This window comes from Paracoccus subflavus (genome assembly GCF_004310345.1).
Classification (GTDB): Bacteria; Pseudomonadota; Alphaproteobacteria; order Rhodobacterales; family Rhodobacteraceae; genus Paracoccus; species Paracoccus subflavus.
Genome location: NZ_SISK01000005.1, coordinates 113,767 through 169,634 on the forward strand (window position 1 = coordinate 113,767; position 55,868 = coordinate 169,634).

Sequence of the window (55,868 nt, forward strand, 5' to 3'; positions counted from 1 at the left end):
CCTTGGCCGCCTGGTCCGCCCGGCCCATCCAGCCCTTGATGCGGCCCGTCCCGACGGTTGCCGACATGTCGCCGGTGGCAAAGCGCAGCAGCGGGTATTCGGCGCTCAGCCGGGTCACGACGATCTCGCCCACCTCTCCGTCGGGAACGGGATCGCCCGTTCCGGGCCGGACGATTTCGACGATCACGCCGTCGTTCAGCATCATGCCCGGCCCGCCGTCCTCATAGGCAACGATTCCCAGGTCGGCGGTGCCATAGCATTGGCGCACGGCCACCCCGCGCGCGGCCAGTTCGGCGCGCAGGCTGTCGGGCAGGGCCGCGCCCGTGACCATGCCGACCTGCAGGCAGGAACGGTCCACGCCAGCCTCGTCAGCCTTGTCCAGGATGATCTTGAGGAAATCCGGCACACCCACATAGACGCGCGGGCGGTACTGGGTGATGGCAACCATCTGATCGGCGGTATTGCCCGGCCCGGCGGGGATCACCGGACAGCCCAGGGCCTCGGCTCCGGCCTCGAAGATGAAGGCGGCGGGGGTCAGGTGATAGGAGAATGTGTTCAGGATCACATCGCCCGGATGTACCCCGGCCGCGCGCAGCGCCGCCGCCGATCCCCACCAGTCGTGTCCGCGCCCTTCGGGATCGAAGATCGGGCCGGGCGAGACGAACAGGCGCCGCAACCCCGCGACCGGACCGCCGGTCAGCCCGCCAAAGGGCGCGTTCCCGGCCTGCATCTGCGTCAGGTCGGACTTGCGCAGCACCGGCAGGCGGGCCAGGTCGGCCAGGCTTTCCAGCGGCGTCGCAGGCAGGTCGGCCCACAGGGGCTGCGTCGCGCGCATCCGCGCCAGTTGCGCGTTCAGGCGGTCAAGCTGGCCCGCCGCGCGCGCGTCGCGGTCCTGGTCGGTATCAGTCATCATGGGCTTTCCTCAGGCCAGCCAGCGCTTGCGCCGGCGATAATGTTTGACGTTGCGGTAATCGGTATGTTCCGCCCCGCCCAGATAGAAATCCTGCACATCGGGATTCGATTTCAGCACCTCGGCCGCGCCGGACATGACGACCTGACCCTGTTCGATCAGATAGGCGCGGCTGACGATGTCCAGGGTGGCCGCCGCGTTCTGTTCGACCAGCAGCACCGACATGCCCTGTTCGGCGTTGATGGTGCCGATGATGCCAAAGATCTCCTGCACCAGCAGCGGCGACAGGCCCAGCGAGGGTTCGTCCAGCATGATCAGCCGGGGTTCGGTCATCAGCGCCCGGCCGATGGCCAGCATCTGCTGTTCGCCCCCCGACAGATAGCCCGCCTTGGACTTGATCCGTTCCTTCAATCGCGGGAAATAGGCATAGACCTGTTCGCGCAATTGGTTGAACCGCGCGATGCTGCGCCCGCGATAGGCGGCGACCAGGTTTTCGTCGGGCGTCAGGTGGCCGAAGATGCGCCGACCTTCCAGCACGTGTACCAGGCCCCCCGCGACCCGTTCCGGGGCGCCCAGGTTCAGGATGGACCGGTCGCCGAAACGGATCTCGCCGCGCGTGACCAGCCCGCGCTCGGGGCCCAGAAGCCCCGAGATGGATTTCAGCGTCGTGGACTTGCCCGCGCCGTTCGATCCCAGAAGCGCGACCATCTCGCCCTCGCCAACCTCCAGCGAGACGCCCTTGATGGCCAGAAAGACCTTGTCATAGATGACTTCGACGTTTTCCAGGACCAGCGCGGGCATGGCTCAGTTGCCTTCCTTGTACTTGGTGGCCGATTCCTCGATCACCCGGCGGATCAGGTCCGGATAGGCGACCGTCCAGTCGCTGACCGGCACCCACTTTTCGCCGTCCCATTCGGATACCCGGCCGGCGCCGCCGCCCTGGTGGTCCTCGGCGGTATAGGTGACGGCAGGCAGCAGGCCCTCGGCGTCATAGCCCGCGATCTTCTCGAACCCGGCCTTCAGCGTTTCGCCGGTCAGCGGCTGGCCGCCCTCCAGGCCCAGGCGCGCGGCCTCGGCGGCGATGGCCATGGTGGCGACGCCCAGGTTGTAATAGCTGTTGCCGACATTGGCCTGATCGCCCGAGCCCTTGCCCGCGTCGATCACCTGCTGCTGGATGCGCTGCAGGATCGGGTGTTCGGTGCCCGAGGCCGTGGCCTCGAACCGCTTGACCCCCTTCATCGCCGGGCCGACATTCGCGGCGTCGGTTTCGGCCAGCCAGATCACCGAATGGATCTGTTCGGGACGCACGCCGTTCTGGATGGCGGTCCTGACCGACACGGCCTGGCCACCGCCCGCGCCCCAGATCATCACGTAGTCGGGGCGATAGCGGCGCACCTCGGACCAGGCGGCGGACTGTTCGTTGCCGGGGCTGGCATAGGGAAAGGCCTGGTATTCAAATCCTTCCTCGGCGGCCAGGGCCTCGAGGATCGGCAGCGGCTCGCGGCCAAAGGGGCTGTCGATATGGACAAAGGCGATCTTCTTGCCGTCCAGCCCGTCGGTCGATTTCATGTGGTCGATTAGCGTCGCGGCCTGCGCCCAGTAGGTCGGCATCATCGGAAAGACATAGGGAAAGACCGTGCCGTCCGACGCGTCGCCCCGGCCATGGGCGGGGGTGATCAGGATGTTCTTGTCGGCCTGGATCTGGTCCAGCACGGCGGCGGAAACCGGTGTGGACAGAAAGTCGAACAGGATCGCGCCTTCTTCCTTGGCGCGGTTATAGGCTTCGATGCCGCGCTGCGGCTGGTTGCCGGTGTCGCGGACGATGGCGGTGACGGTATTGCCGTCGATGCCGCCCTCGGCGTTCAGCAGCGCCAGGTAATCCTGCTGGCCCTGATTGTACTGCCCCGTCACGAAGGTATAGACCGCCGTGAAATCCTGCAGCAGGCCGAACTTGATGTCCTCGGCCGCTACGGGGGCGGACAGCCCGGCCACCAGGGCCGTCGTCAAGGCAAGCTTGCGCATCCAGGTCATGTTTTTTCCTCCCATTCTGTGGTCCCCCTCCCAGGGGTTTCAGCTTCTGGCGTGGCGGAACGGCCAGACCAGGAAATACTTGCGGATATTGTCATAGATCTTGGCCAGGCCCAGCGGCTCCAGCAGCAGAAAGCCGATGATCATCGCACCATAGATCATCAGCGGCAGGTGCGACAAAAAGTTCTGGCTGACCGGCACCCAGCCCCCGGCTGCCAGACCCGACACGACATTGGTCAGGAAGATCGGCATCAGCAGCACGAAGCCCGCACCCAGCCACGACCCGATGACCGAGCCAAGGCCCCCCACCAGCACCATCGCAACCAACTGGATCGAGACGTTGAAGCCGAACTGTTCGGGCGTCACCGCGCGATAGAAGCAATAGGCCAGGATCGCCCCCGTCACGCCGCCCATGAAGGACGACGTGGCAAAGGCCATCAGCTTGGTGCGGAACGGATCGACCCCGATCACGGCGGCGGCGAAGTCCTTGTCGCGGATCGCCACAAGGGCGCGTCCGAACGAGGTGCGCTTGACGTTCATGAAGAACACCGTCAGCACGACCGCCCATCCCAGCGCCAGCCAGTAGCGCGCGGCAAGGCTTTCGACCGGAACGAACAGAAAGCTGACCTCGGGCGTGCGCAGGGTGGCATGTGCCCCGCCGGAAATGGCCGGCACGTTCACCACCACCCAGTCCACCAGATACTGCATGGCCAGCGTGGCCATGACCAGATACAGCCCCTTGACCCGCAGCGCGGCGCCGCCGAATACGGTGCCGATGGCCGCGGCGATCAACCCCGACAGCAGCAGCGCCAGTTCGAACGGAACGCCGAACCGGACCAGGTGGATCGAGGCATAGGCCCCGATCGCCATCACCGCGGCAAAGCCGAAATGCAACTGCCCCGCCAGGCCCATCAGCAGCGTCAGCGACAGCGCCGCCGCCGACCAGATCACCCAGGGCAGCACATAGCTGCCCAGATACAGCGGCGAGACATAGAGCGGCGCCAGCACCGCAAGGATCAGCAGAAGGATCACCATCCAGCGGTCGGCGGGGATCTTCCACAGCTTGCGGTCGGCCGCGTAGCTGGTGTGATAGGTGCCCGACAGGCGGTAGAACATCGCTCAGATCCTTTCGATGTCTTCGCGGCCGAAGATGCCAAAGGGGCGGACCATGATGGTCAGCAGGATGATCAGCGACGTCACCACGTCGCGCGTCGATCCGCCCACGAAACTGTCCAGATAGCCGGGGATGACGGTGCCCAGGACACCCACCAGGATGCCCCCCACCACCACGCCCGGGATCGAATCGACGCCGCCCAGGATCACCACCGCCACGGCGGGAAACAGCAGCATAGACAGCGTCCAGTCCACCCCCTGCGACGATCCCCACAGCGCCCCCGCCACCACCGCCGCGATGCCCGCCAGCCCCCAGGAGATCCCGATGGCGCGTTCCACGGAAATGCCCACCGCCCAGCTTGACACGTGATCGTCGGACACCGCGCGCAGCTTGGTCCCCAGCCGGGTGCGGAAGAAGAGCAGCGAGGCGCCGACCAGGGCCAGGGCCGCGATGCCCCCATACAGCGAGGTGCGGTTGATGAACACGTCGCCGATGATGATGGGGGCGAAATCGATGCCCAGGTCGATGGGCTTGGGCGTCGAGCCGAGGATGCCCGGCACCAGGCCGCGCAGCAGAATCTCCAGCCCCAGGGTCAGCATGACGACCATGATGACCGGCTGGCCCACCATCCGGCGCAACAACAGCCGTTCGACGATCAGGCCAAAGCCGAACATGATCGCGGCGGCCAGCGGGATGGCGATCCACACCGGCAGCCCCCAGGCCATCACCATCCAGACCGAATAGCCCGCGGTCATCACCAGGGCGCCCTGCGCCAGGTTCGGCACGCCCGCCGATTTGTAGATCAGCACGAAGCCCAGGGCGACCAGCGAATACATGAGGCCGGTCAGCGCCCCACTGATCAGCAGTTCCAGGAAATACGCCATCACGCGGCCCCCTTCACGTCGGACAGCCGCAATTCCCGGTCCAGCGATCCGGTCTGGCCGTTTTCATAGGTGATCTGCGCCTTGAAATCGATCTTGTCGTGGCCCGCGTTCAGCGCCTCGATGATCGGGCCATAGCGGTCGTCGATCACGTTGCGCTTGAGCTTGCGGGTCCGCGTCACTTCTCCGTCGTCGGGGTCGAATTCCTTGTGCAGGTTGACGAATCGGTCGATGGACAGGCCGTGCGGCAGATGCGTGTTCACGGCGGCAATTTCCCGGTCGATCAGGTCGTAAACGCCCGGATGCTGCGACAGCTCGGCATAGGACGTATAGGCCACGCCATGTTCCTGCGCCCATTGACCCACCGCCTGGAAGTCGATGCAGACGATTGCCACCAGCATGTCGCGGCCCTGCCCGATCACGGCGGCGTCCTTGATATAGGCGCTGAATTTCAGCCGGTTCTCGATATAGGTGGCGATGAACCGGGTGCCGTCGCGTTTCTCCACCACCTCGGACACGCGGCCCAGCACCACCAGTTGCCCGTCGGGTTCGATCTGGCCCGCGTCGCCGGTGTGCAGCCAGCCGTCCTGTAACGCCTCGGCGGTGGCCTTGGGGTTCTGGAAATAACCGTCGAAGATGTTGTCGCCGCGCAGCAGGATCTCGCCGCCCTCGTCGATCTTCATCTCGACGCCGGGGAACGGCCGGCCGACCGTGGTCAACGAGATGTCCTCGGGGTTCTGGGCCACGGCCAGGGCGCAGTTTTCCGTCTGGCCATAGAACTGGCGCAGGTTCAGGCCGATGGCGCGGAACCACAGGAACACGTCCTCGCCGATCGCCTCGCCGGCGGTATAGGCGCGACGCACGCGGCCCAGACCAAGCTGGTCGCGGATCGGTCCATAGACCAGCCATTCGCCCAGAAACCGCGACAGACCGGTGCCTGCGGACCTGCCGTCCAGCCGGGCGCGTTCCGCGGCCATGGCGCGGGGCATGAAGTAATCGTACAGCCTGCGCTTCAGCCCGGTGGTCTCGGCAATGCCAACCTGCACGCGCGTCAGCATCGCCGACCAGGCGCGGGGGGATGCGAAATACAGCGTGGGCGCCATTTCGCGCAGGTCGTGCAGGGCGGTTTCGTTGGCCTCGGGGATGTTGACGGTAAAGCGCAACTCCATCGCGGCGCCCACCGAAAAGATGAAATCGCCCACCCAGGCCATCGGCAGATAGGCCATGTGGACCTCTCCCGGTCCGAAATATCCGGCGGCGGCGGCGTTGCGGACACCCGACAGGACATGCCCGTGCTTCAGCGGAATGCCCTTGGGCGCCCCGGTGGTGCCCGACGAATGCATCAGCACCACGATGTCGTGGACGGTCGATCGTTCGATCAGCGATTTCGCAAGGCCTGGATCGGCGGCCAGGCGTGCCGCACCCTCGGCCCGGATGGCGTCAAAGCCCGCCACGCCCGAAGGTTCGCGTCCGGCCAGCCCGCGCGGGTCGTCGTAAACGATCAGATCCAGATGGGTCCAGCGGCTCTTGGCCTCCAGCATCTTGTCGACCTGTTCCTGATCCTCGGCTACGGCCACGCGGATATCCTCGCGCTCCATCTGCGCGGCCAGTTCCTCGGTGGGCGCATCGGCATAGGCGGGGGACGGGATGGCCCGCAGGCAGGCCGCGCCCAGCATGGCGAAATACAGCTTGGGGCGGTTGTCGCCGATCACCAGGACCACGTCGCCGGGCTTCACGCCGCGCGCCTCGAGGCCCGCGGCGAATTCCACCACCGCGCGCAGATAGTCGGCCCAACTGTATTCCTGCCAGATGCCGTGGTCGCGCTCGCGCATGGCGATCTGGTGGGGGGCCTCGGCGGCGTTCCGGGCCAGACGGGCAAGGATCGTGTCGTCGATCCGCCAGTTCGGGTGCAGCGCCCGAGCCTGGGCCATGTTCACGGGATCATGCTGCATTGCGGGGCTTTCCGATATAGGCCTCGACCACGCGGGGATCGGCGATGGCTTCGCGGGCCGGACCCTGGGCGATTTCCTGGCCATTGTTCAGCACCAGCACCCGGTCGCACAGCGCGGTCACGACATCCATGTGATGTTCGATGATCAGCACCGTCAGGCCCAGGGCATCCTGGGCGTCCAGGATGAAGCGGACCATGTATTCCTTTTCTTCCTGGTTCATCCCCGCCATCGGCTCGTCCAGGACCAGCAGCTTGGGTTCGGCGCACAGCGCGCGGGCCAGTTCGACCCGCTTTTGCAGGCCCAGGGGAATCACATCGACATGTTCGTCGCGGGCGGGCGCCAGTTGCAGAAGGTCGATCACCTCCTCGACATGGCGGCGATGGGCGATTTCTTCCTTTTGCGCCCACCAGGGATACAGGAACGACGCCAGCGGATTGGGCTTCATGAAGATGTGCCGGCCCATCAGGATATTGTCCAGAACGCTCATTCCATGGAACAGCGCGACGTTCTGAAAGGTGCGGGCCACGCCCATGGACGCGATGCGGAACGGCTTCAGCCCGTTGATCTTCTGCCCGTCCAGCGTGATCGTGCCGTCTTGCGGGGGATAGAACCCGGTGATGGCGTTGACCAGCGTGGTCTTGCCCGACCCGTTGGGGCCGACCAGACCGAAAATCTCGCCCTGCCTGACCGCGACCGAGACGTTTTTCAGCGCCACAACCCCGCCAAAGCGGCGCACGATATTGTCGCACACAAGAACGTTGTCGCCGGTCATGCGGGAAACCGCATGGGAACCAGAAATCCGTGCATAGCCTGTCCTCCCAAACAGTCTTGCAAGCCGGCTTTTTTCCCGGCCTTTGAAGAAAGGCTAGCACTGGATCGGTTTTTCGGTAAACCGAAAAGATTGGCAAAATCTTTTCGGGATTCCTGAAATGCACCCCAATCTTGTCGATCACCTGCGCGCCTTCTGTGCCATCGCCGATCACGGCAGCCTGACCGCGGCGGCACGAGAGTTGCGGCGGCCCATCTCCTCGGTCAGCTATTCGCTGGCCCAGCTCGAGGGGCAATGCGGCTTTGCGCTGCTGGGACGGGGGCCGAACCGGGCCGAGCTGACCGAACGGGGGCGCGTCCTTTTGGCCGAGGCGCGCAGCGTCGTCGAGGGCGCGCGCAGCTTTGTCACCCATGCCGCATCGCTGGAAAAAGGCGAGGAAACGCGCCTTCGGGTGTTGATCGACGTGCTGTTTCCCCGCGCCCACCTGAACCGGGCGCTGCGGGTCTTTGGCCGCGACCATCCCCATGCGCGGTTCCAGTTCTTCAACTCGTCGCTGGCGACGCTGTGGGACGATCTGCGCGACGGCAGTTTCGACTTTGCCCTGACGCTGGCTGCCGCGATTCCATCGGACATTTCCGCCCGGCATCTGGGCAGCGAGACGCTGGGCCCGGTCTGCGCGACCGATCACCTTTTGGCGCGGATGCCGCAGCCGCTGGCGATGCGGACCCTTGGCCAGGAACGCCAGATCTATTACGTGGGTTCGCCCCAGATCGACATGGAACGGGTGGGGCGGTTGTTTTCGGCCGATGTCTGGACGGTCAACGACGTCGAACTCATCAAGTCCATGGTGTCGGCGGGCCTTGGCTGGTGCTTTTCCGCCAGCAGCACCTTTGCCCCCGAGATCGCGCGCGGCGAGGTCGTGGCCCTGACATGCGAGGACATGCAATTCCACCCGGTCCGCACCGTGGTCGTGGCCTGGCCCGCCCATCGCCGTCCCGGTCCCCTGGGGCGGCGGATGGTGCAGACCCTGGCCGAGGAATTCGGCCAGGACGGGGCGCCGATCCTCAGGTCAGAAGCCCGGTAAAGCGCAGCATCGCCTTGAGGCTGTCGATCGGTTCGGACGGCCGGAACAGATGCGGCGACCAGCGATGCCCGTCGATCCGGGCGTTCCAGTAGGACGCCGGATCGTTGACCACCAGCCCGGTCAGGGTGTTGGCGACCAGATGGCTGCCAAGCGCACCCAAGTGATGGCCGCCCACCGCCTCGGCCTCGCGCAGGACATAGAACCACAGGGGCGTCGCCGCATCCAGACCGGCAGCGGTCAGGAAATCCCGACCCTCGGCCACCTGCGCCGGGGTCAGCACCGGGATCGGGCGATAAAGCCCGGTCGCATTGATGGCCGCGATCAGGGACTGGGCCGAGGGCATGTTCAGCCGGTATCCGCGCCGCAGGTTGCGCATCGCCAGCCGCTTCATGACCGGGGCCGGCGCAGGCTGGCCCGGCTCGGGCTCGGGGTCGCGCTGGTTGATCATGTCATCCAGCGGCGGGGCCAGATGCGTGTCGATCCTGCGCGCCGACCGCAGCGGCGTTTCGGCATGAACGAACCGTTCCCACTCGATCACCCAGTTTCCCGGCAGCGACGTCTTGGGATCGGCCGTCAGGGGCGAGGGCATTCCGCCGCTGCCGGTGAATTCGAACAACTGCGTAAAGGTCGCAAAGGGCAGAAGTTGCGCAGACCCCGCGACCGCGCGCCCGAAGAAGCGGTTGTGGTCATAGCCGCCGCGCACCATGGAATGTCCGAAGCGGAACCCCGCGACCGAGAATTCCAGCGGCATCGGCATCTTGACGGGATCGGCGGGCGGATTGGCGGCCAGGAACTCGGCATACAGGGGCGCGCCGGTGGCCAGAACCTCGTCCACCACATCGTTTGCGCAGATCGTGGGCAGAAAATCGTTCAGCACCAGCCACTGGTAATGAAAGCGCGTCAGGTCGCGGGCGCCCTGAAAGCCGTTGCCCAGATCCACGAACCGGTTGTGCAGCCGCAAAAAGGCCACATGCAGTTGCGCCACCAGCAGGTTTTCGTCATTGCGCCCGTCGCCGATGATGGCACGGGTGCGGATCGGGCCGTTCTCGTTCACGAAATTTTCGCGCAGCGCGGGGTCAAGCGCGTCCAGCTCGGCCTGCGTGATGTCGCCCCGGTCCATCAGAAATCCCAGCCGCAACAGGTCTGCCGCCGGATCGGCAGGCAGCGGCGGACGCCCGCCCCCGGAATCGGCCGTCACGCCCAGGCGCATCTTGTCGGTGAATGTCGGGTGGCGCATCAACCGGGCCAGCTTCAGGGCAAAATCCCCCTGATCGGGCGAATCGCCGTAAAGGCTGTCCAGCCCCAGCGACCCGTCGCGCAGGTTGTCCAGTTCCTGTTCCACGCGGGTCCGGTCAGCGGGTGCGATATCGCCCCTGATCTCGGACAGGCCGGACACCTCGCGATCGGTGTTGGCGGTGATGTCATGATCGATGAACTGGCCGAAATAGGTATAGATCGGCGGGATCGCGGCATCGCCATCACCCGGCGTTTCCGTCGCCATGCTTTCGGCCAACTGGTCCAGCGCGGCCAGCGTTTCGGCCGATTCGGGCAGGCCCGGCGCATCGCGGAACAGATAGCGAAAGGCACCGGCGGCGGTTTCCATCGACCGGGCATGGACCGACCGGGTCCGCGCCGCGCCGTCCATCACGGCGACAAGGGGCCTGAGGTCAAGCCGGGTCATCGTAACGGCCGGATTTTCCAGAACCGCCGTGCGGCCCCTGAGGCCTGCGCCGCGGGGGGCTGGGTCGGCCGGGTGCGGAACCGCGGCATCCTGCACGATCCGGGTTCCATGGCTAAGCGAAAACAGCATATCTTTCTCCAGAACAATCGTTATCCAGCCGGCGCATGGGACATGCGCCGGACACAGGTTCCGCGGCAGTGCTGCGGCAGGCGATCATTCGGACTTTGAAAATACTCCGAAACTCTATCGCCAGATAAACTAATATCATATCAAATATTGTTTTTCAAATATCAATTATAAAAAAACCATGCCCTATATAATATGGCATGGTTTAGATTTTGCTTTAAAGAATTCTGGCGGGCGTCATGTCTGCCGCTGGGTGCCCTCCTCACGCCGGAGCGCCGGCAGGCCCACGCCGGTTGCCTCGAACCCGCCGTCCACGGCAAGGGTCTGGCCGGAAATGAAGCTGGCCTTGTCGGAACACAGGAACACGATGGCCTCGGCGATCTCGCGCGCCTCGCCATAGCGGTTCAGCGGGATGGCGTCGTAATAGGCGGCGATGATCTCGGGGGCGTGGACGGCCATGGCCAGCTTGGTCCGGACCGGGCCGGGGGCCACGCAGTTGACGCGGATGCCCTGTTCGCCCAGCTCGGCCGCGAACTGCTTGGTCAGGTGGATGACGGCGGCCTTGGAGGTGCCATAGGCCACCCGCAGCGTCGAGGCCCGAAGCCCCGAGATCGAGGCGATATTGACGATGGCGCCCCGCGTTTTCGCCAGTTCGGGAATGGCGGCCTGCGTGCACAGGAACACCCCGTCCAGGTTGACGGCCATCACCTCGCGCCAGTCCTCGAAACTGGTTCTGTTCGCGCGCGAAAACAGCGCGACGCCCGCATTGTTGACCAGGGCATCGACGCGGCCGAATCGGGCAACCGTCTCGCGGATCATGCCGTCCACGGCCTGCGGGTTCGACACGTCGGCCTCGACCGGCAGGACATTGTCCATCGCATCGCAGACCCGGTGCAATTCGTCGGTGTCGCGATCCACGACGGCGACGCGCCAGCCTTGTTCCAGGAAAATCTCGGTCGCGGCCAGGCCGATGCCCCTGCATCCGCCCGTCACAAGGGCGACCTTTGCATCCTGCGTCATGTGTCTGTCCTTTCGATAAGCAGTTCCAGCGTCACGCCGACCGGGTTTGTCCCCCGTTCCAGCCTGCCGCGCATGATGGTGCCGGCAATGTCCACGACCTCGATCGGGATCGTGGCCCGGCCGGCCGTCAAGGTGGCGCCGTCCAGCCGCAATTCGGTGGCATGGCAGTCCATGCGGCCGCCACCCTCGAAGCGGACATGGTCGATGCTGCCCACGCCATGCAGACGGGCATCCCCGATGCCGTGGCACGCGCACAGCGTTTCGATGGCCGTCGTCACATCCTCTCCGGGCAGGACCCGGGCCAGCAGGCCCGTGACGCCGCCGCCGCCCTGCGGGGTGAACAGGGTGAAGGCCGTCTCGGGGTCCGGCAGCGCCTCGAACCAGGCATCCGGCGCGCCGATGCCGGCGACGCGGGCATCCGCCGCCAAAACGGACTCCGATGGCAGCAGGTGGCCCATCGTCCCGCCCCATGTGCCGTGGCAATGCAGAAACGGCGCGCCATTCTTCCAGCCGACCGTCGCGGTGGCGCGTCCGATGGTGACGGGACCATGGGGCGCATGGAGGTCCGAATACCAGGCCGCATGGATGCCGTCGGTCGATGGCGCGGGCAGCACGAAGCGCAGGGGATCGCAGGTCACGCCGTCCAGCCAGACCACGCCGCCCTTGCAGCCCGCGTCGGCGAACAGCCGCGCCACCGCCGCCATCACCGTCCGGCCTGCCGGCAGCACGCCCGAAACCGGCCGCAGGTCGGCCCGCACCGCCACCGCGCGATCGGCCGCGCGCGGGCCGGGATGGATCATCCGCTCCTGACTGACAGGACCGCTCATGCGATCATGCCGCGGGCTTCCAGTTCCTCGCGGATCATGTTTTTGGTGATCTTGCCATAGGCCGATTTCGGCAGGGCATCCCAGAACAGGAACCGCTTGGGCATTTTATATCGCGACAGCTTGCCGTCCAGGAAGGCGGCCAGATCCGCCTCGGCCACGGGGGCGTTCGCCACGCAGACGGCCCAGCCGATCTCGCCCCACAGGGGGTCGGGGACGCCCAGCACCGCGACCTCGCTGATGGCGGGATGGGTCAGGATCTTCTCCTCGATCTCGCGCGGATAGACGTTCGACCCGCCCGAGATGAACATGTCCGACTGCCGGCCGGTGATATAGACGAAGCCTTGATCGTCCATGTGGCCCAGATCGCCGGTGCGGAACCAGCCGTCGCGAAAGGATTTCGCGTTGGCCTCGGGGTTGTCGTAGTATCCGGCAAAGACGGCAGGGCCGATGCAGCAGATCTCTCCGGTTTCGCCCGGCGCGACCTCGGCGCCGTTGTCGTCCTGGATCTGGATCTCGATGCCCGTGCGGGCGTAACCGCAGGTGCCGATGCGGGCCATGGGTCCGTCCTCGGCCTGGTGCAGATGGGCGGGCAGGACGGTGATGTTGCCCGTCACCTCGCCCAGGCCGAAATACTGGACCAGCACCGGCCCAAGGGTCCGCAGCGCGCGTTGCTGGTCCACCCGGTACATCGGCGCCCCGGCATAGATGACATAGCGCAGCGACGAGGTGTCGGCCGCGGCGGTCGAGGGATGTTCCACCAGCAGCTTCAGGATGGTGGGCACGGTGAACATCGTGGACACGCGCCAGTCGCGCACCAGATCCCAGACCTGGGCCACGTCAAAGCGTTCGGTGGGCAGCAGGATCGTTTTCACCCCCCGCGCCACCTGGGTCAGTTGATGCACCCCGGCGCCATGCGACAGCGGCGCCACCACCAGCGAGGCATCGTCCGCCGTCAGCCCCGGCATCAGGTCGGCCAGATGATTCGTGACCACGAAGGCCATCTGGCCATGCGTCAGGACCGACGCCTTGGGCCGCCCCGTGGTCCCCGAGGTGAAGAAGAACCAGCAGGGATCGTCCCGGTCCACCGCCGCCACCTGCGGACGTTCCCCCCTGTGGTCGGCGGTGATCGCCGTCACGTCCGGCCCGAAATCGGCCTGCCCGAAGGCCAGGGTCGTCACCCCGCAGGCCGCCGCGTGGTCCGGGAAGCCTGCGTTGCAGACCATCAGCGTCGCCCTGGATGCCCGGGTCAGATAGGCCATCTCATCAGGCGTCTGGCGAAAGTTGGCGGGCACCCAGACACCCCCCGCGCGCCAGACCGCGAACATCGCCTGCATCATCTCCATGCAGTTCTGGGACTGGCACATCACCCGGTCGCCCTTTTGCAGGCCAAAGCGCATCTGCAGCGCATGGGCGAGCGCATCGGTGCGGGCGTTCCATTCGGTCCAGGTCCAGCGGGCATCGCCCATCACCAGGGCCACGCCGTCGGGATCGCGCTGCGCGGCCTGCGCCAGAAAGGTCGCAAGGTTCATCACACGGGTGGACACCGGGGCCAACCCGCCCGCCGGATCGGTCATTTCTGCCGCTCCAGGATCGAACAATAGTTCGCGACCGCCGTGCCGCCCATGTTGAAGACGCCGGCCAGCGTCGCGCCGGACACCTGCATCGCGCCCGCGTCATCCATCAGTTGCATCGCCGCCATGACGTGCTGGGACACACCGGTCGCGCCGATGGGATGGCCGCGCGACTTCAACCCGCCCGAGGGGTTCACGGGCAGCGCGCCGTCCATGCGCGTCGTGCCCTCGCGGATCACGCGCCAGCCCTGGCCGCGCGGGGCCAGACCCATCGCCTCGTATTCGATCATCTCGGCGGTGGTGAAGCAGTCATGGGTCTCGACCAGTGACAGGTCGGTGATCGCCAGCCCCGCCTGATCCAGCGCCTTGCGCCAGACGCGGTGGGCGCCCGCGAATTCGGTCGGGTCGCGGCGCGACAGGGCCAGCATGTCGCCCACTTGGGCGCGGGCGCGGAAGCGGATGGCCCGCGACAGGGTTTCGGCCACCTCGGGCGCGGCCAGCACGATCGCCGCTGCCCCGTCGGAGACCAGCGAACAGTCGGTGCGCCGCAGCGGCCCGGCGACCAGCGGGTTCTTGTCGGACGGGGTGTTGCAGAAGGCCACGTCGAACGCCTTCTGCATATGGGCATAGGGGTTGCGCGCGCCGTTCTCGTGGTTCTTGGCGGCGATCATCGCCAGTTCCTCGGACCGGTCGCCGTTCTTCTGGAAATAGCTGTCGGTGATCCGGCCAAAGACGCCCGCGAAGCCGCCGGGCGTGTCGCCTTCTTCGGCGACATAGCTGGCCGACAGCAGCACGCCGCCCACATCGGCGATGGGAATGGCGGTCATCTTTTCGGCGCCGATCACCAGCGCGACCCTGCCGCGGCCCGAGGCGATGAAATCGGCGGCGGCATAGAGCGCGGCCGATCCGGTGGCGCAGGCGTTCTCGGTGCGCATGAAGGGCACGCCCGCCAGGTCCGGGCTGCCCATGGCGACAAGCGCGCCCTGGAAATCCTGCCGCTGGAAGCCGTTGTTGTAGACGCCGGTGAAGATGCCATCGACGGCATCCGGCGCGATGCCGGCATGGTCCAGCGCGGGCAGGGCCACCTCGGCCATCAGGGCCATGGTGTCGGGCGCCTCGGACTTGCCGAACCTGGTATGCGCCCAGCCGACGATCAGGGGGTCGGTCATGCTGTTCTCCTTTGTGGGTCAGGACCGGCAAGGCGGGCGGCGGTCGCCTGCGCCTCGCGGTGCAGCGCAGCGGCCAGGTCGGCCTGCCGCGCAGGGGTCATGCGGTTTTCGATGGCGGCGATGGACAGCGCGCCCGCAGGGCGGCCGTCCGGCCAGCGGATCGCGACGCCCAGACCCCAGGATCCCGGCACCACACGACCGGGGTTCAGGGCATGGCCATGGGCGCGGGCGCGGGCCAGATCGCTGACCAGGCCCGGCATCAGATCGCCCACCAGCGGCGCCACGCGATCCAGCAGGGCCTGGGCCTCGGACGGGGGCAGGGAGGCCAGGATCGCCAGGGCGCCGGCGCCGACGCCCGCGGGCTTGCGGTCGCCCCGCATCAGGGCATGGGTGCGGACCGGGAAATCGCCCTCGATCCGTTCCAGGCACAGGGTATGGTCGTCCTGCGGCACGGTCAGCAGCACCGTGTCGCCGGTATCCTTTGCCAGGCGCACCATGGCGTCGCGGGCATGGTGCAGGATGCCGTGGCGTTCGGCGGCGAACCCCGCCAGCAGATAGGTTTCCGGACCCAGGTAATAGCGCCGGGTCATCCGGTCCTGTTCGACCATCCGCGCCGCGCCCAGCGCCAGCAGCAGCCGCCGCGCCGTGGGGCGTGCCAGGCCCGAGGCTGCCGCAAGCTGCGCCAGCCCCAAGCCCTGCGCGCCACCCCGCCCGACCAGCGACAGCAAGGACAGCGCACGCGCCACCGCCTGCGTCCCGCCGCTGTCGGAAGGGGCTGCCCCGTCACGCATCAGGCAAGCTGCCGGCCGACGGCGCTTTCCAGAATGGCCCAGGCTTCGTCGCCATAGGTGTTCTTCCATTCCCCATAAAAGCCCGCCTCGCGCAGCTTGTCCTCGAACGCCTTGGGATCGGGGTCGTTGAAGACGAAACCGTTCGTTTCCAGTTCGCTGCGAAGCGTTCCGTTCATCTGGGCGATATCGGCACGCTGCTTGACGGCGGCATCGTTGAAATTGTCGGCCACGGCCTGCTGGATGTCCTCGGGCAGGGCGCCCCAGGCGCGGCGGTTGCCCAGCAGCCAGAAGCCGTCCCACATGTGGTTGGTCATGGAACAGTATTTCTGCACCTCCCACAGCTTGGCGACCTTCAGGATCGCCAGCGGGTTTTCCTGTCCGTCCACGATGCCGGTCTGCAACGCGGTATAGACCTCGGCAAAGTTGATGGATGCGGGGGCCGAACCGAAGGCGGTGAACAGCGACGTCCACAGGGGCGACACGGGAACGCGGATCTTGAAGCCTTCCAGATCGGCGGGCGTTTCGATCGGCTTGGTGGACGAGGTGATCTGGCGGAAGCCATTGTCCCAGATTTTTTCCATCACCACCAGGCCCGCGCCCTCGATCTGGCCGCGCGCATAGGCGCCCAGTTCGCCGTCCATGGCCTTCCAGACGGTGTCATAGTCCGGAAAGGCAAAGCCCACCCCGTTGATGGATGCGTTGGGGACCAGCGTGGACAGGATCACCGGCGAAAGCTGGAAGAAATCCACCCCGCCGGACCGCAACTGGCCCAGCACGTCGGTATCCGCGCCCAACTGGTTCGACGGAAAGATCTGCAGGTCGAACCGGCCGCCCGTGGCCTCGAGGATCGCCTTCTGCGCCTCGGCCAGGCGGACGTTGCTGGGATGGTCCAGCGGCTGGTTGTTGGCCAGCTTGTAGCTGAATTCGGCGGCCATCGCGGGCCTGACCCGGATGAACGGCGTGGCCAGTGCGCCGGCAGCGGCGCCCAGCATGATGGTACGGCGGGTGATGGTCATGAAAGTCCTCCTCCCAGAGGGATCAAGCAAGGGTTACAGCAAAGCGGTGGAAAACCAGGGCACGGCGGCGATCAGCAGCAGGCCGACCATCAGCGCGGCCAGATAGGACCAGATCCGTCCCATGACCTGTTCGGCGGGCACATTGGCGATCTTGCAGGCAATGTAAAATCCGATGCCGATGGGCGGCGCCATCAGGCCGATGTTCATCGCCGTGACGATCACCATGGCATAGTGGATGTCGTGGATGCCCAGGCCGCGCGCGATGGGGAACATGATCGGCGCCAGCAGCACGATGGCGGGCAGGCCCTCCAGGATGCAGCCCAGGATCAGGAAGATCGCGATGGAGGCCAGCATGAACACGATCCAGCCGCCGGGCAGCCCGGTGACCAGCGTCATCAGGTCGCGCGCAAAGCCCGACTGGGTCAGCGCCCAGGCCATCGACGACGCGGCGCCCAGGATCAGCAGGATCGCCCCCGACATGGCGGCGGTTTCCACCAGCATCCCGCCCACGCGGCGCAGCGGAATGCCGCCATAGAGCACCGCGCCGATGATGAAGGCGTAAAGCGTGGCGATGGTGGAAACCTCGGTCGCGGTGGCCACCCCGCCGCCGACCAGGCTGCGGATCATGAAGGGCAGCACCAAGGCGGGCGCGGCGATCAGGGCGGTCCTGCCGATGACGTTCAGGGGCGCGCGGCGCACGCCCTCCATCCGTTCGCCGCGTGCCTTCCAGCGGGCCAGGATCGCCAGCACGATCAGCAGCACCATGGCGATGGCAAAGCCGCTGGTGAACAGCCCGGCGATGGACACGCCCGCGACCGATCCCAGAACGATCAGCACGATGGATGGCGGCACGGTGTCCGCCATGGCGGCCCCCGTCGCCAGCAGCGCGGTCATTTCCGGCGCGGAATGGCCCCGGCGGCGCATTTCGGGAAACAGCGCGGGGGCAACGGTCGCCATGTCCGACACCTTCGACCCCGATATCCCCGACACCAGGAACATGGACCCCAGCAGGACATAGCTCATCCCCGCCTTCACATGGCCGAACATGGAGGCAAGAAAGCCGACGATGGCGCGGCCCATGCCGGTCGCATCCAGGATACAGCCCAGCAGCACGAAAACCGGCACCGACAGCAGGATCAGCGACGACATCCCCTCGTCGATGCGCCCCATCATCACGAAGACCGGTGCGCTGGTGGCGAATGTCAGGTATCCCAGCGTCGCCAGCGCAAAGCAGAAGGCGATGGGCACACCGATCATCAGCAGAAGGCCCGCGAACAGGCCCAGGAACAGGGGCAGGTTCCAGTTGCCAAGGCTCAGGACGGCGGGCCTGGCGAACCACAGCAGGGCGGCCAGCAGTCCCGCCACAGCCAGAGTGCCTCCGATGACCGCCCATTCGCGCGTGCGGATCACCGACAGCACCATCAGCAATCCCATCAGCCCGATGCCCATCGGCAAGGCGGATGCCCGCCAGGACATCGGCAGGCCCAGCGCGGGCGAGGTGATGAAGGATTCCTCATAGGCATAGGCGACCGCCACCGGCAGCAGCCGGACCAGCAGCACGCAGACCAGCACGCTGCCCGCGATCTCCAGCACCCGCGCCAACCGGGCCGGCAGCAGCGGCAGGAACACCGTCAACCGCATGTGTTCGTGCCGGTCCACGGCCAGGGCCGCGCCCAGCATGGCCATCCAGATGAAGCTGATCGAGGCGACCTCGTCCCCCCAGATCAGGGGTTTCGCCAGCACGTAGCGGAAAAAGACATTGGTCAGAACGGTGACGATCATTCCCACCAGCAGGGCGGCAGCGGCGATTTCCACCGGGCGCATCCAGGCCTCGGCACGCTGGGGTTCGGCCAGCGCCTCGATCCCGCCCAGCGCCGGTTCGGCCTCCTGCGCCTCGGTATGATGCATCCCCCAGCCTCCTGCGGACAGTCCGGCCGCCTTTGCCGGTTCTGCTGTCCATATCGTGGATGTGGACAGATCCTTGTCAGCGCAGGGATACCGGCAACGACGAAGGGCTGGCAACAGTAAAACACCCTTTTCGCCGGAAAAGGGAACTCCAAATAACTCCATCAAGATTATTTCGTGTTCCACAATGCGGAACTCTGGAAAATGACCTTCCTGTCATCAGAAAGGTTCCAGGGTCGGCCCCCGATATTCTGACTGAAGTGTTCCGGGAACTGCATGGCAGGCACAGACAGGCCAGGCCCGACCCGCGGATCCCGGCTTGCAAATGCCGATGCCTGTGGGGCAGGCGTCAGCCGGTGGCGCCGGTCAGCGCGGGCTGGTGGGCGGTGTCGGGCAGGGTCAAGGGATCGGGCAGGGTAAAGCGCACCATCTGCCGGCCTGCCGGCAAACGGGTCACCGTCCAGCCCAGCAGACGGCCCTGCGGGCCTGCGATCAGGCCGCTGCCGCGCTGGCCTCCCTCGGTATCCGCCAGGCGTGCGGCCAGGGCTTGCAGCCCCGGTCCGGTTTCGGCATGGGCCTGCCAGCAGGCCAAGGCGGCGCCCAGGCTGCCGGGGACCGTCTGCCACAGGTCGCGATAAACCTGATTGGTCAACGCCACCTGCCCGCCCGGTGCGAAAACCACCACCGCCTCGCCCATGTTGTCCAGAATGCTGTGGCCCAGGGCCATTTCCCCCCTGAACTTGCGCGTGAGGCTCATTTCCGAGGTGATGTCCTCGAACAGAAAGGCCACGGCGCCGTCGGGATGGGGGCGCCCGGTCACGCGATAGGTCTGGCCGCCCGGCAGCGACCATTCCTCGACATGGTGGCCCACCGCTGCGGCGCTTTCCAGATTGCTCATCTGCTGGCGCCAGCTTCGGAAATCCTTGGGCTCGGGAACCATGCGCAATTCGCGCAGCTTGTCCAGAAGGTCGAACAGCGTGGGCCGCGCGGTCAGGAAGCCGGTGGGCAGGTTCGTCAGGTCGATCAGGGCCGGATTGAACAGTTGCAGATGCCGCTGCCGGTCGAAGATCGCCAGGCCGATGGGCAGGTCGGCAAAGGTCTTGGTCAGGGTCTGGACGAATTCGCGCAAGGACCGCTCGGCCCGCACAGCCGCATCGGCGGGCAGGGCGAACATCATGGTATGATCGCCCACCTGATGGCTGTGGCAGTCGTACCACGATACGGCCCCGTTATGCGACAGCGCGGCGCGGCGCGTCTTGGTGCCGGCCCCCGGCACGGGGCGCGGCGATTCCAGCAGCCGCGGCAGAGGCCAGCCGATCGGTTCGGCCGCGACCGCCTCGGCCTTGCGCAGATAGGCGGCATTGGCCCATGTCACCCGCTCTTCGCCGTCCTGGCGCCAGACCAGCATCGGGGTCTGATCCAGCGACCGGCGCAGCAGGTCCAGTTCCTCCTCCATCGCCTGCTGGGACATCGAGTCCACGACGATGCCCGCGTATTCCGCCTGCGGATCGGTGATCGAAACGCGCAGCAGGCCGGGTTCGATCTGATCCACCGCCAGCCGCAGGGCGGCGCTGCCCGATCCCGTCCCGCCCAGCGATTCGAAACGGCCCAGCCGATCAAGGCGGTCCAGGGCCTCGATCGCATCGGGAAAGCGCGGCCCGATCCATTGCAGAAGGCGCGTCCAGTCGCCCTCGGCGGCGGAAAGGCGATCCAGAAGGGCGCGGGCGGGGGGGGTGGCATCCACCAGCCGGCCATCGCGGAACAGCATCACCGTGGGCCGGAGGCTGGTTTCAAGGCCCTGGGGCAGGCGCCGATGCCCCCGTCCCGGCCCCCGGTCCCACCAGCGCAGCGCCAGCACCGCCAAGACCACCGAAACGGTTCCCGTCAGAACCGCTGTCAGGACCAGCCCGATTCCCTGCAGGACCATGCCCCTGCTCCCTCCCGCGTTTCCGCAACCATAGGAGGAACAGGCTTAATGAACAGTTAAAAGATCAGATCGACTGTGCGGGATTCTGTCCCAGCGGCACGCGCGCATCGGCCACGATCCGGTCCAACGGCCAGCGCACCGTGACGACGGCACCCGGCCCGCCATTGGCAAAGCCCAGGCGCGCGCCCGACCGTTCCAGCAGGGTCTTGGCGATGAACAGGCCCAGCCCCATGCCATCGTAGCCTTCGCGCGCGGGGCCGCCCCGGCGGCCGATCAGATAGGCGTCGTCGATGCGCGCCAGCAGGGCGGGGGGATAGCCTGGGCCGTCGTCGCGGATCGTCACGCAGAGCGAGCCGTTGCCGATCTGCGAATCGATCACCACGCGGCTGGCTGCGAAATCCACGGCATTCTGGATCAGGTTGCGCAGCGCGTGGATGATGGCCGGGTCGCGGCGGATGGTCAGCCCGCCCGCCTTGATTTCCACCACCGGGCCGCGGCTGGCATGGGGTTCGGCCGCATCCTCCAGCACGGTCCTGAGCGGGGCCGTGCGCAGATGAAGGTCGTCCTTGCCCGCCCGGCCCATGCTGCGCAGGATGTCCGCGCAGCGCACGGCTGAATCGCGCAAGGCGATGGCATCGGCCTGCAGGTCCAGGCGATCCTCCAGTTCCTCGGCCAGTTCGGCCGCGATCAGCTTGATAGTGGCCAGGGGGGTGCCCATCTCGTGCGCGGCGGCGGCGACCACGCCGCCCAGATGCTGCAGCCGCTGTTCGCGCGCCAGCGCCATCTGGGTGGCGAACAACGCGTTCGATGTCGCCTGAAGCTCGATCGTGACGCGGTGCGCGTAGCCCGCAAAGAATACCACCCCGATCATCAGGGCGGTCCAGTGACCCAGGGCCAGGGTTGGCGCCATCACCAGTTCGCGCCCGCTGGCGTCGTGCAGGGGCAGCGCGAACAGCGACGCGGCCGAGATCACGGCCATGGTCGCCGCGCCCAGCAGCAGGGTCTTGCGCAGCGTCAGCGCCGTCGCGGCCACCGTGACCGGGACCAGCACCAGCAGCGCGAAGGGATTGGCCAGCCCCCCCGTCAGCGCCATCAGCGCCGAGATCTGGACCACGTCAAAGCTGAGCTGCACCACCGCGCGGCGGGCCGATGTCCGACGCGGGGGCCACAGGACCATCCAGATGTTCATGATGATCGCCGTCGCGATCAGCGCCAGCACGGGCTTCAGCGCGAACTGGATGCCCATGATCAGCGCCACCACCACCGCCGCCATCTGGCCGGCGATGGCGAACCAGCGCAGTTGCACCAGCGTGCGCATCCGGATCGGCTCGGCCTCGGGGGGGCGGGCGTGGCGGGCATCGGCCATGCTGAGAAGGGCTTCGGTCATGCGTCCCTGGTGCGGCATCGCGGACCTTGATACGCGCGGCGCGATGGGCGATCAATGCGCCGCGCAAAAAGGAGAACGTCATGGCAGACCGCAGGCTTCTGCTGATCGGATCGGTTGCGGCCCTGGCCATGCTGGCCGCGGGGGGGATCTTTCTGGCAACCCGCGGCGACGACCGGATCGCCGGTTGCGGCGCAAGCGCGATCGCGGGCGGCATGGACGGCTTTGGCACCGATTTCACCCTGACCCGCCAGGACGGCCAGCGCGTCACGGCCGAGCAGGTCTTTGCCAAGCCCTCGCTTTTGTATTTCGGCTATACCTTCTGCCCGGACGTGTGCCCGCTGGACAGCGCCCGCAACGCCGAAGCCGCGGCGATCCTGGCCGAGCAGGGCAGGGAGGTGCAGACCGTCTTCGTGACCATCGACCCCCGCCGCGACACCCCCGAGGTGCTGGCCGATTTCACCGGCCTGTTTCCCGGCGGCATGATCGCCCTGACCGGATCGGAGGAGGAGATCGCCGCCGTCAACAAGGGCTGGCGCAATTATTACAAGGCCCAGGATTCCGGGGATCAGGAATACTATCTGATGGATCACATGACCAACACCTATCTGGTGCTGCCGGGAAACCGGACGGTCGATTTCTTTGGCCGCGACGCCCCGCCCGAGGCCATGGCGGAACGCGTGGCCTGCATCCTGGATGCCAGCGTCTGAGAAGTGATTGCCCCCGGCCCGGCCTTGCGGCAGTCTGGCCGACAGCCAGGGTTGGATTGCCGTCAGGGCGGAAAGGTTGTCATGCAAGATCAAGCTCATGCCCCCAGGGGACCAGGGTCCGATCCCTCGCTGCTGCTGGTCGATGACGACGAGATCTTCGTGACGCGGCTGGCCCGCGCCATGGAAAAGCGCGGCTTTGTTTCGCGCACCGCCGTCAGCGTGGCCGATGCCCTGGCCCTGATCCGCGACAAGCCCCCGGCCTATGCCGTGATCGACCTGCGGCTCGAGGACGGCAACGGTCTTGACGTGGTCGAGGCGCTGCGCGATCTGCGCCCGGACGCCCGCATCATCGTTCTGACCGGATACGGAGCAATTGCCACGGCGGTCGCTGCCGTGAAGATGGGCGCGACGGATTACCTGGCCAAGCCGGCCGATGCCAATGACGTCACATCTGCGTTACTTTCGGATCGTGAAGCCCTGCCCCCGCCACCCGAAAATCCCATGTCGGCCGACCGCGTGCGATGGGAACATATTCAGCGGGTTTACGAACAATGCGATCGGAATGTCAGCGAAACGGCACGGCGACTGCATATGCACCGGCGAACGCTGCAGCGCATTCTTGCCAAACGAGGTCCGCGTTAATAAAAACCCATCTTGTAAGTTTATCTGTTTCAGATGATATTGCTTTTATCAATTCGATTTATTAACGGATGAACAGAAAATGACCATCGACCTGGACAAGATGACGCTCAAGGAATTGCGTGATCTTCGGGCAAAACTGGACCGTGCGATCAACTCGTACGAGGATCGCAAGCGCCGCGAGGCCCTGGCCGCGATCGAGGAGGCCGCGCGCGAGCATGGCTTCAACCTGGCAGAACTGACGGGCGGCAAGCCCCGAAGGATCGGAACGGTGCCGCCAAAATACATCAATCCCGAGGATCCCACGATGACCTGGACCGGACGCGGCCGCAAGCCGCGCTGGGTGCAGGACAGCCTTGAAGGCGGCAAGCAACTGGAAGACCTGCTGATCTGAGGCGGCTTTTTGAAACGGGCGCTTTTGGCAGGGCGGCCCGTTTCAGCGCCTTTCCTGGTTTTCGGCCATCAGCGCGTCGAAACGCTCCAGAAAGGCTGCGCGAACCTCGGCCGGGGGGCGCAGGCGCAGGTCCAGATCCGCAAGGATGGATTCGTCCCGCAGCGGGAACAGGCGCCGTGCCTCGGATCGCTCGAACCCGGCGATGCCCACCGCCTCCAGGCGCGCCGAAACGCGGTCGGCGGCCTTTATGCGGGCCTTTACCGGCTGGGGCAATACCGCGGGCAGGCCGAACCTGCGGTGGATTGCTGCTGCAAGCCGTTCGTCCATGCGGCCATATTCCGCGCCCAATGCCGATTTGACCGGGGAAATCATGTCGCCGATCACATATTCGGGCGCATCATGTAAAAGCGCGGCCAGACGCCACTTCATTTCGATGGCCGGATAAAGCCGGGCCAGAATATTCTCGACCAGCAGGGAATGCTCGGCGACGGAGTAAGGCCAGTCCCCCGCGGTCTGGCCATTCCAGCGCGCCACGAAGGCCAGACCGTGGGCGATATCGGTGATCTCGATGTCCAGCGGCGTCGGGTCCAGAAGGTCCAGACGCCGGCCCGACAGCATCCGCTGCCAGGCCCGGCGCGGTCGCGGCGCCATGTCGGATCAGGACAGCCGCTGGTCCGGGGCTGCGCCCGCCGCGCCCTGCGTCTGGGCCCGCCGGGCCAGTTCCTGGCGATACAGCGCCACGAAATCCACGGGGTCCATGTTGAAGGGCGGAAAGCCCCCGTCCCGCGTCACATCCGAAATGATGCGGCGCACAAAGGGAAACAGCATCCGCGGGCATTCGATCATCAGAAAGGGGTGCATCTGATCCTCGGGCACGCCCTCGATCAGGAACACCCCGCCATAGTCTAGTTCGGCCAGGAACAGCGTCGCCTTGTCGGACTTGTTGGTCGAGGTGACGCGGAACTTGGAAATCACCTCGTACTGGTTTTCCGTACCGCGCTTGCGGGCATCCAGGCTGACCTGGACCGTGATCTCGGGCTGGACCTCGCCCTGGGGGGCGCCCTTGGTGGCGACGGCATTTTCAAAGGACAGGTCGCGGATGTATTGCGCGAGAACCTGCATCCGCACCTGCGGGGCCGCTGGCGCCGCGCCGTTGGGGGTTGTTTCGTCGGCCATGGTCTTTCCTTGCAGCTTGCGATCTGGCCCGGCTTCTATCAGCCGCGGCCCGTCTTCTCAATGGCGGGTCCAGCCCGATCCGTCGTGGCGCGGGGGCACGGTCCTGTCGCCCATGCCGTTGTCGGCGTCGTCGTTGGGCAGGTCTGGGGGGACAGGCCGATCCCGCGGCAGATCGTCCTCGACCACGTAATCGGCGTCGATGACCCCCCCTGCATAAGGGGGGCGGTGCGCCTCGCGTCGGGCCGTGGCGACGGTGGTCCGCACCCGCATCCGCCGGCCCGCCCGCCGCATCAGCAGGTCGCGCACCGGGGGAATCAGCAGCAGCAGTCCAAGGCTGTCGGTCAGAAAGCCCGGCATGATCAGCAACAGCCCCGCGACCATCAGCATCATCCCATGGGCCAGCGGTCGCGACGGATCGCGGAGCTGCATCAGGCTGCGCTGCGCCTCCTGCCAGGCGTGGACACCCTGGCTGCGGATCACCGCGATCCCCAGCATCGCCGACAGCACCACCAGCCCCAGCGTGGCCCACAGCCCGATCAGGCCGCCCACCTGGATGAACAGCGCGATTTCGATGATCGGCAGGGCCGCGACCAGCCACAACAGCCACATGACATTTCCTTTCCGGGTCGGGGGATAACTGGACTTGCCCCGGCCCAATCCCTACATAATGACCCAGATCACGGATACCAGCCAAGTCGAGATGAGGCCAATCGCATGAACAACCCCTTGCTGCAGTTGCTTGTCCTGGCGGGGATCGCGATTTTCCTTATCCTGCGCCTGCGCAACGTGCTGGGTACACGCGACGGATACGAGCCGCCGCAGGTGGACTCGGCCGAACGTTCCCGCCCTCGTTTCGATGTGATCGAGGGAACGGCCAACGAGGCCGATCACGATATCCTGGATCATGCCGAGGCGGGCAGTTCCACGGCCAGTGCCCTGGCTGCCATGAAGGCCGCCGAGCCGTCGTTCGCCGTGGGAGAGTTCCTGACCGGCGCCAAGGCCGCCTACGAGATGATCCTGATGGCCTTCGAGCGGGGCGACCTGTCCGAGGTGCGGCCGTTTCTGGCCGAGCCCGTGGCCGAGGCGTTGCAGTCGGTCATCGATTCACGCATTGCCAACGGCCAGAAGGTCGAGGCGCAATATATCGGAACCCGCGACACCAGCCTGGCAGGCGCGGAGTTCGACCCTGTCACCGGCATCGGCGAGGTGTCCGTCCGCTTCGTGGGCGAACTGATCGCCGTCACCCGCGATGCCCAGGGCAACGTGGTCGAGGGTGATCCCAAGACCCCCCGCAAGCAGCGCGACACCTGGACCTTTGCCCGCCGCATGGGTCAGGACGACCCGAACTGGCAACTGGTCGCGACCGGCTGACATGGGCCGGCGCCGCCGGGGCCTGACCCCCGAGGATAGCGAACTGTGGTCGCGCGTGGCGCGCACCGCCATGCCCCTGCATCCCGAACGGCCCCGGCCGACCGAGTCCGAACCAAGGCCCGCCCCGAAACCCGGTCCCATCCGTCCAGCGGTCCCGGAATTCACCCTGGGCCAGTCGGCCCCCTCGCGGCCGGTCTCGGTGCCCGGCCCGTCCAGCCCGGCGCAGCGGCTGGCCCAGCAGCCCCTCCGCATGGATCACAAGGTCCACCGCCGCATGGCCCAGGGCAAGCTTCGGCCCGAGGCGCGGCTGGATCTGCATGGCATGACCCTGGCGGTGGCTCATCCGGTCCTGATCGGCTTTATCCTGTCCAGCCAGGCGCAGGGGCGACGGCTGGTTCTGGTGATCACCGGCAAGGGCCGGGGCGATCATGGCCCGCTGCCCACCCGGCCCGGCGCCTTGCGCCATCAGGTGCCGCATTGGCTGGGGATGCCGCCCCTTGCCTCGGTGGTCCAGCAGGTCACGGCTGCCCATTACCGCCATGGCGGGGATGGGGCATATTACGTCTATCTGCGTCGCTCAGGCTGAAATCCGGCGACTATCGCCACATCGGGGAACCCCGCCGGGCTGACATGCCGGAACGGTGCCTGTCGCCCTTGACGGGATCGATCCCCATCTATCGCCCGTAATTCGCCTTGGGCCCCATGAAGTACCACAGGATCAGGCCTACCACCGGCAGGATGGCGATCAGGGCGATCCACAGGATCTTGGTTCCCATCGTCGCATTCGCGTTGATGACCGAGGCGATTGCCCAGACATCCAGCACGAAGATGACGATTCCGAAAACATAACCCATGATCCGATCCCCCTTTGTCATGCCAGGCCAACCCGGAACCGGGCCGGCGGTTCCGGTTACAGGACGTAGCGCGACAGATCCGTGGACCGCGCCAGATCGCCCAGATGGCGCTCGACATAGGCGGCATCGACCTGAACCGCCTCGCCGCCCTTGTCGGGGGCGGTAAAGGACAGGTCCTCGAACACGCGTTCGATGACGGTGTACAGCCGGCGGGCGCCGATGTTTTCGACGGCGGCATTCACCTCGGCGGCGATGCGGGCCAGGGCGGCGATACCGTCGTCGGCAAAGGATACGGTCACGCCCTCGGTCGCCATCAGGGCGGTGTATTGCCGCGTCAGGGCATTGTCGGTTTCGGTCAGGATGCGGATGAAATCCTCTTCGGTCAGGGCGCGCAGTTCGACCCGGATCGGCAGGCGGCCCTGCAGTTCGGGCAACAGGTCGCTGGGCTTGGCGACGTGGAACGCGCCCGAGGCGATGAACAGGATATGGTCGGTCTTGACGGGGCCGTATTTGGTGCCGACGGTCGTGCCCTCGATCAGCGGCAGCAGGTCGCGCTGCACGCCCTCGCGGCTGATATCGCCGCCGCGCGCATCGGTGCGGGCGCAGACCTTGTCGATCTCGTCGATGAAGACGATGCCGTTCTGCTGCACGGCCTCAAGCGCGTCGGCCTTGACCGCATCGTCGTCCAGCAGCTTGTCGGCCTCTTCGGCGATCAGCAGGTCATAGCTTTCGGCAACCGTGATCTTTCGCCGCACCCGGCGCCCGCCGAACGCCTTCATCAGCCCCGACAGGTCCATCATGCCGCCCAGCGGCTGGCCCGGCTGGCCCGGAATTTCCATCGCGCCGAAGGGGTTCGAGGTGTCCTGCATCTCCAGTTCGATCACGGTGCCGTCCAGTTCGCCGCGCTTCAGCTTGTCGCGGAACATCTGGCGGGTGCCGTCGCGCGCGTCCTTGCCGGCCAGGGCCTCGATCACTCGGTCCTCGGCCGATTTGTGGGCGCGGGCCTTGACCGCCTCGCGCATCCGCTCGCGCGTGTCGATCATGGCCGCGTCGGTCAGGTCGCGGATGATCTGTTCCACGTCGCGCCCGACATAGCCCACCTCGGTGAACTTGGTGGCCTCGACCTTGATGAAGGGGGCGTTGGCCAGCTTGGCCAGTCGCCGGCTGATCTCGGTCTTGCCGACGCCGGTCGGGCCGATCATCAGGATGTTCTTGGGATAGACCTCGTCGCGCAGGTCGTCACCCAGTTGCTTGCGCCGCCAGCGGTTGCGCAGCGCCACGGCCACGGCGCGCTTGGCGTCCTTCTGGCCGATGATGAAGCGGTCCAGTTCAGAGACGATCTCGCGCGGGGTCAGGTCGGTCATGGGTCTGCCTTGGTTGGGTTCATCCGCAGATAAACAGTCGCGGCAGGGTTTTGAAGGGTTGCAAACTGTATCTACACATGTAGATATAACCCAAACAGGACTGGAGCCAGGAGGTGCTTATGATGCATTAACCAGCTTAGGAATAAGCACAATGTTCGCATGGGATGAGACTAAGCGTCTTGCGACCTTAAAGAAGCATGGCATCGATTTTATTGATGCAGTCGAAATCTTTGCCGATACTTATCTGAAACTTCCAGGAAAGGGTGATGCCGAGCGACGTTACATTGCCATCGGCATGCTGGGCGGGGCCCATATTGCGGTCGTTTATACGGTCCGGAACGGTATGATCCGCCTCATAACTGCTCGGAGGGCACGGAGAGATGAACGAAAAGATTTCAGGGCCTTATACTCTGGCGGAAATCCGGCGGATGAAGGGCAGGACTGACTGGGACCGCCTTGCCCGCGAAGGCGATTTCGAGGGCGAGGATGAGGACGATTTCGAGGTGGACTGGTCCACCGCGCGGCTTGTCATCCCCGAGCCCAAGAAAGCGGTATCGATCCGCATCGACCCGGATGTGCTGGATTTCTTTCGCGCCCAGGGAAAGGGCTATCAGACGCGGATGAATGCGGTCCTGCGCGCCTATATGGAGGCCAAGAAAGCCGGCTAGGCCTTTCCTGCCTACGGCTTGTCCGGCCGCCCTGCGGCATCGCGCCGCCCCGGCAGCCCCGGAACAAACCCCTTGGCATCACGTTGCCTTGCGCAACGCGAACCGGAGGAATCGCTATGTCCACCCCCGAAGACCTGAAGGCCCGACTGTGGAAGGCGCTGCGGTCGGACATGACCGTAATGCTGGGACTGGTCGGCAGCGAACACGGTCATACCCGGCCCATGACCGCCGTGATCGAGAACGACGACAACGGCCCATTGTGGTTCTTCACGTCGAAAGACAGCGCGCTGGTGCAAAAGCTGGCCGGGGGCACGCAGGACGCCGGAGCCCATTTCGTGTCCAAAGGTCACGAACTCTGGGCCTCGATCGAGGGCACCCTGACCGAGCACACCGACCGCGCCGTGGTGGACCGGCTGTGGAACAGCCACATCGCTGCCTGGTACGAGGACGGCAGGGACGACCCCAAGCTGGCCCTGCTGCGGTTCGACCCCCGAAAGGCCGAGATCTGGAAGGACGGCTCCAGCTTGGTGGCGGGCATCATGACCACCCTGGGCCTCGCCGATCCCAAGGAAAGCTACAAGGACAACGTGGCGACCGTCCGGTTGTGACCGCTGTGTGATGACACCCGAGTGCCGGGCCCCGCGCCCGGGATTTGCACATCTGCCGGGCCTGCCCATCACCCGTCCGCCAGAGGTCGATCGTGATGCTGCATCAGCAGGCAACCGGGCGTCCGGCCCCGCAGCAAGGGGATCGGCCTGAATCCGGCCTTTTCATAAGCGCGGATGGCCCGGGCGTTGGCGGGATCGGGATCGATGACGATGGTCCGATATCCTTCGGCCCGCAGCATGGAGACAAAGGCCGCCAGGGCGCGCGATCCGATGTCCTGCGACAGCGATCCGGCAGGACCGATCGACAGATCGACCCCCACCGCATCGTCGGGCAGGTCCATCACCCAGGGCGCCTCGGTCAGCCAGGGTTCGACCCGCGCATCGGCGACGCGCCAGACCTGGATATAGCCCACGGGCCGGCCGTCCAGGGAAAACAGGAAAGGCCGCGTGCTGTCGCGGCCCCCAAGCATGTCGCGGAGATAGCCAAGTTCGGTCTCGACATCGGCGGCCCACCATTCGTGCCAATGGGGCTGTGCCATCCAGCCCGCCAGCAGGGGCAGGTCGGCTGCCGTCATGGGCGCAAGGGTGATGTCCTGTTTCATTTCTGCATCAAGGTAGGGGATTTTTGCATCATCCGGGATGAAAATCTGGAACGAATCGTCGGCCCGCGGCCTGGTGCGCGTTCCCATTTCATCAAAAGGACGAAAGCGATGCGACCCCGTGGCGATGCGCCCCCGACCCCCCTGCTGACAAGGCGTGCGCTTGGCGCCTGCCTGGCTGCCGGAACGGCCGCCATCAGCCTGGGCCATCGGGCGATCGCGGCGCCGGTCGGAGGGTCCACCATGGATCCGGGCCTGCGCGATGCCGCCTTGCGCGGGCTGGCTGTGGTCCAGTACCGGGGCGATCCGGTGGGTGCCGCCGCCGCCCGCGCCACGGCCCTGCGCCTGGCCGAGACGGACCCGGAAGGTGCGCTGCTGCTGCGGCTTTACCGCAAGCTGGACGTGCTGCCCTCGCAATCCTTCCGGGCCGACATGCCCCCGGCGGCCGAGGCCGACCTGCGCGCCCTGCACGAATCGATCCGCGACAGCAGGCCGGTGGGTTTCGGCTATACCGACCTGTCTGACCAGGTTTCGCAGCGCGTCGTGCTGCCGTTGGTGCTGGTCAATCCGCCGCAGGGGGTCAAGCTGCTGGCCTGGTGCCTGAAGGCCGAGGATTATCGGCAGTTCTTCGTCCGCGCCATGCAGGGCCTGATCCCGCAGGACGGCGATTTCACGGCCGAACGCATGGCGCTGCTGAAAGGACTGGCCGACAAGGAAGGCGTCTGACGCGGGCGGGGGCTGGGGGGGCGATCCTTCAGCCCCCGATCACCTCGACCGTCAGCTTGCCATTGGTATAGACGCAGATGTCCGCGGCAATCGCCATGGCCTTGCGGGCCACGGTTTCGGCGTCCAGGTCGGTGTCCATCAGGCCCCGCGCCGCAGCCAGCGCGAAATTGCCGCCCGATCCGATGGCGGCCACGTCGTGTTCGGGTTCCAGCACGTCGCCCGCGCCGGTCACGACATAGATGTCCTGTCCATCGGTGACGATCAGCATAGCTTCCAGGTTGCGCAGGTATTTGTCCATGCGCCAGTCCTTGGCCAGATCGACGCAGGCGCGCTGCAACTGGCCGGGCGCGGATTCCAGCTTTTTCTCCAGCCGCTCCAGCAGGGTGAAGGCGTCCGCCGTCGATCCGGCAAAGCCCACCACCACATCGCGCCCGCCCGGCGTCAGGCGGCGGACCTTGCGCGCCGTGCCCTTCATCACCGTCTGGCCCACGCTGACCTGACCGTCGCCCGCAACCACCACGCGACCGCCGCGCCGCACCGCCAGGATCGTGGTGCCGTGCCAGCCGGGAAATCTGTCATCCGCCATGGGGGTCTCCGTCGTTGCGGGTCAATGAAAAAGGGCGGCCAGCCCATGGCTGCCGCCCCCTGCCGAAAGCGGCGGGATCAGATCGATTCGTCGATCCAGCTTTTCAGCGCGGCCTTGGGGGCGGCGCCCATGCGGTTGGACACGACCTCTCCGTCCTTGAACATGAACAGCGCCGGGATGCCGCGCACGCCCAGGGCCGCGGCCTGTTCCTGGTTCTCGTCGATGTTGACCTTCACGATCTTGACCTTGCCCGCATATTCATTGGACAGTTCCTCCAGGGCGGGGCCGATCTGCTTGCAGGGGCCGCACCATTCCGCCCAGAAATCCACGATCACGGGGGTGTCGGACTGCCGGACCTCGGCGTCGAACTGGCTGTCGGTGACGGCTTTGGTGGCCATGGGATCGCTCCTTCCAGGGATGATTGCCGGCAGGCTGCGGCAAAAGGACTGTGTCCAACAGCTATGAAGCCAGGGCCCTGGGGTCAAGGGCAGCCATGGCGCGGTCCAGGACCGGGTCGGGGATGGTCATCAGGCTGCGGGCCACGGTCCACAGGATCGCCACCGCGACCGGGCGGTCCGGCCAGATCATCCGCAGCGCCGCGCGATAGGCCGCCATCTGGCGCAGGATGCCCTCGGGCGTATCCTCGGGGCGGTCGGGAACGACCGCGTTCGACTTGTAGTCAACGGCCAGCACCCGGTCGGGGGCAACGATCAGGCGATCAATGCTGCCATGGACCGGGCCGATGCCCGGCAGGGGGGCCGTCAGCGCCACCTCGGCCAGAACCTGGGCCGAAGGGTCGGGGGTCATCACATGGGCCAGGCCGGGGGCATTGATGACAGCCCCGGCCTCGGCCATCAGGCTGGCCAGCTCGTCCGCGTCGGGCAGGCCACCCTCGGCCCCCGACAGGATCGCGCGGGCAAGGCGCGGCCAGTCGGCGGGGGGCTGGTGGGGCAGCCGTTCCAGCAGAAGATGCAGCCGCGTGCCGTAAAGCATGGCGGCCGCGGGGTCCGAATCCCCGGCCGAAGCGCCGATCACCTTGGCCCCGCCCAGGGCGGTCGCGGCGATCGCATCCTGCCGCGGCGGCGGCGGCGGGGCAGGGCGGCTGGCCCATTCGGGCGGGCGAACGGACAGGGGAAGGCTGGCCTCGGCCCTGGTTTCGGCCGCGACCTTCTGATCGGGCCAGATGCCGAAGGACAGCCGGTGCGCGGTGCCGATCCCCTCGATCTCGACGGTGCTGCGATTCAGCGCGCAGCGCTCCGCCCCGCCCGAGATCATGGAATGCCAGGATTCCAGCCCGTTGCCCGTATCGCCCGCCGCCGCCACGATCAGCCAGCTTTCGGCCCGCGTCATGGCGACATACAGCAGGCGGCGGCGCTCCTCCTCGGCGCGGCGCTCGTGGTCGCGCACGGCCTGGGCCACGGGGTCGGGGCGGTCGCCCGCGGGCCCGCGCCAGGCGGGCAGGCCGTCCAGCCGGATGGTCTGCTGGCCGCGCCCCGGCCTGCGGCACCGGGTTTCGGGCAGGATCACCACCGGGCTTTCCAGTCCCTTGGACCCGTGCACCGTCATCACCCGGATCAGGCCGTTGGCACCGCCCGGCATCTGCCGCTTGACCTGCACGTCGTCGCTGCCCAGCCAGACCAGGAACCCCGTCAGCGACGGCGTTTCCACCCGGTCATAGGCCAAGGCCTGCGACAGCAGTTCGTCGATGCCGTCCTCGGCCTCGGGGCCAAGGCGGGCCAGCAGCGCGGCGCGGCCCCCATGGCGCACCAGCAGGCGCGAGATCAGGTCGTAAGGGCGCAGGTGGTCGGCCTGGGTCAGCAGGTCATACAGGATCTCGAAGGCCGGGCGATGGCGCGGCGATTCCCGCAACCGCTGCCACAGGGTCTGCTGCCCCCGGCCCGCGGCCAGGCGGTACAGGTCGTCCTCGGACACTCCGCAGATCGGCGATTTCAGCACGCCGGCCAAGCACAGGTCATCCTCGGGGGTCGAGGCCACGGACAGCGCGGCGGTGATGTCGCGCACCGCCAGTTCGGCCGCCAGCTTCAGCCGGTCGGCCCCCGCCACGGGCAGGTTCGCGGCCTTGAGTTCGCGGATAAGGTTGTCGAACAGCCCCGCCCGCCGCTGCACGAGGATCTGGATGTCGCCCGGCCCGATGGCCCTGACCCGGCCCGACCGGGCATCGGTGATGGGCGTGCCGATCATCGCCCGGACCTGGCGCGCCACGGCACGGGCAAGCTGGGTGTCGGCGGCGTTCTCGGCCGGTGCGTCCACGGGGCGCGTCCAGTCGCCGTGGTCGGGATCGGGCGGCTCGGGCAGGGGCGGCCAGATGTCAACGCGGCCCGGCATGTCGGCGCGAAAGGCGATGTGGCAGGGCGGATCGCCCAGTCCCTGCGCCGCGTCGCCCTGAAACACGGTATCGACCAGCGACAGGATCGCGGGCGAGGACCGGAAGGAATGGGCCAGCCCGCGCTGCTGCATGGGCTGGCCGACATTGTCGAAGTCCTGCCGGAACCGGTCGCGCACGGATTCGAACACGGCGATGTCGGCGCCCTGAAAGGAATAGATCGACTGTTTCGGATCGCCCACCACGAACAGGGTGCGGGGCCGGTCATGCGCCCCCTGACCGCTGGTGAATTCATCGGTCAGCCGCCGGATCACCCGCCACTGGTCGGGGCTTGTGTCCTGCGCCTCATCGACCAGGATATGGTCGATGCCGCCGTCCAGCCGCCACAGCACCCACTGCGCCATGCTGGATTCTTCCAGCAGGTCGGCGGTGCGGCGGATCAGGTCGTCGAAATCCAGCCAGCCATGGGTCGCCTTCTGGATCGCCAGCCGCCGGGTGAAGTCATGGGCAAAGCGGTGCAGCGCCAGTGTCTTTCGGGCCAGCCCAAGGCCCAGGGACAGGGGCCGGGCCTCGGCCACGCGTTCCATCAGGGCTTCCAGATCGGCCATGAAGGCGGCGCAGGGGCCTTGGCGCAGCGCCTTGGTGGGGATCGCGCCGATCTTGGGACCGAAGGGCACGCGGGCGGTGGGGCCGAACAGCACGCATTTGCACAGCAGATGCAGGTCCGGCAGGCCGGGACTGCGCCAGTTGCCGCGCGAAAGCTGTTCGGCCAGTTTCGCATCCGTCGTCCCGCCGCGGCCCAGAAAGGGGATCAGGGCCGCGAACAGATCCGCCTCGTCCCCCAGAAAGGTCCGGGCCAGCAGGGCGGGCTCGTCAAGGTCCGGGGGCAGGCCCATGGCCCGCCAGATCGGCGCGGGGTCGGGTTCGCGGGGGAAATCGGCCTCGGACAGGCCCGACAGGAAGGCATCCAGATTGTCGCCCGAAACCAGCCCGGTCAGGTCGCGGATTGCCGCGTGGCCTTGGGCCGCCATGGTCTCGACGATCTCGGCGCGCAGCGCGCGGGCCGATCGGTCGTCCAGTTCCATGAACCCCATCGGCACCCCGGCCTCCAGCGGGAATCGCCGCAAGAGCGCCGCGCAGAAGCTGTGGATGGTCTGCACCTTCAGCCCGCCCGGCGTCTCGATGGCGCGGGCGAACAGGCGGCGGGCATTGGCCAGGTCCGGGGGGGGCATCGCGGCATCGACCCCTTCGCCCAGGTCCGCCAGTTCGCGCCGCAGGTCGGGTTCGGGCAGCATCGCCCACTGGCCCAGGCGGCGCAGCAGGCGGTTCTGCATCTCGGTCGCGGCGGCCTTGGTATAGGTCAGGCACAGGATGCGTTCGGGGGCCGTGCCCGCCAGCAGCAGGCGCGCCACCCGGTCGGTCAGCACGCGGGTCTTGCCCGACCCGGCATTGGCCGTCAGCCAGGTGGACCGGGCAGGATCGGCCGCGGCGATCTGGTTGAGGCTGGCTTCATCCATGGTCCCCGACCCTTTCCGGCTGCGGCGCATCGGCCAGCGACCATTCCCCGTATCGCGCCAGATGGTCGTAGTCGCCCGCATAGCCCATCTGTTCGGGCGCCCGCATGGCGGTAAAGCCGATCCCGCCCGACAGGTAAGCCGCGATCAGCCGCACGAAGCCGTCCCAGTTTTCGGATTCCAGCCCGGGGGAATAATCGCGGGAATGGGTCTCGCCCTCGCCGCCCAGATGGATATAGCGGATGCCTGCCACCTCGGCCGGGCCGATCGCGTCGAACCCGCCGCGCCGCGCCATCGCCGCCTCGAGGATCAACTGCTTGTCAAAGGACGCCATCTGACGGTCGGTGGGCGGCTTGCCGGACTTGTAGTCATAGATCACCACCCGGCCATCGCCCAGAAGGTCGATCCGGTCGGGACGGGCGGTCAGCACGAAATCCATTCCCGGCAGCGCGACACGGCCGCGCTTTTCCACGACCACCGGGCGCCCCTCGGCCAGGCGGGCCAGTTCGTCCGCGCAGATCCGGTCGGCGATGCGCTCCATCCGCGCGGCCCAGAAGGCGCGGGCGGCGGGCCAGGGAACCTCGCGCGACAGCACATCGGCGGTCATGGACAGGAACCGTGCCTTCAGAACCTCGGGCGGGGTGTCGGGCGCGGGATTCGAGGCGATCAGCGATTCCATGATGGAATGCAGCGTCTGGCCGCGCAGCGCCGCGTCGGGTTCGGGCCGCAGCGGCGGCAGCGGGCGCAGGCCCAGGACGCGCTTGGCATAAACCGCGTAAGGATCGCGGATCAGCAGCGAGACATCGGTGACGGGCAATTCCCGGAACGGCGGCCCCGGCGGAATGGGCGAGGGGCGGGCCGCGGGCCGCACCGGGCCGGACGGGCGCGACAAGGCCGCCGCACGGGCCAGCCACAGGTCGCCCCGCGCGCGCATGGCCGCCAATGCCTCGGGGCCGCTGCGCTCGGGCAGGCCGTTCATCAGGTTGGTCAGCCGGTTCAGCCAGCGTGACGGGATCGTCTCGGCCTCGGCCTCGCGGCGCGACCGTGTCAGCACCACGCGCGGCAGTCCCATCGCCTGTTGGAAATCGTGGGCGGCAAGGCCGATCCGGCGTTCGGGCAGCGGCAGGCCCGCCGCCAGCCGCATGGGCCGCGACAGCCAGGGATCGGGCGTCAGGGCCTGCGGCCAGCCGCCTTCGTTCAGGCCGGACAGGATCACCACGCCGTCGCCGGCGATGCGCGCCTCGCGCGGGCCGCGGATGTGCAGGTAATGCGCCTCGCCGTCGATGCGCACCGACTGCCGGGACAGTTCGTCCAGCAGCAGGGCGCAGAATTCGATCGGGCTCAGCGCCGGGCCCTGGTCCGCGTGATCTTCCAGATGCTCGATGGTGGACCGCAGCAGCGTGCCGTCGCGGTCCTGCCACAGGCGCGAGGCCCCCGCATCGCCGCCCGGCCCGGCGGCCAGCGATTCGGCCAGCGCGACCAGATCGCGCAGCCGGTCGGCCAGGGGCCGGTCGGCGCGGTCGCGGGCCAGCGGCATGATCCGGTCCAGCAGGTCGGCCAGCCATTCGGCCCAGCGCTTGCGCAGCCCGTCGCCGCGCGCCGCCCAGTCGCGCAGGCATCGGCCGTCGGGAAAGGCCGGGCCGTTGCGGCGCAGCTCCAGTTCCAGCTCGCGCGCCATCAGCCGCGCCTCGTTGGCGCCGACCAGCGGCGATCCGGTGATCGTCAGCGGATGCTTCAGCAGCACCAGCAGCCGGTCGATGGTCAGGGGCTGGCCGAACAACGCGGCCACCTGACGCATGAACAGCCCCGGAGCGGTCAGCGACAGGGGCTGGCCCGCGCTTTCGTCGGGGCACAACCGCCAGCGGTCGAGCGCGGCGATGACGCGGCGGATCAGGCTGCCGTCTGCGGCAATCAGCGTCGCGGGTTCGTGCCGTTCGGCGGCGTCGCGCAGCAGCAGGGCGATCACCCCGGCCTCCTCGCCCGGCTGCTCGGCCTCGATCAGGGTCAGGTCGCGGGTGGGGTCCGTCAGGTCGGGCAGGCGCGGACCCTCGGCGATCCACTGGTCCGTGACCGGCGCGGGCCGCAGCGCCAGCGCAACCAGGCGGTTGCGGTCAGGCACCGGCGGGGGGGTGTCGGTCCAGCGGGCCGGACGGCCCAGCGCATGGATCAGAGGGGCGAACCGGGCCTGCGGGTGATCCTCGAGCCCCGCGTCCAGGCTGTCCCAGACCGATTGCGGCTGGTCGAAATCGAACCCCGGCAGCACCACCGCCCCTTCGGGCAGGCGGGCCACCGCCTCCATGAACAGCCGGGTGGCGCCGTGCGATCCGGTCGATCCCGCGACGATCACCGGGCCGTCCGGCAGGTCGATGCCCCGTCCCCAGTCTTGGCTCAGGGTCTCGGCGGCCAGACGCTGGCGCGCGGCGCGGTCCACAGGCAGACCGTTCAGGTGCAACCCTGCCGCGATGCGCAGAAAGGCCAGGGCATTCTGCCAGTGGCGGGCGTGATCGCCGGTGTCGATGCCTTCCAGCGCCTCGGGGCCCAGCCCTTCGTACTGCATTTCCTGCATCAGTTCGGCCAGCGACCGGGCCAGGCTGGCGATGGAATGGCCCGCCGCCAGGTCGCGCCGCGCATCCAGCAGCTTGGCCACCAGCCGCGCCAGTTGCAGCCGCCGGGCCAGGGGTGCGGATTCCGGCAGGTCGGCCAGCGCGGGGATGTCCAGGTTCGTGACCGGCAAAAGGCGTGGCAGCAGCAGCGGTCCGCGCTTGTCGAAGGCGCATTTCATTTCGGCCAGGGTGCGGGTGGCATTGGCATAGATGGTGACCCGGGCCATCGCCTCGGGGGGGCGGCCCGCCATGCGGTCCAGAAACCCCGCCACGAATTCGCCCGCGAAATCCGCGCCGGGCGGCAGGGCATAAAGGCCGCGGAACGGGGGTTCAGCCATGCAGCATCCCCTCGGCCAGGGGGATCGCGGCAGGATAGCCCACGTCGCACCAGCCGCCGGGATGGACGATGCCATGGGCGCGGCCCTGTGCGATCAGCAGATCCCACAGCCGGTTCAGCGAAAACACCCGGTCGGGGATATCCGCCAGCCGGTCGGGGCGGACGATCTGCGCGCCGCCATAAACCAGATCGCCCCCCCGCGCGATCCGGCCCGCGCCGTCCAGGGAAAAATCCCCCGCCCCCTGCCGCGCCGTGGCCCGATCCAGCGGCACCAGCATCAGCAGAACGTCCATGTCGTCGCGCCATGCCGCATTCAGCGCGGCCAGCGGGTTCGGCCCGGTCCAGACCACGTCGGGATTCAGCGTCATCACCGGGCCGGATTTGTCTTTCGGCCCCCGCCCCAGCAGCGGCAGCGCCTGTCGCAACCCGCCCCCGGTGTCCAGGATCGTGCCCTGCTCATCGCTGATCGCCACGTTCCGGCCCGCCAGATGCGCGGCGATCCGGTTTCCCAGATGATGCGTGTTGACCACGACCGGTCCCGCCCCTGCGTCCCGGCCCAGATCCAGCGCGCGATCCAGCAGCGTTCGGCCCGCGACCGGGATCAGGGGCTTGGGCAAGGTGTCGGTCAAGGGCCGCATCCGGGTGCCCAGCCCGGCGGCAAAGATCATCAGCGGGCGCATCGGTCACGCAGGCTTTCGACAAGGGCGGCATCGGGGGCGGGAACAGCCGCCAGCACGGCGGCCAGCGGCGCCAGCGCCGGATGGGCCAGGTTGCGCTGCACGTATCCCCAGACGCGGGGCATGAAATCCAGATATCGCGGCTTGCCGTCGCGCAGGCACAGCCGGGCAAAGATTCCCAGGATGCGCAGGTTCCGCTGCGCCCCCAAGAGCGCATAGGCCGCGCGGAACCGGTCCGGGTCCAACCCGGTCGCGGCCAGATAACGGCCGATGCAGTCCGCTTCGATGGCGGGGTCCACGTCGCGGCGCGCGTCCTGCAGGGCCGACACCAGATCATAGGCCGGATGGCAGGCCACCGCGTCCTGATAGTCGATCAGGCCCAGGGGGGCGTCGCCGCGCCAGATGATGTTTTCGGCATGGAAATCGCGCAGCGCCAGCACGGGGGGCAGATCGGCGGCCAGCCGGGCGTGAAGCGCGGCGATCGGCGGCGCGATATCCGCGCCTTGCGGATACCACTCGGCAAACAGCCCAGACTGATCGGCCAGCACCGGTCCGTCCAGGGGGGCCACGAAATCCGGCACCGGGCGGCGGTGCAGATCGACCAGCAGGTCGGTGATCCGGGCATAGGCGCGGTGCGCCATGCCGGGGTCGCGGTCCAGAACGCGGGCGACCAGATCGTCGCCCAGATCCTGCACCAGCAGCAGCCCCGCCCCCTGATCCTGGGCCAGAATCGCGGGCGCCCCGAACCCGTGGCCGCGCAGCCAGCCCGTCATCGCCACGAATGGCTCGCAGGCCCGTGACGGATCGTCCATCAGCACCGCGCTGCCCTGCGTGCCGGTCAGCCGGAAATATCGCCGGGCCGAGGCGTCGCCCGCCAGCGGCCGCACCCGCGCATCACCCCAGCCCGCCCCCGCCACGAACGCCGCGCGCTGTGCGACGCGGGCCGCATCGGGCGCGATTAGCGTGATGGTGCGCAGATCCGGGTCGGCATGGGCGGCGATGGCAACGGTCATTGCCGTGTCCGGCAGGCGGTCCAGCCGGTCGGGCCATTCGATCAGGCAGATGGCGCTGTCCAACGCCTCGTCCAGCCCCAGTTCGGCCAGTTCCGATGGATCGGTCAGGCGATACAGGTCGGCGTGCCAGATCTCGGTGCCCAAGGGGTCGTCATAGGTCTGGACCAGGGTGAAGGTCGGGCTGGGCACGTCCTCGGCCCCCTGGCCCTGGCGCGCCCGGATGAAGGCGCGGGCGAAATGGCTCTTGCCCGCCCCCACCGGCCCGTCCAGCAGGATCGTGTCGCCGGGCCGGGCCGTGGCGGCCAGCATCCGCGCCAGGGCGGCGGTCAAGTCTTGGTCGGCAGTCAGGCGCGTCGTCATGGTCGTGTTCTAGCGGCTTCGAGGGGCGGGGGGAACCATCCGCGAACAGGGTTGATGCCGACAGCGGGCAATCCTGCTAGATTGACCGTGAAAGAGGCTTTTCATGGTCCGCACTGCCCTTGCCCTTGTTCTGTCGCTGGTTCTGACCGGGCCGGCCTTCGCTACGCAGGAATACAGCCTGCCCACGCTGTTCGACGTTCTCGGGGTGGCATCCGATGACGTCCTGAACATCCGGGCCGAACCGAACGCCTCGGCCCCGATCGTCGGCACCCTGGCCCCCGATGCCAGGGGAATCGAGGTGGTCGAGGAACGCCGGAACTGGGGCCGGATCAACACAGGCGGGGGCACGGGCTGGGTGTCGATGCGATACCTGTCCTATCGCACCGATGTCTGGCTGCCGGGCGAACTGCCGCCTGCCTTCCGCTGCCTGGGGACCGAGCCGTTCTGGGACGCAAGGCGCGAAGGAAACGACCTGGTCCTGCGCAGCCCCGAGGATCAGGAGGGCGACCGCCGCCCCGTCCAGGCCGTTCTGGACACCGGCGTCTTCCGCAGCCCCGCGCGTGTGGTCGTGGCGCAGGGCATGACGCTGTTTTCCCATCCGCAAATCTGTTCGGACGGCATGTCGGACCGGCTGTTCGGGCTGACGGCGACGCTGGTGCTTCTTGGCGACAGCCCGAGGATACTGACGGGGTGCTGCCTGATCGGGCCATAGGACATCCTGGCGACATCTGGCGATTCTTGCCGCGTCCGTCGCGGCGCTCTGTCTGCCTGGCGCGTCCCGCCACGCTTGACCGCAACAGGACGACGATGAAAGTGGCTGCAAGAAACCCCTTTTGATCGGTTCCAGAATGCCCCTGATCGTCCGCTATCTGACCCATCCGCAGGTTGTCATGGAGCCTGGGAAGGACGTGCGCCAGTGGTCGCTGAATCCGATCGGCGCGGCCCGTGTCTCTGCCTTGGCCGCTCGGCCCGGATGTCTTTCCAGAACCCGGAGAGTGATCAGCAGCCATGAGGCAAAGGCACTGGAAACAGCCCGGCCGCTTGCCTTGGCCTTGGGAGCGGACCTGGAAATCCGTCCGGGGATGCATGAAAATGACCGCAGCGCGACGGGCTTCCTGCCCCCTGCCGAATTCGAAAAGGTGGCGGACGCGTTTTTTGCAAAACCCCTCGACAGCATTCGCGGATGGGAAACGGCAGCCGATGCGCAAAGACGGATCGTGTCCGAAGTCGACGACTGCCTGGCAGGGCCTCAAGACGGGGATATTCTTTTTGTCGGGCACGGCGGCGTCGGCACGCTGTTGTTCTGCGCCTTGTCCGGTGTCGGCATTGACCGGCGCTTCGACCAGGGACCAGGAGGGGGCGGTTGCTGGTTTCAGTTCGGCCTGAGGGACCGCAAACCCAAACAGGGATGGCAACCGATGGAAGACCTGACGAATGGTGGAGAGAAGCAGACCGGCCAAGGCTCGGGAGAGGCCTGAGGCCGAATCAACTCAGCCCCAGCACATCCTGCATGTCGTATTCTCCCGGCCCCTTGTCCTGGCCCCAGATCGCCGCGCGGATGGCGCCGCGCGCAAAGATCGCCCGGTCGGTCGCCAGATGGCGCAGTACGATCCGTTCGCCCGCGCCCGCAAAGATCACGTCGTGTTCGCCCACCACGTCGCCGCCCCGGATGGCGGCGAATCCGATGCTGCCTTCGCGCCGTGGCCCGGTGATGCCTTCGCGCGCGGCGGTGCGCAGTTCGGCAAGCCGCGTGCCGCGACCCTCGGCGGCGGCCTCGCCCAGCATCAGGGCGGTGCCGGAGGGCGCATCGACCTTGTGCCGGTGATGGGCCTCGACCACCTCGATGTCCCAGTCGGTGCCCAGGGCGGCCGCGACCTTGCGGGTAAGGCCCAGCAGCAGGTTGACCCCCTGGCTCATGTTGCCGGCCCGGATGATCGGGGCGTGGCGGGCGGCGGCCCTGAGGCAATCCAGATGCGGCTGTTCCAGCCCGGTGGTGCCGATCACATGCACGGCACGGGCCTGCGCGGTCAGTTCGGCAAAGGCGACCGTGGCGGCGGGCGTGGTAAAGTCGATCACCGCCTGCGCCTGGGCGATCACCGCCACGGCGTCGTCCCTGACCGTCACCCCCAGGGGCGCCCCGCCCATCGCCTCGCCCACGTCGCGGCCCAGCCAGGCATGGCCGGGCCGTTCCAGGGCGCCCGCAAGCCGAACCTCGGGATGGTCCGCCACCAGCCGGACCAGCATCTGCCCCATCCGCCCCGAGGCGCCGGTGACGACGATCCCCGGCAGGGCGGGGGCATCGGTGTTCTGCAAATCGCTCATGATCGGCTCCGGCTGGCTGTTGGCTGCGTCATATCCCGTTGCGGCGCGGCCCGCGACCCCCTACATCGGGGCGCATGGCACAGAACCGTTTTTCCCAGGGCCCCGGCCCCTCGCACCGCCAGCTTCGCGTGGGCGAACTGATCCGCCGCACCCTCTCGGACGTGCTGGCGCGCGCCGACGTGCATGACCCTGACCTGAACCGCCATTCCATCACAGTGGGCGAGGTCCGCACCTCGCCCGACCTCAAGGTCGCGACGGCCTATGTGCTGCCGCTGGGCGGCCGCGACGCCGAGGAGGCCTTGGCCGCCCTGCGCCGCAACGCGCCCGAATTGCGCCATCTGGTCGCCAAGGCGATGACGCTGAAATACGCGCCGCAGTTGCGGTTCCAACTGGATGAAACCTTTGACCGGCTGGACGACACCCGCCGCATGTTCGCCGACGAGCGGGTGCGCCGCGATGTCGAGGGTGCGGATGACGATGCGGATTGACCTGCGCCCCCTGGGCGTGGCGGTCGGGATGCTGTTCGCCCTGACGGTCCCGGCGGCGGCGGAAGGCTGCAGCCGCATGACCCATGACGGCCAGGGCTATGTCGTCTGCGAGGTGTCGGCGGATCGCGAACCGGCGCTGCGGCTGTGGCAGGATGGGGCGGACGGCCAGCCCCTGCGCAACTTCGCCAACGTCCGCGCGACGCTGGACGCGGGCGAAAGCTTGGCATTCGCCATGAACGCGGGCATGTATCACGCCGATTACCGGCCCGTGGGCCTGCTGGTCATCGACCGAGTGGAGGTGCAGCCCATCGTCACCGGTGCCAGCCGCGACAATTTCGGGATGCTGCCGAACGGCGTCTTCTGCACCGGCGGGGCGCGGCCCTTTCAGGTGATCGAGAGCCGCGCCTTTGCAGAGGCCCGCCCCGACTGCCGCCTGGCCACCCAATCCGGCCCGATGCTGGTGATCGACGGCGATCTGCACCCCCGGTTCCTAGTCGATTCGGACAGCCGCTATGTGCGCAACGGCGTCGGCGTCTCGCCCGACGGGCAGACGGCGTGGTTCGCCATTTCCGATCGTGCCGTGACCTTTCACGAATTCGGCCGGCTGTTCCGCGACGGGCTGGGGGTGCGCGACGCGCTGTATTTCGACGGGTCCATCAGCCGGCTTTACGCGCCGGGGGTGAACCGCGCCGATTTCGGGCGGTCGCTGGGGCCGATCATCGGGCTGGTGGAGGGTGCCGGCTGATCGGAGCCGGTTGACCTGGGGCGGGCGGCTGGCTATGCCGCCGCCTTTGCCGCGCAGGGGAATTCGGATGGCACGCAAGAAGGGCCGCGACATCAATGGCTGGCTGATCGTGGACAAGCCTGCGGGCGTCACCTCGACCGCCGTGGTGGCCAAGGTCCGCTGGGCGCTGGACGCCAGGAAGGCCGGCCATGCGGGCACGCTGGACCCCGACGCGACCGGCGTTCTGGCGGTGGCCCTGGGCGAGGCGACCAAGACCGTCGCCGCCGTCACCGACGCGCTGAAATGCTATGACTTCACCGTCACCTGGGGGGCCGAGACGACGACTGACGATGCCTCGGGTCAGGTGGTCCGCAGATCGGACGCGCGGCCCGACCGCGCGGCGATCCAGGCTGCGCTGCCGCGCTTTACCGGCCAGATCATGCAGGTTCCCCCGGCCTTTTCCGCCGTCAAGGTCGATGGCGAACGCGCCTATGACCTGGCGCGCGCGGGCGAGGAACCGGAACTGGCCGCCCGCCCCCTGTGGGTGGAAAGCCTGACCTTGCTGGAAGGCGATACAAACACCGCCCGGCTGCAGATGATCTGCGGCAAGGGCGGCTATGTCCGGTCCATCGCCCGCGACCTGGGGCGCGACCTGGGATGCCTGGGGCATGTGGACCATCTGCGCCGAACCTGGTCGGGGCCCTTTGACGTGGCCGGCGCGGTGCCCCTGGATCAGATCGACCGCGACACGCAGGCAATCCTGGACGACCGTCTGCTGCCGCTGGAGACGGCGCTGGCCGACCTGCCGATGCTGCGCGCCACGCCCGAAGGGGCGGTCCGCATCCGCAACGGCAATCCCGGTCAGGTGACCGGCACGGCCGAATGGGGCGATCTGGTCTGGGTCGCGGACGGCAAGGGGCCGGTCTGCATCGGTCGCTATCAGGGCGGCATGGTCCAGCCCGAGCGGGTCTTCAACCTTCAGCCCAGATAGGCCCGCAGCCCCGGCGGCGGGTTGTCCAGCAGCGGACCGGTCGGGACCGGCGGATGCGCGATGCCGCCATCGACCAGAATCGTCTCGGGCGCAAAGCTGCGGGCGTCGTCGGGATCGTGGGTGACCATCAGAACCGTCGCGCCGGTCTGGTCGGCGATGCGGCCAAGCAGGGCCAGCATCTCGGCCTTCAGGGCCGGGCCGAGCGCCGAAAACGCCTCGTCCAGCAGCAGCACGGGCCGCGCCCGCAGCAGCACGCGCGCCAGCGCGACACGGCCCTGTTGGCCGCCCGACAGGGCCGCGGGGCGGCGGTCCTCCATCCCCTCCAGTCCCACCTCGGCCAGCACCTGCATCACGCGCACGCGCTCCAGGTTGGACAGGCGCAGGTCGGGGCGCAGGCCAAGGCCCGTGTTCTGCGCAACCGTCAGATGCGGAAACAGGTTCTGGTCCTGGAACAGCATCGATACGGGCCGCCGCCCCGGCGGCAGGTCGGTAATGTCCTGCCCGTCCAGGCGGATGCGCCCCTGGTCAGGGGCCAGAAACCCGCCGACCAGGGATAAGAGGGTCGATTTCCCCGATCCCGACGGGCCGATCACCGCGACCCGCGATCCGGGGGGGACGCCCAGGTCGGCGGACAGGGTGAATCTGCCCCGTGCGACCCGGATTCCGTCGAATTCAAGCAAGGCGGCCCCCATGGTCGAAGATCCAGAACAGGCCGAAGCTGAGTGTCATCAGCAGGACCGCGCAGGCCGAGGCATCGGCCATGCGATAGGAATTCATAAGCTGGAACAGGTGCAAGGGCAGGGTCGGCCGGTCGCTGGCGAACAGCGTGATCACACCCAGATCTCCCATCGCCAGTGCCGCCGCAAGCCCGCCGGCAAAGCCCATCGGCCGGGCCAGGCGCGGCAGGGTCACCAACCGCAGCCGCGCGATCCCCTGCAGATCCAGCGAATCCGCCAGCCGCCCGTAATCCCCCTGCAACGTCCGCGCCGCCGGTATCAGTGCCCGCAGACCGAAAGGCAGGGCCATGACCGCATTGATCGCTACCGTGACCGGCAGCGCCAGCGCCTGCGGGCCGAACCAGGGCCGCGCCAGGATGAACAGCCCGGTCCCCAGAACCAGCGGCGAGGCGATCAGGGGCAGCATTCCTGCGGTTTCGACCCACCGCATCCGACCGCGCGCCAGCGACAGGGCAAGGGTCAGCGACAGGGTCAGCGCCAATACCGCCGAGATCAGCGCCATCACGACCGATCGCAAGGCAGCCTCCCACACCTCGGGGGGAAGAAGGGGGACATGCGGCAGGCCCCGCGCCGTCACCGCGGCCATCGGCCAGATCAGGAACACTGCTGCCGCTGTGATCACAAACGCATCGCCGATCCGATGCCAGCCGCCCGGCGCGGCGGGCATGTGGTCGGCATCCAGTCCCGCGCCGAACCCCGCCGGAATGGCGAACCACCGCGCCAGACTTATCGCGCCGATGCAGATGCCGATCTGGATCAGGCCCAGGCTGGCCGCCCGGCCCAGGTCGAAATCGAACCGGAACGCCTGATAGATCGCCAGTTCGACCGTCGTGGCGCGCGGCCCGCCGCCCAGGGCCAGGGCCACCGTGAAGCTGGTCAGGCAGACCAGGAACACCGCCAGCCAGACGCCGGGCAGCACCGCGCGCAGCATCGGGCGTTCCAGATGCCGGGCCGTGTCGCCCGGACCGAAGCCCAGGCTTTCGGCCAGGCGGAACCGTTCGGCGGGGATCGCCTGCCAGCCTTGCAGGATCAGGCGCACCGACAAGGGCAGGTTGAAGAACACATGCGCCAGGATCACGCCCTGCCAGCCATAGATGCTGATCTCGGGCAGGCCCAGCAGGCGCAACCCGTCGTTGACCGCGCCATTGCGGCCGAACACAGCGATCAGCCCCATGACCGCCACGATCACCGGCAGGATGAAGGGCGCACCCAGCAGCGTGACCAGAGCCGCGCGCCCGGCAAAGCGCCGCCGGGCCAGGGCACGGGCCACGGGGATTGCCAGCAGGGCCGACAGCGTGGCCGACAGCGCCGCCTGCCACAGCGTGAACCGGACCGCGCGCCAGTCCCAGGGCCCAAGCCCGGACAGGCCCTGCGCCTGCCATGCCACCGCCACCAGCGTGCCCCCGACCAGCACCGCCAGGACCGCGGCCGCGACGGCGCCGCCGATCTCGGCGCGGGTCAGCCGGAAAAGGCGCGCAGCCATTCGTCCAGCGCAGGCTGGCGCAGCGCCTCGGCCTCGTCCTCGGAATAGAACAGTGTCTTTTCGGGGCGCGGCAGGTCGCGCATGACCTGCGGCCAGTCCCCTGACGGCAGCTTGGCCGGCAGCGACCAGTTGGCCAGCGGGATGGCCGCCTGGAACCCGGGCGTCAGGATCCAGTCCATGAATTGCTGGGCCAGTTCCGGCTGGTCGGTGGTGCGGACCTGGGCGGCCACCTCGGCCATGAAGTAATGGCCTTCGGGAAACAGCGCGGCCTTTTTCGTGGGATCGTCCTCGGCCGCGATGTGATAGGCGGGCGAGGTGGTGTAGGACAGGACCATGTCGGCCTCGCCCTCGGTGAACATTCCATAGGATTCGGACCAGCCCTTGGTCACGGTCAGCACCTTGGGCGCCAGCTTGGCCCAGGCCTCGGGCGCGTCCTCACCATAGACCGCCTTGACCCACAACAGCAGCGCCAGCCCGCTGACCGAGGATCGGGGATCCTGGATCACGATCTTCAGGTCGTCGGGCGCCTCCAGCAGGTCGGCAAAGCTGGCGGGCGGGTTTTCCAGGCGCGTTTCGTCATAGACAAAGGCCGTCTCGCCCCAGTTGTAGGGCAGGAAGATCTCGTCCGTCCATTCGATCGGCAGCGACAGGCCCGTGGTGTCCTGCCCGTGCGGCGCGAACAGGCCGGATGCGCGGGCGCGGGCGGTCACATCGGTGTTCAGGCCGAACACGATGTCCGCCTCGGTCCGCTCGCCCTCCATCAGCACGCGCGACAGCTCGTCCCCGGTGACGAAGCGCAGGTCGCAGGCGCAAAAGGCCTCGAAGCCTTCCTCGATCTTCGGGCCGGGACCCCATTCGCTGGTGATGGATTCACCCGCATAGACGGTCAGGACGGGCTTGTCCTGCGCCATGGCGGGGGCGGCGGCCAGAAGGGCCAGGATCAGGGGATATTTCATCGCTGTCTCCTTTGCGCAGGGTTCACGAAAGAAAGGACAGCGTCACCTTCCCTCCGCCGGTGTTAGCCGGATCAGGTTCAACGGGTCCGCGTTCGCGTCTCAGCCGGATGGCCCCCCGAGGTAGGACCGAATGTAGGGATTTCACGCCCGCGCACAAGCGGCTAGAAGGGCCGCCATGACCAGGGACATGACCGACCAGCCCACCCCGATGATGGCGCAGTACCTGGCGATCCGGGACGCCAATCCCGGCGCGCTGCTGTTCTATCGGATGGGCGATTTCTACGAGATGTTCTTCGACGACGCGGTGGCCGCCGCAAGCGCGCTGGACATCGCGCTGACCAAGCGCGGCACGCACGAGGGCCAGCCGATCCCGATGTGCGGGGTGCCGGTCCATGCGGCCGAATCCTATCTGCTGACGCTGATCCGCAAGGGGTTCCGCGTGGCCATCGCCGAACAGATGGAGGATCCGGCCGAGGCCAGGAAGCGCGGATCGAAATCTGTCGTGGCCCGCGATGTGGTGCGCCTTGTCACCCCCGGCACCCTGACCGAGGAATCGCTGCTCGAGGCGCGGCGCCACAACTATCTGGCGGCCTTTGCCCGGGTGCGGGACGATTGCGCGCTGGCCTGGGTGGATATCTCGACCGGAGCCTTCCAGGTGATGGACTGCCCATTGCCCCGGCTGGCCCCGGAACTGGCCCGGCTGGCCCCGCGCGAGGTGCTGGCGGCGGGCCACGAGTTGCGCGATCTGGTCGATGACGCGGGCGCGGCCCTGACCGATCTGCATCCATCCGCCTTTGACAGCGCGGCGGGGCAGCGGCGGCTGTGCGCGCTGTATGGTGTGGACACGCTGGACGGGTTCGACAGCTTTACCCGCGCCGAACTGGCGGCCATGGGCGCCATCGTCGATTACCTGGATCTGACGCAGCGGGGCAGGCTGCCCTTGCTGCGCCCGCCGGTCCGCGAGCGGGCGGGCGGGGCGATGGGGATCGACGCGGCCACCCGGCGCAACCTGGAATTGACCCAAGGACTGTCGGGCGGGCGCGAGGGATCGCTGCTGGCGGCCATCGACCGGACGGTGACGGCACCGGGCGCGCGCCTGCTGGAACGCCGCATCGGCGCACCCAGCCGCGATCTGGGCCTGATCCACGCCCGCCATGACGCGGTGGCGATGCTGGTCGAGGATCCGCGCCTGACCGCCGACCTGCGCGAGCGGCTTTCCCGCGTGCCCGACATGGACCGGGCGCTGTCGCGGCTGGCGCTGGACCGGGGCGGGCCGCGCGATCTGGCGGCGATCCGCGCCGGGCTGGTGCAGGGCGCGGCGATCGCGGCGCGTCTGCCGGGCGATGCCGCGCCGGTGCTGGCGGATGCCGCGCGCGACCTGCTGGGCCACGACGATCTGATCCGGCTGCTGGACGACGCGCTGGTGGCCGAACCGCCGCTGCTGGCCCGCGACGGCGGCTTTGTCGCGACGGGGTTCGACAGCGACCTGGACCAGACGCGCCGCCTGCGCGACGAGGGGCGCGGCGTCATCGCGGGGATGCAGGCGGATTATGCGGCGCTTGCGGGCGTGCAAAGCCTGAAGATCAGGCACAACAACGTGCTGGGCTATTTCATCGAGACGACGGCCACCCATGCCGAACGCATGATGGCGCCGCCGCTGAACGCGACCTTCATCCACCGCCAGACCACCGCCAACCAGATCCGCTTCACCACCGTCGATCTGTCGGAACTGGAAGCCCGGATCCTCAACGCCCGCGACCGCGCGCTGGAGATCGAGCGGGCCGTCTTTGACCGGTTGCGCAGGGCCGTGCTGGACCGGGCCGCCCCCATCGCGCAGGCCGCCCGCGCCCTGGCCGAGATCGACCTGGCCGCCGGTTTCGCCGACATCGCCACGGGCGAGGGCTGGACGCGGCCCACCGTCGATGACAGCCGTGCCTTCGTGATCGAGGGCGGGCGCCATCCGGTCGTCGAACGCGCCCTGAAGCGCAAGGCCGAAAGCTTTGTCGCCAACGACTGCGCCCTGACCCAAGGCGAGACCCCGGCGATCTGGCTGCTGACCGGCCCCAACATGGCCGGCAAGTCCACCTTCCTGCGCCAGAACGCGCTGATCGCCGTGCTGGCCCAGGCCGGGGCCTTCGTGCCCGCGCGCGCGGCCCATGTCGGCCTGGTCAGCCAGTTGTTTTCCCGCGTGGGCGCCGCCGACGATCTGGCGCGGGGGCGGTCCACCTTCATGGTCGAGATGGTGGAAACCGCCGCGATCCTGAACCAGGCCGACGACCGCGCGCTGGTGATCCTGGACGAGATCGGGCGCGGCACCGCGACCTGGGACGGGCTGTCCATCGCCTGGGCGGTGATGGAGCATCTGCACGGCGCGAACCGCTGCCGCGCGCTGTTCGCCACCCATTACCACGAGATGACGGCCCTGTCGGCCAAGCTGGACGGGGTCGATAACGCCACCGTCGCCGTGCGCGAATGGGAGGGCGAGGTGATCTTTCTGCACGAGGTCCGCAAGGGCGCGGCGGACCGGTCCTATGGCGTGCAGGTCGCGCGGCTGGCGGGGCTGCCCGCATCCGTGGTCGAACGCGCCCGCGCGGTGCTGGATGCGCTGGAATCGGGTGAACGCGAGGGTCGGATAGGGGGCGCGGTCCGCCCCGCCGCGCTGATCGACGACCTGCCGCTGTTCCGTGCCGTCCCACCCGCGCCGCCGCCCGCCCGCACCAGGGACAGCCCGCTGGAAGCCCGGATGAAGGACATCCATCCCGACCGCCTGTCCCCGCGCGAGGCGCTGGACTTGATCTATGACCTGAAAGCCCTGACCGGAGACACCGCATGAGCTTCAACACCTTCGGCCGCGAATTCCGGTTCACCACCTGGGGTGAAAGCCACGGCCCCGCGCTGGGCGCCACCGTGGACGGCGTGCCGCCCGGCGTCGCCGTTGACGAGGGGTATATCCAGCAATTCCTGGACCGTCGCCGTCCCGGCACCAGCAAGCACACCACCCAGCGGCGCGAGGCCGATCAGGTGCGCATCCTGTCGGGCGTCTTCGAGGGCCGCACCACCGGCACGCCCGTCCAACTGATGATCGAAAACACCGACCAGCGGTCCAGGGATTACGGCGAGATCGCGCAGGCCTTTCGTCCGGGACACGCCGACATCACCTATCACCTGAAATACGGTCATCGCGATTATCGCGGCGGCGGCCGGTCGTCGGCGCGCGAGACGGCGGCGCGGGTCGCGGCGGGGGCTGTCGCGCAGGCGGTGCTGCGCGATCTGCTGCCCGATCTGCGCATCACCGGATACATGGTGCAGATGGGGGCCCTGCATCTGGACCGCACGCGCTTCGACGCCACGGCCATCGGCGGCAACCCGTTCTTTCTGCCCGACGCGACCGCCGTGGACCGTTGGTCCGATTATCTGGACGGCATCCGCAAGGATCAGAACAGCGTCGGCGCCGCCATCGAGGTGCTGGTCGAGGGCTGCCCCCCCGGCCTCGGCGCGCCGGTCTATGCCAAGCTGGATACCGACCTGGCCGCCGCGATGATGTCGATCAACGCCGTCAAGGGCGTCGAGATCGGCGAGGGCATGGCCGCCGCCGCCCTGACCGGCACCGACAACGCCGACGAGATGCGGATGGGCAACGACGGCCCGATCTATCTGTCGAACCACGCGGGCGGTATCCTGGGCGGGATCAGCACCGGCCAGCCGATCGTGGTGCGGTTTTCGGTCAAGCCGACCAGTTCCATCACCACGCCGCGCCGCGCCATCGACCGCCACGGGCACGAGATCGACCTGATCACCAAGGGCCGCCACGACCCTTGCGTGGGCATCCGCGCCGTGCCCGTGGCCGAGGCGATGGCGGCCTGCGTGATCCTGGACCATCTGTTGATGGACCGCGCCCAGACCGGGGGCGCGCGGGGGCGGATCGGCTAGCGCGTTTTCAGCATTACTCGGATGGCAAAGGCGCGGCTTGTCCCGCGCGATCCGGGATTGTCATGAAGATGTTACAAATCAGTCGCACAAGCGTCACCACCGGGGATTAGGTCACGCACAGCCCCCAGCTTGGGCGAAGTAACAGGAGAGATCCATGTCCACAGTGAAATTCACCGTCTCGGCCCTGGCCGTGATCGCCGCCTCGGCCAGCGCCGCTGCCGCCCGCGAGCAGATCCAGATCGCAGGGTCGTCCACCGTGCTGCCCTATTCCACCATCGTCGCTGAACTGTTCGGCGAGAACATGGACTTCCCGGTGCCGGTCGTCGAGTCGGGCGGAACCGGCAGCGGCATGCAGAAATTCTGCGAAGGCGTCGGCGAAAACACCATCGACATCGCCAATGCCAGCCGCGCGATCAGCGATTCGGAACGCGAGACCTGCACCGCCAACGGCGTGACCGACATCATGGAGGTCCGCATCGGCTATGACGGGATCGTCTTCGCCAATGGCGCGAGCGGCCCCGATTTCGTCTATACCCCCGCCGACTGGTTCAACGCCCTGTCCGCCAAGGTCGTGCGCGACGGCGAGGTCGTGGACAATACCGCGAACACCTGGAACGAGGTGAACCCCGACCTGCCCGACCAGGAAATCCTGGCCTTCGTGCCCGGCACCAAGCACGGCACCCGCGAAGTGTTCGAGGAAAAGGTGATGCTGGCCGGCTGCGAGGAATCGGGTGCCATGGAGGCCTTTACCGCGTCCGGCATGGATGAGGACGCGGCCGAAGAAGCCTGCATGACGCTGCGCACCGACGGCAAGTCGGTCGATATCGACGGCGATTATACCGAAACCCTGGCCCGCATCGAAAGCTCGCCCAACGGCATCGGCGTGTTCGGTCTGTCCTTTTATGAAAACAACACCGACAAGCTGAAGGTCGGGACCATGTCGGGCGTCGCACCCTCGACCGAGACGATCGCTTCGGGCGAATACCCGGTGTCGCGTCCGCTGTTCTTCTATGTGAAGAAGGCGCATATCGGCGTGATCCCCGGCCTGCAGGAATTCGTCGATTTCTTTGTCTCGGACGAAATCGCCGGTCCCGATGGTCCGCTGGCCCAATACGGTCTGGTGTCCGATCCCGAACTGGCCGCAACGCAGGAAGCCGTTGCCGCCGGAACCACCATGCAGTGATGCCAACGGCCGGGACGGTGCGGAAAGCCGCGCCGTCCCGGTTTTTCCTGTCCGCCTTGTCCGAAGGATCGCCGAATGCCGTTGTCCTGGGCCCTTTTCGCCAGTCTTCTGTTGGCCACGGCGGGATTTCTTGTCGGGCGCAGCCGCGCCTTTGCCGTGGCGGGCGCCGACAGCCGCGTCCTGCACAGCCGCCCGACCTATCACGGCTACAGCGTCGCGCTGACGGCGCTGCTGCCGGCGCTGGCAATTCTGGCCATCGGCACGATCCTGCGCCTGATGGACATGGTGCCCGATGCCGCGGTGCCTGTCGTGGGCATTCTGGCACTGCTTGCCGCGGTGGCGGGGCTTGGCTGGGGCGTGACCCGGATCGGCCGGGGATTTCAGGCCCGCAATGCGGTCGAACGCATGGTTCTGGGTCTTCTGATGCTGTGTTCGCTGATCGCCATCGTCACCACGGTGGGGATCGTGCTGTCGCTTGTCTTCGAGACGGGGCGGTTCTTCCAGGTGTATGACTGGAAGACATTCTTCTTCGGCACCGAATGGACGCCCCGCTTTCAGGGCAATTCGGAACTGGGCATCGTGCCGCTGCTGTGGGGCACGATGTATATCAGCCTTATCGCGTTGCTGGTGGCCGTGCCCATCGGGCTGTTCGCCGCCATCTACATGTCCGAATACGCGACGCCCCGGATCCGCAGCCTCGCCAAGCCCGCCATCGAGGTGCTGGCAGGCATTCCGACCATCGTCTATGGCCTGTTCGCGCTGATCACCGTGGGGCCGATGCTGCGCGACTACTTTGCCGAGCCTCTGGGCCTTGGCAGTTCGGGATCGTCGGTGCTGACCGCCGGGCTGGTCATGGGGATCATGCTGATCCCCTTTGTCAGTTCGCTGTCCGACGACATCATCAATGCCGTGCCGCAGTCGCTGCGCGACGGCGCGCTGGGACTGGGGTCCACGCCGTCCGAAACCGTGCGCCAGGTGGTGCTGCCCGCAGCCCTTCCGGGCATTGTCGGCGCCATCCTGCTGGCCGCCAGCCGCGCCATCGGCGAGACGATGATCGTGGTCCTGGGTGCGGGCGCCGCAGCCCAGATGAGCCTCAATCCGCTCGAGGCGATGACGACCATCACCGTCAAGATCGTCAGCCAGTTGACCGGCGACAGCGATTTTAATTCGCCCGAAACGCTGGTGGCCTTTGCCCTGGGGCTGACGCTGTTCGTCATCACCCTGGGGCTGAACATCGTCGCGCTCTATATCGTCCGAAAATACCGCGAGCAGTACGAATGACCGACATGCCGCTGTCCGACACGGCTGCCGCGCCCAGGCGCAAGGCTGCATCGCTTCTGAAACAGGATGCGCGCACGCGCCGCCGCAACGCCGCCGAAAAGCGGTTCCGCCTGTACGGCGCCGCGGCCATTGCGATTTCGCTGGCGGCGCTGCTGGTTCTGCTGGCAACGATCCTGACCAACGGAGCCGGGGCCTTTCGGCAAACCTATCTGAACATCCCCGTCGCCCTGGATGCCGAGGTGCTGGATCCCAGGGGCAATCGCGACCCGGCCGAAATGGCGCGTGTCCTGACCACGTCGTATGGCCGGGTGCTGGACGCGGCGGTGCGCGACACCATTGCCCGGCATGACATCCGCATCGAGGGATTGTCCGACGACGACATCGGCGGCCTGATCTCGCGCGAGGCCTCGGCCCAGGTGCGCGACCGCGTGCTGGACGATCCCGGTCTGGTCGGCCAGACGGTCGAATTCGACGTGCTGACCAGCGGGCGCATCGACGGCTATTTCAAGGGCCGCGTCACCATGGACAGCGCCGAACGCGACGGCAACACCTCGCCCCAGCAGTTGCAGCTTGCCCAGGAACTTGCTGACCGGGGCGAGATGGTGACCCGCTTCAACTGGGACTTCCTGACCAATGCCGATGCGTCCGACCAGCGCCCCGAGGCGGCGGGCCTGGGCGTGGCGATCCTGGGATCGTTCTACATGATGCTGGTAGTGCTGGTCCTGTCGGTGCCGATCGGGGTTGCCGCCAGCATCTATCTGGAGGAGTTCGCCCCCAAGAACCACCTGACCGACATCATCGAGGTCAATATCTCGAACCTTGCGGCGGTGCCTTCGATCGTGTTCGGCATCCTGGGGCTGGCGGCTTTCATCAACTTTGTCGGCCTGCCGCAATCGGCGCCCATTGTCGGCGGGCTGGTGCTGACGCTGATGACGCTGCCCACGATCATCATTTCCACCCGCGCGGCGCTCAAGGCGGTGCCGCCCTCGATCCGCGACGCGGCCCTGGGCGTGGGCGCGTCCAAGATGCAATCGGTAGTCCACCATGTCCTGCCGCTGGCGATGCCGGGGATCCT

Annotated in this window: 53 protein-coding genes and 1 riboswitch (2 of these 54 only partly in view); of the genes, 20 read left to right on the forward strand and 33 right to left on the reverse strand. The window is 67.6% G+C overall.

All coding sequences use genetic code 11. The features are described from left to right. The 7 genes in view from EYE42_RS08495 to EYE42_RS08525 are tightly spaced (at most 39 nt apart) and all read right to left on the reverse strand, a layout consistent with a single transcriptional unit that may run on beyond the window. Positions 1-913, reverse strand: partial view of a phenylacetate--CoA ligase family protein gene (locus tag EYE42_RS08495; protein ID WP_130990889.1) — the 5' portion only. Its footprint begins 257 nt before the window's first position; the window shows 913 of its 1,170 coding nt (coding positions 1-913); the start codon lies at positions 911-913; the stop codon falls past the left edge of the window. 9 nt (positions 914-922) lie between these two features. Beyond that, entirely contained in the window at positions 923-1,711 is a 789-nt protein-coding gene (locus tag EYE42_RS08500) for an ABC transporter ATP-binding protein (protein ID WP_130990890.1), read from the reverse strand. Positions 1,712-1,714: 3 nt separating this feature from the next. Continuing rightward, positions 1,715-2,941, reverse strand: a complete 1,227-nt coding sequence (locus tag EYE42_RS08505) for an ABC transporter substrate-binding protein (RefSeq protein WP_130990891.1) — start codon at positions 2,939-2,941, stop codon at positions 1,715-1,717. Positions 2,942-2,980: 39 nt separating this feature from the next. Next, positions 2,981-4,054: a branched-chain amino acid ABC transporter permease gene (locus EYE42_RS08510; protein WP_130990892.1), complete on the reverse strand. Its 1,074-nt coding sequence runs from the start codon at positions 4,052-4,054 to the stop codon at positions 2,981-2,983. 3 nt (positions 4,055-4,057) lie between these two features. Continuing rightward, entirely contained in the window at positions 4,058-4,936 is an 879-nt protein-coding gene (locus tag EYE42_RS08515; RefSeq protein WP_130990893.1) for a branched-chain amino acid ABC transporter permease, read from the reverse strand. Further along, positions 4,936-6,885 (reverse strand): AMP-dependent synthetase/ligase, encoded by a 1,950-nt coding sequence (locus tag EYE42_RS08520; protein ID WP_130990894.1) that lies wholly within the window; start codon positions 6,883-6,885, stop codon positions 4,936-4,938. The genes EYE42_RS08515 and EYE42_RS08520 overlap by 1 nt, the downstream gene beginning before the upstream one ends. Then, the gene (locus EYE42_RS08525) at positions 6,875-7,657 is read right to left on the reverse strand and encodes an ABC transporter ATP-binding protein (protein ID WP_130990895.1); all 783 of its coding nucleotides are present in this window, start codon (positions 7,655-7,657) and stop codon (positions 6,875-6,877) included. Before EYE42_RS08525 ends, EYE42_RS08520 begins: the two co-directional genes overlap by 11 nt. Before the next feature lie 157 nt (positions 7,658-7,814). Here EYE42_RS08525 and EYE42_RS08530 point away from each other — a divergent pair, with 157 nt between their 5' ends. Continuing rightward, positions 7,815-8,738, forward strand: a complete 924-nt coding sequence (locus EYE42_RS08530) for a LysR family transcriptional regulator (protein WP_130990896.1) — start codon at positions 7,815-7,817, stop codon at positions 8,736-8,738. Here EYE42_RS08530 and EYE42_RS08535 read toward each other — a convergent pair. The 10 genes from EYE42_RS08535 to EYE42_RS08580 form a co-directional block, all read right to left on the reverse strand. Further along, a complete protein-coding gene (locus EYE42_RS08535; RefSeq protein ID WP_130990897.1) occupies positions 8,719-10,548 on the reverse strand; it encodes a peroxidase family protein in 1,830 nt (609 codons plus the stop codon). The genes EYE42_RS08530 and EYE42_RS08535 overlap by 20 nt on opposite strands. A 234-nt stretch (positions 10,549-10,782) precedes the next feature. Then, positions 10,783-11,565 carry an SDR family NAD(P)-dependent oxidoreductase gene (locus EYE42_RS08540; protein WP_130990898.1) on the reverse strand — a complete coding sequence of 261 codons (783 nt, stop codon included), beginning with the start codon at positions 11,563-11,565 and terminating at the stop codon, positions 10,783-10,785. Further along, positions 11,562-12,392 carry a PPC domain-containing DNA-binding protein gene (locus EYE42_RS08545; protein ID WP_246020667.1) on the reverse strand — a complete coding sequence of 277 codons (831 nt, stop codon included), beginning with the start codon at positions 12,390-12,392 and terminating at the stop codon, positions 11,562-11,564. The genes EYE42_RS08540 and EYE42_RS08545 overlap by 4 nt, the downstream gene beginning before the upstream one ends. After that, positions 12,389-13,966, reverse strand: a complete 1,578-nt coding sequence (locus tag EYE42_RS08550) for an acyl-CoA synthetase (RefSeq protein ID WP_130990899.1) — start codon at positions 13,964-13,966, stop codon at positions 12,389-12,391. Before EYE42_RS08550 ends, EYE42_RS08545 begins: the two co-directional genes overlap by 4 nt. Then, complete coding sequence (locus tag EYE42_RS08555) at positions 13,963-15,132, reverse strand: acetyl-CoA acetyltransferase (RefSeq protein WP_130990900.1); 1,170 nt, start codon at positions 15,130-15,132, stop codon at positions 13,963-13,965. The genes EYE42_RS08550 and EYE42_RS08555 overlap by 4 nt, the downstream gene beginning before the upstream one ends. Continuing rightward, a complete protein-coding gene (locus EYE42_RS08560; protein WP_130990901.1) occupies positions 15,129-15,923 on the reverse strand; it encodes an IclR family transcriptional regulator in 795 nt (264 codons plus the stop codon). The genes EYE42_RS08555 and EYE42_RS08560 overlap by 4 nt, the downstream gene beginning before the upstream one ends. Continuing rightward, on the reverse strand, positions 15,923-16,939 hold the full coding sequence (locus EYE42_RS08565) for a TRAP transporter substrate-binding protein (RefSeq protein ID WP_130990902.1): 1,017 nt from the start codon (positions 16,937-16,939) through the stop codon (positions 15,923-15,925). Before EYE42_RS08565 ends, EYE42_RS08560 begins: the two co-directional genes overlap by 1 nt. Positions 16,940-16,972: 33 nt before the next feature. Beyond that, on the reverse strand, positions 16,973-18,847 hold the full coding sequence (locus EYE42_RS08570) for a TRAP transporter large permease (RefSeq protein WP_130990903.1): 1,875 nt from the start codon (positions 18,845-18,847) through the stop codon (positions 16,973-16,975). 346 nt (positions 18,848-19,193) lie between these two features. Continuing rightward, entirely contained in the window at positions 19,194-20,771 is a 1,578-nt protein-coding gene (locus EYE42_RS08575) for a PAS-domain containing protein (RefSeq protein ID WP_130990904.1), read from the reverse strand. A gap of 64 nt (positions 20,772-20,835) precedes the next feature. Continuing rightward, on the reverse strand, positions 20,836-22,158 hold the full coding sequence (locus EYE42_RS08580; RefSeq protein ID WP_130990905.1) for an ActS/PrrB/RegB family redox-sensitive histidine kinase: 1,323 nt from the start codon (positions 22,156-22,158) through the stop codon (positions 20,836-20,838). A gap of 80 nt (positions 22,159-22,238) precedes the next feature. Here EYE42_RS08580 and EYE42_RS08585 point away from each other — a divergent pair, with 80 nt between their 5' ends. From EYE42_RS08585 to EYE42_RS08595, 3 genes are all read left to right on the forward strand, one after another. Then, complete coding sequence (locus EYE42_RS08585) at positions 22,239-22,865, forward strand: SCO family protein (RefSeq protein ID WP_130990906.1); 627 nt, start codon at positions 22,239-22,241, stop codon at positions 22,863-22,865. Between the two features lie 81 nt (positions 22,866-22,946). Beyond that, positions 22,947-23,507 (forward strand): ActR/PrrA/RegA family redox response regulator transcription factor, encoded by a 561-nt coding sequence (locus tag EYE42_RS08590; RefSeq protein ID WP_130990907.1) that lies wholly within the window; start codon positions 22,947-22,949, stop codon positions 23,505-23,507. Between the two features lie 79 nt (positions 23,508-23,586). Next, positions 23,587-23,898 (forward strand): H-NS histone family protein, encoded by a 312-nt coding sequence (locus tag EYE42_RS08595; RefSeq protein ID WP_130990908.1) that lies wholly within the window; start codon positions 23,587-23,589, stop codon positions 23,896-23,898. Between the two features lie 42 nt (positions 23,899-23,940). Here the strand turns inward: EYE42_RS08595 and EYE42_RS08600 are convergent, their stop codons facing one another. From EYE42_RS08600 to EYE42_RS08610, 3 genes are read right to left on the reverse strand one after another with little or no spacing between them, the layout of a single operon-like run. Then, positions 23,941-24,549 carry an HD domain-containing protein gene (locus EYE42_RS08600; protein ID WP_130990909.1) on the reverse strand — a complete coding sequence of 203 codons (609 nt, stop codon included), beginning with the start codon at positions 24,547-24,549 and terminating at the stop codon, positions 23,941-23,943. A 6-nt stretch (positions 24,550-24,555) separates the two neighbouring features. Next, on the reverse strand, positions 24,556-25,074 hold the full coding sequence (secB, locus tag EYE42_RS08605) for a protein-export chaperone SecB (RefSeq protein ID WP_130990910.1): 519 nt from the start codon (positions 25,072-25,074) through the stop codon (positions 24,556-24,558). Positions 25,075-25,131: 57 nt separating this feature from the next. After that, positions 25,132-25,683 (reverse strand): FxsA family protein, encoded by a 552-nt coding sequence (locus EYE42_RS08610; RefSeq protein WP_130990911.1) that lies wholly within the window; start codon positions 25,681-25,683, stop codon positions 25,132-25,134. A 105-nt stretch (positions 25,684-25,788) separates the two neighbouring features. Between EYE42_RS08610 and EYE42_RS08615 the strand changes: the two genes are divergently transcribed. Together EYE42_RS08615 and EYE42_RS08620 are read left to right on the forward strand one after the other, a co-directional pair. After that, a complete protein-coding gene (locus EYE42_RS08615; RefSeq protein WP_130990912.1) occupies positions 25,789-26,445 on the forward strand; it encodes a Tim44/TimA family putative adaptor protein in 657 nt (218 codons plus the stop codon). A 1-nt stretch (position 26,446) separates the two neighbouring features. After that, a complete protein-coding gene (locus tag EYE42_RS08620) occupies positions 26,447-27,031 on the forward strand; it encodes a Smr/MutS family protein (RefSeq protein ID WP_130990913.1) in 585 nt (194 codons plus the stop codon). 88 nt (positions 27,032-27,119) lie between these two features. Here the strand turns inward: EYE42_RS08620 and EYE42_RS08625 are convergent, their stop codons facing one another. Together EYE42_RS08625 and hslU are read right to left on the reverse strand one after the other, a co-directional pair. Continuing rightward, positions 27,120-27,299: a PLD nuclease N-terminal domain-containing protein gene (locus EYE42_RS08625; RefSeq protein WP_130990914.1), complete on the reverse strand. Its 180-nt coding sequence runs from the start codon at positions 27,297-27,299 to the stop codon at positions 27,120-27,122. Positions 27,300-27,355: 56 nt separating this feature from the next. Then, positions 27,356-28,663, reverse strand: a complete 1,308-nt coding sequence (gene hslU, locus EYE42_RS08630; protein WP_130990915.1) for an ATP-dependent protease ATPase subunit HslU — start codon at positions 28,661-28,663, stop codon at positions 27,356-27,358. Here hslU and EYE42_RS08635 point away from each other — a divergent pair. From EYE42_RS08635 to EYE42_RS08645, 3 genes are all read left to right on the forward strand, one after another. Continuing rightward, complete coding sequence (locus EYE42_RS08635) at positions 28,662-29,108, forward strand: BrnT family toxin (RefSeq protein WP_211657910.1); 447 nt, start codon at positions 28,662-28,664, stop codon at positions 29,106-29,108. The genes hslU and EYE42_RS08635 overlap by 2 nt on opposite strands. Beyond that, positions 29,092-29,331, forward strand: coding sequence for a BrnA antitoxin family protein (locus EYE42_RS08640; RefSeq protein WP_246020668.1), 240 nt, complete (start codon positions 29,092-29,094; stop codon positions 29,329-29,331). The genes EYE42_RS08635 and EYE42_RS08640 overlap by 17 nt, the downstream gene beginning before the upstream one ends. A gap of 116 nt (positions 29,332-29,447) precedes the next feature. Next, positions 29,448-29,939, forward strand: a complete 492-nt coding sequence (locus EYE42_RS08645; RefSeq protein ID WP_130990917.1) for a pyridoxamine 5'-phosphate oxidase family protein — start codon at positions 29,448-29,450, stop codon at positions 29,937-29,939. Between the two features lie 68 nt (positions 29,940-30,007). On the opposite strand, the gene EYE42_RS08650 is transcribed toward EYE42_RS08645, so the two are convergent. Beyond that, positions 30,008-30,541 carry a GNAT family N-acetyltransferase gene (locus EYE42_RS08650; protein ID WP_130990918.1) on the reverse strand — a complete coding sequence of 178 codons (534 nt, stop codon included), beginning with the start codon at positions 30,539-30,541 and terminating at the stop codon, positions 30,008-30,010. 108 nt (positions 30,542-30,649) lie between these two features. Here EYE42_RS08650 and EYE42_RS08655 point away from each other — a divergent pair, with 108 nt between their 5' ends. Further along, a complete protein-coding gene (locus tag EYE42_RS08655; protein ID WP_130990919.1) occupies positions 30,650-31,264 on the forward strand; it encodes a WYL domain-containing protein in 615 nt (204 codons plus the stop codon). 28 nt (positions 31,265-31,292) lie between these two features. On the opposite strand, the gene hslV is transcribed toward EYE42_RS08655, so the two are convergent. The 6 genes from hslV to tsaE all read right to left on the reverse strand — a co-directional run bounded on the left by hslV (position 31,293) and on the right by tsaE (position 40,698). After that, positions 31,293-31,850 carry an ATP-dependent protease subunit HslV gene (hslV, locus tag EYE42_RS08660; RefSeq protein ID WP_130990920.1) on the reverse strand — a complete coding sequence of 186 codons (558 nt, stop codon included), beginning with the start codon at positions 31,848-31,850 and terminating at the stop codon, positions 31,293-31,295. 77 nt (positions 31,851-31,927) lie between these two features. Beyond that, a complete protein-coding gene (gene trxA, locus EYE42_RS08665; protein WP_130990921.1) occupies positions 31,928-32,248 on the reverse strand; it encodes a thioredoxin in 321 nt (106 codons plus the stop codon). A gap of 61 nt (positions 32,249-32,309) precedes the next feature. After that, on the reverse strand, positions 32,310-35,711 hold the full coding sequence (gene addA / locus EYE42_RS08670) for a double-strand break repair helicase AddA (protein WP_246020669.1): 3,402 nt from the start codon (positions 35,709-35,711) through the stop codon (positions 32,310-32,312). After that, positions 35,704-38,649 carry a double-strand break repair protein AddB gene (gene addB / locus EYE42_RS08675; RefSeq protein ID WP_130990922.1) on the reverse strand — a complete coding sequence of 982 codons (2,946 nt, stop codon included), beginning with the start codon at positions 38,647-38,649 and terminating at the stop codon, positions 35,704-35,706. Before addB ends, addA begins: the two co-directional genes overlap by 8 nt. After that, positions 38,642-39,328, reverse strand: coding sequence for a nucleotidyltransferase family protein (locus tag EYE42_RS08680; protein ID WP_246020670.1), 687 nt, complete (start codon positions 39,326-39,328; stop codon positions 38,642-38,644). Before EYE42_RS08680 ends, addB begins: the two co-directional genes overlap by 8 nt. Beyond that, positions 39,316-40,698, reverse strand: a complete 1,383-nt coding sequence (tsaE, locus tag EYE42_RS08685) for a tRNA (adenosine(37)-N6)-threonylcarbamoyltransferase complex ATPase subunit type 1 TsaE (RefSeq protein ID WP_130990923.1) — start codon at positions 40,696-40,698, stop codon at positions 39,316-39,318. The genes EYE42_RS08680 and tsaE overlap by 13 nt, the downstream gene beginning before the upstream one ends. A 103-nt stretch (positions 40,699-40,801) precedes the next feature. On the opposite strand from tsaE, the gene EYE42_RS08690 reads away from it, so the two are divergent. Both EYE42_RS08690 and EYE42_RS08695 read left to right on the forward strand, forming a co-directional pair. Beyond that, positions 40,802-41,410: a COG3650 family protein gene (locus EYE42_RS08690; RefSeq protein ID WP_130990924.1), complete on the forward strand. Its 609-nt coding sequence runs from the start codon at positions 40,802-40,804 to the stop codon at positions 41,408-41,410. A gap of 136 nt (positions 41,411-41,546) precedes the next feature. Then, complete coding sequence (locus EYE42_RS08695) at positions 41,547-42,176, forward strand: histidine phosphatase family protein (protein WP_130990925.1); 630 nt, start codon at positions 41,547-41,549, stop codon at positions 42,174-42,176. 7 nt (positions 42,177-42,183) lie between these two features. On the opposite strand, the gene dapB is transcribed toward EYE42_RS08695, so the two are convergent. Next, the gene (gene dapB / locus EYE42_RS08700) at positions 42,184-43,020 is read right to left on the reverse strand and encodes a 4-hydroxy-tetrahydrodipicolinate reductase (RefSeq protein ID WP_130990926.1); all 837 of its coding nucleotides are present in this window, start codon (positions 43,018-43,020) and stop codon (positions 42,184-42,186) included. A gap of 74 nt (positions 43,021-43,094) precedes the next feature. Here dapB and rbfA point away from each other — a divergent pair, with 74 nt between their 5' ends. The 3 genes from rbfA to truB all read left to right on the forward strand — a co-directional run bounded on the left by rbfA (position 43,095) and on the right by truB (position 45,223). After that, the gene (gene rbfA / locus EYE42_RS08705; RefSeq protein ID WP_130990927.1) at positions 43,095-43,508 is read left to right on the forward strand and encodes a 30S ribosome-binding factor RbfA; all 414 of its coding nucleotides are present in this window, start codon (positions 43,095-43,097) and stop codon (positions 43,506-43,508) included. Next, a complete protein-coding gene (locus EYE42_RS08710; protein WP_130991007.1) occupies positions 43,498-44,253 on the forward strand; it encodes a phosphodiester glycosidase family protein in 756 nt (251 codons plus the stop codon). The genes rbfA and EYE42_RS08710 overlap by 11 nt, the downstream gene beginning before the upstream one ends. 67 nt (positions 44,254-44,320) lie before the next feature. Beyond that, the gene (truB, locus tag EYE42_RS08715; RefSeq protein ID WP_130990928.1) at positions 44,321-45,223 is read left to right on the forward strand and encodes a tRNA pseudouridine(55) synthase TruB; all 903 of its coding nucleotides are present in this window, start codon (positions 44,321-44,323) and stop codon (positions 45,221-45,223) included. On the opposite strand, the gene EYE42_RS08720 is transcribed toward truB, so the two are convergent. From EYE42_RS08720 to EYE42_RS08730, 3 genes are read right to left on the reverse strand one after another with little or no spacing between them, the layout of a single operon-like run. After that, positions 45,211-45,903 (reverse strand): thiamine ABC transporter ATP-binding protein, encoded by a 693-nt coding sequence (locus EYE42_RS08720; protein WP_165455746.1) that lies wholly within the window; start codon positions 45,901-45,903, stop codon positions 45,211-45,213. The two genes, truB and EYE42_RS08720, sit on opposite strands and share 13 nt — an antisense overlap. Continuing rightward, the gene (locus EYE42_RS08725) at positions 45,896-47,443 is read right to left on the reverse strand and encodes a thiamine/thiamine pyrophosphate ABC transporter permease ThiP (RefSeq protein ID WP_130990930.1); all 1,548 of its coding nucleotides are present in this window, start codon (positions 47,441-47,443) and stop codon (positions 45,896-45,898) included. The genes EYE42_RS08720 and EYE42_RS08725 overlap by 8 nt, the downstream gene beginning before the upstream one ends. Further along, entirely contained in the window at positions 47,419-48,399 is a 981-nt protein-coding gene (locus tag EYE42_RS08730; RefSeq protein WP_130990931.1) for a thiamine ABC transporter substrate-binding protein, read from the reverse strand. The genes EYE42_RS08725 and EYE42_RS08730 overlap by 25 nt, the downstream gene beginning before the upstream one ends. A 31-nt stretch (positions 48,400-48,430) precedes the next feature. Further along, a riboswitch (TPP riboswitch) is annotated at positions 48,431-48,527 on the reverse strand. A 59-nt stretch (positions 48,528-48,586) separates the two neighbouring features. Here EYE42_RS08730 and mutS point away from each other — a divergent pair. The 5 genes from mutS to pstA all read left to right on the forward strand — a co-directional run. Then, positions 48,587-51,232 carry a DNA mismatch repair protein MutS gene (gene mutS / locus EYE42_RS08735; RefSeq protein ID WP_130991008.1) on the forward strand — a complete coding sequence of 882 codons (2,646 nt, stop codon included), beginning with the start codon at positions 48,587-48,589 and terminating at the stop codon, positions 51,230-51,232. Next, positions 51,229-52,329 carry a chorismate synthase gene (gene aroC, locus EYE42_RS08740; protein ID WP_130990932.1) on the forward strand — a complete coding sequence of 367 codons (1,101 nt, stop codon included), beginning with the start codon at positions 51,229-51,231 and terminating at the stop codon, positions 52,327-52,329. Before mutS ends, aroC begins: the two co-directional genes overlap by 4 nt. Positions 52,330-52,483: 154 nt before the next feature. Further along, positions 52,484-53,512, forward strand: coding sequence for a substrate-binding domain-containing protein (locus EYE42_RS08745; protein WP_130990933.1), 1,029 nt, complete (start codon positions 52,484-52,486; stop codon positions 53,510-53,512). A gap of 75 nt (positions 53,513-53,587) precedes the next feature. Next, positions 53,588-54,793 carry a phosphate ABC transporter permease subunit PstC gene (pstC, locus tag EYE42_RS08750; protein WP_130990934.1) on the forward strand — a complete coding sequence of 402 codons (1,206 nt, stop codon included), beginning with the start codon at positions 53,588-53,590 and terminating at the stop codon, positions 54,791-54,793. Between the two features lie 11 nt (positions 54,794-54,804). Beyond that, positions 54,805-55,868, forward strand: partial view of a phosphate ABC transporter permease PstA gene (gene pstA / locus EYE42_RS08755; protein ID WP_425466561.1) — the 5' portion only. The gene runs 280 nt beyond the window's last position; the window shows 1,064 of its 1,344 coding nt (coding positions 1-1,064); its start codon is at positions 54,805-54,807; its stop codon lies off the right edge, out of view.

Coding starts and splice junctions, on each gene's coding strand:
- EYE42_RS08500 (WP_130990890.1), bottom strand. CDS start 1,711: ATGCCCGCGCTGGTCCTGGAAAACGTCGAAGTCATCTATGACAAGGTC.
- EYE42_RS08505 (WP_130990891.1), bottom strand. CDS start 2,941: ATGACCTGGATGCGCAAGCTTGCCTTGACGACGGCCCTGGTGGCCGGG.
- EYE42_RS08510 (WP_130990892.1), bottom strand. CDS start 4,054: ATGTTCTACCGCCTGTCGGGCACCTATCACACCAGCTACGCGGCCGAC.
- EYE42_RS08515 (WP_130990893.1), bottom strand. CDS start 4,936: ATGGCGTATTTCCTGGAACTGCTGATCAGTGGGGCGCTGACCGGCCTC.
- EYE42_RS08520 (WP_130990894.1), bottom strand. CDS start 6,885: ATGCAGCATGATCCCGTGAACATGGCCCAGGCTCGGGCGCTGCACCCG.
- EYE42_RS08525 (WP_130990895.1), bottom strand. CDS start 7,657: ATGACCGGCGACAACGTTCTTGTGTGCGACAATATCGTGCGCCGCTTT.
- EYE42_RS08530 (WP_130990896.1), top strand. CDS start 7,815: ATGCACCCCAATCTTGTCGATCACCTGCGCGCCTTCTGTGCCATCGCC.
- EYE42_RS08535 (WP_130990897.1), bottom strand. CDS start 10,548: ATGCTGTTTTCGCTTAGCCATGGAACCCGGATCGTGCAGGATGCCGCG.
- EYE42_RS08540 (WP_130990898.1), bottom strand. CDS start 11,565: ATGACGCAGGATGCAAAGGTCGCCCTTGTGACGGGCGGATGCAGGGGC.
- EYE42_RS08545 (WP_246020667.1), bottom strand. CDS start 12,392: ATGAGCGGTCCTGTCAGTCAGGAGCGGATGATCCATCCCGGCCCGCGC.
- EYE42_RS08550 (WP_130990899.1), bottom strand. CDS start 13,966: ATGACCGATCCGGCGGGCGGGTTGGCCCCGGTGTCCACCCGTGTGATG.
- EYE42_RS08555 (WP_130990900.1), bottom strand. CDS start 15,132: ATGACCGACCCCCTGATCGTCGGCTGGGCGCATACCAGGTTCGGCAAG.
- EYE42_RS08560 (WP_130990901.1), bottom strand. CDS start 15,923: ATGCGTGACGGGGCAGCCCCTTCCGACAGCGGCGGGACGCAGGCGGTG.
- EYE42_RS08565 (WP_130990902.1), bottom strand. CDS start 16,939: ATGACCATCACCCGCCGTACCATCATGCTGGGCGCCGCTGCCGGCGCA.
- EYE42_RS08570 (WP_130990903.1), bottom strand. CDS start 18,847: ATGCATCATACCGAGGCGCAGGAGGCCGAACCGGCGCTGGGCGGGATC.
- EYE42_RS08575 (WP_130990904.1), bottom strand. CDS start 20,771: ATGGTCCTGCAGGGAATCGGGCTGGTCCTGACAGCGGTTCTGACGGGA.
- EYE42_RS08580 (WP_130990905.1), bottom strand. CDS start 22,158: ATGACCGAAGCCCTTCTCAGCATGGCCGATGCCCGCCACGCCCGCCCC.
- EYE42_RS08585 (WP_130990906.1), top strand. CDS start 22,239: ATGGCAGACCGCAGGCTTCTGCTGATCGGATCGGTTGCGGCCCTGGCC.
- EYE42_RS08590 (WP_130990907.1), top strand. CDS start 22,947: ATGCAAGATCAAGCTCATGCCCCCAGGGGACCAGGGTCCGATCCCTCG.
- EYE42_RS08595 (WP_130990908.1), top strand. CDS start 23,587: ATGACCATCGACCTGGACAAGATGACGCTCAAGGAATTGCGTGATCTT.
- EYE42_RS08600 (WP_130990909.1), bottom strand. CDS start 24,549: ATGGCGCCGCGACCGCGCCGGGCCTGGCAGCGGATGCTGTCGGGCCGG.
- secB (WP_130990910.1), bottom strand. CDS start 25,074: ATGGCCGACGAAACAACCCCCAACGGCGCGGCGCCAGCGGCCCCGCAG.
- EYE42_RS08610 (WP_130990911.1), bottom strand. CDS start 25,683: ATGTGGCTGTTGTGGCTGGTCGCGGCCCTGCCGATCATCGAAATCGCG.
- EYE42_RS08615 (WP_130990912.1), top strand. CDS start 25,789: ATGAACAACCCCTTGCTGCAGTTGCTTGTCCTGGCGGGGATCGCGATT.
- EYE42_RS08620 (WP_130990913.1), top strand. CDS start 26,447: ATGGGCCGGCGCCGCCGGGGCCTGACCCCCGAGGATAGCGAACTGTGG.
- EYE42_RS08625 (WP_130990914.1), bottom strand. CDS start 27,299: ATGGGTTATGTTTTCGGAATCGTCATCTTCGTGCTGGATGTCTGGGCA.
- EYE42_RS08635 (WP_211657910.1), top strand. CDS start 28,662: ATGGGTCTGCCTTGGTTGGGTTCATCCGCAGATAAACAGTCGCGGCAG.
- hslU (WP_130990915.1), bottom strand. CDS start 28,663: ATGACCGACCTGACCCCGCGCGAGATCGTCTCTGAACTGGACCGCTTC.
- EYE42_RS08640 (WP_246020668.1), top strand. CDS start 29,092: ATGAAGGGCAGGACTGACTGGGACCGCCTTGCCCGCGAAGGCGATTTC.
- EYE42_RS08645 (WP_130990917.1), top strand. CDS start 29,448: ATGTCCACCCCCGAAGACCTGAAGGCCCGACTGTGGAAGGCGCTGCGG.
- EYE42_RS08650 (WP_130990918.1), bottom strand. CDS start 30,541: ATGAAACAGGACATCACCCTTGCGCCCATGACGGCAGCCGACCTGCCC.
- EYE42_RS08655 (WP_130990919.1), top strand. CDS start 30,650: ATGCGACCCCGTGGCGATGCGCCCCCGACCCCCCTGCTGACAAGGCGT.
- hslV (WP_130990920.1), bottom strand. CDS start 31,850: ATGGCGGATGACAGATTTCCCGGCTGGCACGGCACCACGATCCTGGCG.
- trxA (WP_130990921.1), bottom strand. CDS start 32,248: ATGGCCACCAAAGCCGTCACCGACAGCCAGTTCGACGCCGAGGTCCGG.
- addA (WP_246020669.1), bottom strand. CDS start 35,711: ATGGATGAAGCCAGCCTCAACCAGATCGCCGCGGCCGATCCTGCCCGG.
- addB (WP_130990922.1), bottom strand. CDS start 38,649: ATGGCTGAACCCCCGTTCCGCGGCCTTTATGCCCTGCCGCCCGGCGCG.
- EYE42_RS08680 (WP_246020670.1), bottom strand. CDS start 39,328: ATGCGCCCGCTGATGATCTTTGCCGCCGGGCTGGGCACCCGGATGCGG.
- tsaE (WP_130990923.1), bottom strand. CDS start 40,698: ATGACGACGCGCCTGACTGCCGACCAAGACTTGACCGCCGCCCTGGCG.
- EYE42_RS08690 (WP_130990924.1), top strand. CDS start 40,802: ATGGTCCGCACTGCCCTTGCCCTTGTTCTGTCGCTGGTTCTGACCGGG.
- EYE42_RS08695 (WP_130990925.1), top strand. CDS start 41,547: ATGCCCCTGATCGTCCGCTATCTGACCCATCCGCAGGTTGTCATGGAG.
- dapB (WP_130990926.1), bottom strand. CDS start 43,020: ATGAGCGATTTGCAGAACACCGATGCCCCCGCCCTGCCGGGGATCGTC.
- rbfA (WP_130990927.1), top strand. CDS start 43,095: ATGGCACAGAACCGTTTTTCCCAGGGCCCCGGCCCCTCGCACCGCCAG.
- EYE42_RS08710 (WP_130991007.1), top strand. CDS start 43,498: ATGCGGATTGACCTGCGCCCCCTGGGCGTGGCGGTCGGGATGCTGTTC.
- truB (WP_130990928.1), top strand. CDS start 44,321: ATGGCACGCAAGAAGGGCCGCGACATCAATGGCTGGCTGATCGTGGAC.
- EYE42_RS08725 (WP_130990930.1), bottom strand. CDS start 47,443: ATGGCTGCGCGCCTTTTCCGGCTGACCCGCGCCGAGATCGGCGGCGCC.
- EYE42_RS08730 (WP_130990931.1), bottom strand. CDS start 48,399: ATGAAATATCCCCTGATCCTGGCCCTTCTGGCCGCCGCCCCCGCCATG.
- mutS (WP_130991008.1), top strand. CDS start 48,587: ATGACCGACCAGCCCACCCCGATGATGGCGCAGTACCTGGCGATCCGG.
- aroC (WP_130990932.1), top strand. CDS start 51,229: ATGAGCTTCAACACCTTCGGCCGCGAATTCCGGTTCACCACCTGGGGT.
- EYE42_RS08745 (WP_130990933.1), top strand. CDS start 52,484: ATGTCCACAGTGAAATTCACCGTCTCGGCCCTGGCCGTGATCGCCGCC.
- pstC (WP_130990934.1), top strand. CDS start 53,588: ATGCCGTTGTCCTGGGCCCTTTTCGCCAGTCTTCTGTTGGCCACGGCG.